This window comes from Flavobacterium xizangense (genome assembly GCF_054075145.1).
The window spans coordinates 1-53,678 of record NZ_JBSIPG010000011.1; the positions used below are offsets into that span (position 1 = coordinate 1).

Consider the following 53,678-nt stretch of genomic DNA (forward strand, 5'->3'; position numbering starts at 1 on the left):
CTTCTTCCGTATCCCGGATAATCCGGAGCTATCAAATGGTATTTATCCGATAAATCCATAATAAGGTTTCTAAACATATGCGATGATGTCGGATAACCGTGCAGCAGCACCAAAGTCGGGTTGTTTTTGTCTCCCGCCTCTCTGTAGAAAATTTCAACTCCGTTGATTTTTCTTGTGTGATAAGTCGTTTTCATAATATTTAATTAGTGTTTATTAAAGGGGGATGCCATTGGAAAATCCAACGTGGTTTCGGCAACGTTGTTGAGATAGTTGGTCAAAACATTTATTGCTATTGCGGCAATAATTTCAACAATTGCTGCATCATCGTAACCTGCGGCTTTTACCTTCTCCACTGCCATAGTACTTACTTGCCCTTTCAGAAGTACAACTTCTTTGACAAACTTCAATCCGGCACTGATTTTAGCATCAACGGAAACCGCCTCCCTAGCCAATTCAATAGACTGTATGTCTAAACCCAGCTTATTTGCCAGCGTGGAATGGGCTGCATTACAATAATCACAGCCATTAACAGAAGCTACGGTAAGAGCAATCAATTCATTGAAATCATTACCAATACTAGATTTCGAAAGAGCCTGATCAAAGGCAATATAACCTTCAAGAACGGTGGGTGAATTACCCATAGTGCGCATTACATTGGGAATAAAGCCCATCTTGGAATTGATAGTTTCAAAAAGTTCGTTTAGTTGTCCATTGGCCTTCTCGGGTTCTATTGCTTTTAAACGTGTCATGATGATTTAATTTTAACTTTATTGGATAAGTATTTTTTACAATACAAAGTTGCATCAATAACAATGGCTCGGGTTAGACAGATTTTCCAAAACTGTTAACCTTTTTTCCAAAACTTTCTTCCATAAGATATTGGTTTTGATATAAAGAAATAAAAAAGAGGTGCTGTAGCAGCGCCTCTTAGAAGTTCGAAAATAGATCCGATATAAAATTATAGCGATTAACAATCAAGCACTGAACTGCTGATTATCGGGCATAACAGTTAATTCCTTAATTTTTTCGCGATAATGCAATGGGGAGATACCCTCTTTATTTTTAAAGAATCTACTAAAGGTCTGAATGTCTTCATAACCCAGGTCATAAGCTATTTCTTTTATAGATTTATCTGTATGACGAATCTGATTTCTTGCATCTGCCATAATGCGGTCATGAATAAAATCTTTAGGGGGACATCCCATTACAAGTGAAAATAAAATAGACAACGTTTTGGGAGACTTATTTAATTTTGAGGCGTAAAATGCCACATCATGGTGCTCAAAAAAATGATCTTCAACCAAAAAATTAAATGAACTCACAAGATCCGGCAGATATTTTTTCTGTTTCTCACACTGCTGCGTTTTACAGCAAAACCTAAGGATTCTCTTCAGAAGTAATGACAACATATCCTTTTGCAGGGTATCAGCCGAATTCATTTCGTTATAAAAAAATGACCACGCACTTTCCAAATGATCTAATTGTTCTTCATCTATTGCTATAATTTTTAATTGTCCACCAGAAAAATCACACAAACTTCTTAGATCTATATTATTATCCTGTCCTGAGCTGCACAAGGCCTTGCTGAATCTGAGCATTCTTGCCGATATTAAATCAATACCTTCTATACGATGAAATGAATTTAGAAAGAATATTGCATTCTTAGATATTTCATAACATGCCTTGTCAATATTAACCTGCATGGTTCCTCCTCTATTCCAAATCATTGTCAGCTCTGCTGGATCAATATCAAAAATAGCAGATTTACTATTTGAATCTATTTCCGCTATTGTCAAAAACTCATTTAAATTAGTATTGTTAATCATAATAGTCGAGATAAAAAGTTAGTAAAAAGAAAGGCCCCGCATCACAAACAGAAACCGCTAAAATTATATTTCAAAATTGCGTTTTTAAATCGACTATCATTTTACATTATCATCCAATATTTTTGACTTTTTCATTCATTATCACTTTCTTTTATATCAAAAGTAAAATATTATGTACAAAATTGAAAAAGCGCATTCTTAAAGCAATTGATTGTCTTCATTGAGATAAAACACATGCTTTCTTTTTAAATACAAGGCAAGCATAAATACAAAAGCCTTTATTTCAAAAAAATATTTATATTTTAAATAAAAATTTAACTGGAATTATAAATAAAAATCACTGTAATTAACAATCAATTGAAAAAAAATTGTAAATTAACATTTAATTAACCCCATAGCTGTTGTTGTTTTTTAAATAATAACCTACAAATATTCAGACTAAAATGGCCTGTAAATAGTATGCAATTGAATACTGTTTTTTCTGGGGACCAATCATCTTCTGACGTCAGGCTTTTAATGTATTCCGTTAGTTTAATATTTTAGGTATATGCGATCAATTACAAGTAAAAACCGAATGTTGGAGGATCTTAGCAGTGATATTTCCAATTCGCGCAGCAAAAAAGAATTGTTATATGTTATCTGCCAGACACTAAAAAAGTTTATCCCTTTTGATGACAGTTTTATTCTGCTTTACAATAAAGAGAAAAAAACCTGTAAGACCTTTATTTTTTATGCCGGAGAAAAAAGATCGGAGCGTTCCGATTTTGAGCAGCAGCTCGAAATCGAATATCCACTTGAAAATACGGAGCAAGAAGATGAGTTCCCTTCTGTACAGGATGTTGAAGTATTGGTTAAACAAGGAAATACTGATGTTCAATTCATACATGACGCCGGAATAAAGGAATTTGTTACTCTAAAGCTTTATGACAAAAATCAATTTATCGGATTATTTGTCCTGCTTTCAGAAAATAAGGGTGCTTTCACTGCCGAGAATCTCAACCTACTTCAAAATATCTCGTATCAAATAGCCTCTGCCACCGTAAATATTATCTCCAATGAAGAAATCACAAGACAGCATCATGAAAAGAATATACTGCTTTCATTAACAGGTGAAATTGCCAGTGTGAGAAATCGAAACGATTTACACGAAGTTTTGAACGGCTCTCTTAAAAAGATCTTCCAAATTAAAGAATACGCACTTTCAAAAATAAGCAGTGATGGGAAAACTTATGATAATTTCATATTGGATGCTAAAAAAATTACCCGCAGTCATACCCATTTTGAAGATATAATTCACAGACAATACAGTGTGGATGACCCGCTATTCAGTCAGGTCATGAAAACCAACCACTCTCTGATCTTTAATATAAATGAAATAGCGGCAATTCCCGGAATGCCGCAGTATGTAGCTCTATGGCATTCCGTTGGGATCAAAACAATTGTCGCAATCGCACTGCGCGCCAGCGGAAAAGATATAGGATGTGCCTATTTCAGCTTTGAACTGGAAGAGTTGGATGATCTTAAGAAATACCTTTTAGAGGGTATAAGTTCTCAGCTTTCGGCAACCATGTCAAATATACTTGCCAACGAAGAAATCGAAAAAAGGGAAGAAGAAAAAACAATCCTGCTCTCCCTTAGCAGTGAACTCTCTGTAATAAAAAACAGGAATGATTTGCTGGAGATTGTAAATGGCCGGATAAAAAAATTATTTTCAATAGAAGAACTGGCAATTGCTAAAATAGATGATAACGGAAGAACCTACAGTGCATTCATGCTTGATTTAAGTGAAAATATCACAAATGACGTTGAATTTGAAGCAACCACATCAATCCCCTATAATATAAGCGATCCACTGTTCAGTAAAACAATCAAATCAAATGATCCGGTCATATTTCAGGTCAATGAAATTGTAAAGGATCCCCAAATGCCCGCATTTGTTCATTTTTGGAAAAAAATGGGATTGGAACTTGTCCTTTGTGCACCGATGAGAGCCGGGGGCAAAAATATCGGTATGCTTGTGATGCATATTGATACAAATAAAACATTAAGTCCTAAAAATAGTTTACTGAAAGGCGTTTTAGCTCAATTATCGATAGCAATCTCCAATATATTGGCCAACGAAGAAATCATTAAAAGGGAAAAAGAAAGAGAACTTCTTCTCTCCCTGAATCTTGCTATCGCGGCTGTGAGAAATAATGATGAACTATTGCAGGTTATATCCCAGCGGTTGAAAAAAATACTGGGGTTCAGTCATACTTTAATAGCGTTGATCAATGACGACAAAAATACTGTAAGCGCATTTCTTGTGGACCCTAAATCTAAAAGCAAAGAACATCCAATTTATGAGCAAGCTACGACCAAAAAATTCCTTCTCAATGACGGTATCTTAGATCTTGCGTTGTCAAATGCATCTGTCTCACTTTTTAATTTAAAAGAGCTTTCCGAAAATCGGGAACTTCCCTTATATCTTAAGGTAAATTTCGAAAGTGGTATAAACCAGGCAGCAGTAATGCGATTTTGCAGAGCTGGGGAACCTTTTGGATTTTGGTTACTTTTCTATGAAAAAAATATTATGCCAAATCACAAGTGGCAGAGTCTCCTAGAGGGATTGACCAATCAAATTTCCATCGCCCTTTCCAATATTATTGCTAGTGATGAAATTATAAAAAAGGATTATGAAAGAAAGCAGCTGCTAATGTTTAATATGGATCTGGCTGCTGTGCAGACCGACAGAGAACTGATGCTTGTCATTAATGAAAAACTAAAAAAAATAGTGGGATTCAGCCATGTGCACCTTACTGTAATCAATGACGACGAAATCTCCGTAACACCTTTTTTATACGATCCTGAATCAAAAAGCAGGAACCATCCACTTTATAAAAATTTAAAAGGAAGCAAATTCCTTATTCAGGACGGGATATTAAATAAATCATTCGAAACCTCACAACCCACAATGATTGATTTTGAGCAATTGAAAAAAGAACAGGAACTTCCATTATACGCTCTTATTAATTATGAAAGCGGCATTCATCAGGTAGTTACAACCAGATTTACAAATGGGGACCGCATCTTTGGTTTTTGGATGCTCTTTTTTGATAAAAAAATTGCATTTGATCACCATCAAGTTAGCCTTATAAAAGGTATTTCGGATCAAATTTCCATTGCTCTTTCGAATATTATTGCAAGTGAGGAAATCAAAAAAAGAGAGTATGAAAGAAATACGCTGCTACTTCTTAATATGGATCTTGCAGCAGTGCGCACCAACGAGGATTTAATGTTTGTGATTACTGAAAAACTAAAAAAAATACTCCATTTCAGCCACGCGCATTTGGTTCGAATAAATGATGACAGAACTACGGTGACCCCCTATCTGTATGATCCACATTCAAAAAGCCAGAACCACCCTCTTTATAAAAAATTAAAAGGGAATAAATTTGCAATAGCTGACGGGATTTTAGATAAATCAATAATAACAGCAGATCCAACACTAGTCGATTTCGAGGAGTTGTCTAAAGAACAGCAGCTTCCCCTTTACGGCATAATTAATTATGAAAGCGGCATAAAACAGTGTGTTACAACCAGATTTATCAGCGGAGATATTGTTTTTGGCTTTTGGATGATGTTTTTTGATAAAAAAATTGTTTTTGATTCACATCAATCCAGTCTTATAAAAAGCATATCAGATCAAATGTCTATCGCAATTGCAAATATCTTTGCGAATCAGGAGATAGAATCTCAGGAAAGGGAAAAATCAATGTTGTTGGAATTCAGCAACGCCATAGCATCAGTTAGAGATAATCTTTCATTATCGCTGATTCTTGCCCAACAGTTTAAAAAAATTTTCAACATTGATCAGTATAGTATCCATCTACTGAGTGAAGATAAGAGTACACACACACCAGCTTATTATGATCCACAAGCGGAATATGCAAAACACCCTGCTTTCCTAAAAATGATAGATAGTCCTACTGATGTCAATGATGGTGTATTTAATATTGTTCTCAGTTCAGACAACCCTGTTGCCTTTAATCCTCAAAAATGGACTAGTTTGGAAACCTCACCCGTTTATGCCAAATTCGCTGTAGATAACAATTTGAAACAAGTTACCGGAATGAGAATAAGACTTGGAGAAGAAAACATAGGACTGCTCTACTTCAGCCATGAGGAATCTTTCCTTCCTGTCTCTAAGTATCCACTTGTAAAAAGTATTTCCTCTCAGGTGGCAGTAGCCATTTCCAATATCACTGCCCGTGAGAAAATACTCAATCAGCTGAAAGAAATCAAACAGTATAAAAAGCAGCTTGAGGAAGAGAACATATATCTGCAGGAGGAGATTGTAAATACACAGAATTTCGCTGAAATGATAGGTGAAAGCAGCGAAATGAAAAAAGTATTCCATATGGTAAACCAGGTAGCCCCCTCGGACAGCACTGTTTTGCTTCTTGGAGAAACCGGTACGGGAAAAGAATTAATAGCAAGGGCCATTCATAATTCATCCCCCCGTTACAATAAACTTATGGTCAAAGTAAATTGCGCGGCACTACCCGCAAATTTAATTGAAAGTGAATTGTTCGGTCATGAAAGAGGCAGTTTCACCGGAGCGACAGAGCGCAGGATTGGAAAATTTGAACTTGCCAACAATGGTACATTATTTCTGGATGAAATCGGAGAAATGCCATTGGAACTGCAGGTAAAGCTACTGCGGGCCTTGCAGGAAAAAGAAATAGAGCGTCTCGGAGGAAAAACTACAATCCAGGTCGATGTTCGTATTATTGCCGCAACTAACAGAAATCTTGAAAAAATGATGGATGAGGGAACCTTTAGAAGTGATTTGTACTATCGATTAAATATTTTTCCCATCAACCTGCCTCCCCTTCGAGATCGCAAGGAAGACATTCCAGCTTTGGCGTCACACTTTATAAAGAGATTTTCAAAAAAAACAGGAAAGGCCATCTCCAGTTTAAGCAACAAAGCCTTGCAGGATATGATACAGTATAATTGGCCGGGAAATGTTAGGGAACTTGAACATTTGATGGAACGAAGTGTCCTTCTCGCCCAGGGAGACACTATCAAAGGAATATTGCTTCCTTCAAAGAATAACCCTGCAATAGTTAAAGAAGATGATACATTAGAGATCAAAACCATGGATGATTACGAACGTAGTTATATAATGAAAATACTAAAATATACCGGTGGAAGAATCGCAGGATATGGTGGTGCTGCAGAGTTATTGGGCATCCCGCCTACAACTTTGCATTCCAGAATGAAGCGTCTGGGGATCAAAAAAGAACACATCAGCAGTCAGTAATAATTTGTAAACACCTTTTTTGATAAAATGAATTATGCCTATTTAAAATCGTTTGCAGCACCGGAATTTAACCTGAATTCCGTAGGGGTCTGTCCAAAATATGACTTGAAAAGCCTTGAAAAATGTGCTATGCTTTCAAAGCCCAGGGTATAACAGATATCTGTTATTGTAAATTTGGTAGTAAGAAGCATCTCACTGGCTTTTTTAAGTCTTTTTTCTCTCATCCATTGTGATGGAGGCATATTATATATCGTGTGAAATTCTCTTCTGAAACTGGACTGGCTTCTGCCTGTCAAGGTGCAAAGTTCATCTATTGAAACCGAATTCATAACATTTTGCTCTATGATAGCCTTGAAATTATTGGCTACATTGGTCTTTACAGCAAAGAATTGGTTGAGAATTTCTCTGCTTGTGCTCGCTACATGAAAAAGTAGTTCAAAAAGTTTTACTTTAAGAAGAACCGTATTGGACTTCTCAAAATAATGATCAAGAGAATCAATATAATTAAGAAAGCGGTTATCAAATCCTTTTATGGTAACCGCAGGATAAGATTCATCACCCAGGATTGATAAAGACATCAATTTTACAAATTCCAAAAAGAATTGGTCCTCAAGTGAAAATAAATAATAACATACTTCATTAGAATTCCCAGGACACCCAGTTTCATATTCTACCAAAATATCTTTTCTGAGAAAAGCCATCTGATTGTCCATTATTTCATAAGTACTGGATCCATGCCTAAAAACCATAGTTCCTTGTGTTACGAAAAGCAATTTATTGGTATTGGTATAGAAGGAACCTTTACAAGCTTCATAGCATCCTCCTGACTCAACCACAATATCATTCTCAAGCATCAAATGTCTGCTGCTTAATTCGAAAATTCTGTTTTTTTGGGGAGTGCTTTTGGCCATTGGTTCCATAATAATTTTTTTTTTAGAATTAACCTGCTTACCATCGCTTTATGTTCCAAAACGCATGCCAATACACAATAAACTGACAATCAATATATTATATAAAATAAATTAAAATTGAACTGACTATATATCGCCAAAATACGATTACCCGTACGATATTAAGTCAGCAATGGCTCTATTTCGTATAATTTTCTTTCCTATGAAAAAATATTTCTTCGAATTTTAGACTAAAAAAGAAAAATTTTAAAAACTAAAGGATACTGCTCATGCCATGACACCGTTCATGAAAAATTATTTGATTCAGGAAAAATTGCCAACCCTAATGGAAAATTTGCCTAACCGCATCAATATGTAACCTTGTAACTTCGTATATTAATTTATCATCAAACATATACGCCAATTTTACCCGTAGAGCTAAATGCTCTCTGTAGCGCCAATCTTAGAATCTGAAATGAAAATTGTACCAATGAAAATCAACAAGAAAATTGCAGATCCTAACTTAGATCCTGTCACTGACGAACTTAACAAACTCCTTGCTGACGAAATAGTGTTGTTTATAAAAAATAAAAATTATTATTGGAATATTGAAGTTGAGAATTTTTTTGAAATTCGTGAGTTTTATGAGAACCAGGCTGTTCAACTGGAAAAAATAATCAATCTGACAGCCCATCATATCCGAATACATAGGGGCCAGACACAAAACAGAATGTCTGATTATTTACGCATAACCAACTTACTTGAACATCCCTACAGCAGATTCAGCAGAGATCAATTAAAATATTTACTGGCTTCACACGAAACCATTATAAACAATCTTAGGCGACTCATAGCGATATTTTCCCACAAGAGCACCAATATAGGTGCAGCATCGTTTGTGAAGAAAATACTTTTAGAACATGAAAAAATGGCCTGGATGATAAGGTCTTATCTCAATAAGCTGCCTTAATTCCAAATAAATTCTGTTCTTAGGCCCTCATTAGAAAAATCTTAAATTAATGCAATTTGGCAATTTTATAAATAGTAATAGTAAGAAAAAAAAAATGGAAAATTTCAATTCACTCATAGACGCAATCCAACAGTATCGCGAACAAGGATATGTTGAGGACTTCAATCTTAAACAAAATTGCCTGGAATGTCGCAGTGGACAATACAAGGTACTGCCTGACCAGTTTAATATTGACAAATATTACCGGTTTGATCAAGATACAAATCCTGATGATGAATCTATTATCTATGCGATCTCCTCGGATCAATATGAACTAAAAGGCATTTTAATTAATTCTTATGGGATATATAGCGAACCAATTGCTGATGAAATGTTGTCCAAGCTAACTAACACATAACATAAATTTCTATTATGTCGGTACATGGAACTGGTCCAAACAGCCTTATACAGAAATAAATCAAATGTCAAAGGAAGTAGCATAGCTGCCGCCCATGCCTTTGCACCCTCTGGAAGCCGAATAATCACAGTATTGGAAAAACTGCTGGATGAAAAAGGATACGCAAGAGTTTTAAATTGATATGCGCAGCCGCAGGTCAGCGAACCACAGTGATTATTGAAAAGTAACATTTTGGTTCCCTATTTGCGAAAAACCAATAATATTAACGATATATCATCACTTAAATTGTTTCTAATTAAAGCAAAAACCTTAAAAATCAGACATTTTCATAAAGGCATATCTTTTGGACATTCCAAAAAAAACAGCTTTTTCATTATTCACCTTTAATACCCTTAATTATGCAAAATGATATTTATCAAATCAAAAGACTGCTGAATACTAAAAATGGGACTTTTTCGTATTACAGCCTTCAGGAAATGGAAGATCAGGGATTTAATATAAAAAAAATGCCCTTTTCCATCCGGATTCTTTTAGAAAATGCATTACGTAATTTTGATGATTTTGCAATTACAAGAGAAAATATTGAAACACTTTTAAACTGGAAGCCTGAAGCATCCGATAAAGATATCCCATTTAAGCCTGCACGTGTTTTGATGCAGGATTTTACGGGTGTCCCTGCAGTTGTCGATATTGCATCACTCAGGGCAGAAGTAGCCCGAAGAGGAAAAAATCCCGATGAAATAAATCCGCTTATACCTGTAGATTTGGTAATCGATCACTCAGTGCAGGTAGATTATTTTGGAACCGAGTACTCCTATTCCCGAAATATGGACGAAGAATACAAACGAAATTCCGAACGATATGAATTTCTAAAATGGGCGCAGGAGTCTTTTAGCAACTTTAGCGTAGTGCCTCCGGGAATGGGAATCTGCCATCAGGTGAATTTGGAATATCTTTCACAAGGTGTAATAGAACGAAACGGCGAAGTATTCCCTGATACCCTTGTTGGAACCGACAGCCATACACCAATGGTAAACGGTATCGGAGTAGTAGCCTGGGGAGTTGGCGGTATTGAGGCGGAAGCCGCAATACTTGGACAGCCCATTTATTTTATTATGCCTGAGGTGATAGGACTTAAATTAACGGGAAAAATTCCTTTAGGCTCAACTTCCACCGATATGGTACTTACCATTGCTGAGCTTCTTCGCAAATACGGAGTAGTTGGTAAATTTGTGGAAGTCTTTGGTCCAGGGCTGGATAGTTTAAGTGTACCGGATCGTGCAACCATTGGAAACATGTCCCCTGAATTTGGCTGTACTGTTACTTATTTTCCCGTAGATGATAAAACTTTGGAATACATGAAACTCAGTAATCGTTCAGAACAGCAGGTCACACTTGTAGAAGATTATTGCAAAGCCAACCTTTTGTGGCGGACAGGAGACGAATCCATCAATTATACTGATATACTGGAGCTTGATCTCTCGACTGTTGAACCTACCATTGCTGGTCCGAAAAGACCACAGGATAAAATTCTTCTAAAAAATCTTCAAACTTCTTTCACCGATCTTATTGATAAACACTTTGGCAGAAAGTACGCACCACAAAAACAAATAACACGCTGGTACGGAGAAGGAGGATCTCAGCCCATTCAAGGCGAGAGCTCAGTGCCAAAAGATACGAAGATCGAACAAAAAATAGAAAATGGCACCAAGAGTGTGGCGGTAACTTTAGGGTCAGAGCAATTTGTACTCGCTGACGGAGCGGTTGCCATCGCGGCAATTACCTCCTGTACCAATACATCAAATCCGTTTGTTATGATCGGCGCGGGTCTGGTTGCAAAAAAAGCCAGGGAAAGAGGGCTCAATGTAAAACCATGGGTAAAAACATCATTGGCACCCGGTTCTAAAGTAGTGACAGATTATCTGACAAAAGCAGATCTGATTGGTGATCTTGAAGCATTGAAATTTCATGTCGTAGGATACGGCTGTACTTCCTGCATCGGAAATTCAGGTCCATTGCCTTCACATATTGCAAAAGCCGTAGAGGAGCACGATCTTGTGCTTGCTTCAGTTCTATCTGGAAACAGAAATTTTGAGGCACGAATTCATCCACAGGTGAAAATGAACTTCTTAATGTCCCCGATGCTCGTCGTGATTTTTGCGCTTGCCGGCCGTATTGATATAGACCTCATTAATGAGCCCGTTGGTTATGATTCCAATCTGCTTCCTGTTTACCTCAAAGATTTATGGCCGACAAATGACGAAATAAATAAAGTGCTCAGCGAGGTATTATCCCCTAAACAGTTCGCAAATAGTTATCAAACCATTTTTGATGGTAATCATACATGGCAGAACCTAGTAATACCCAAGCAAAAAATATATGAATGGGATGACAATTCAACTTACATAAAAGAAGCTCCATTTTTTAAAAATCTTCCTGACAATCCAAAACCCTTAGTGGATATCAGCAAAGCCCGTGCACTTCTGGTGCTGGGGGACAGCATTACCACAGATCATATCTCCCCTGCAGGATCCTTTAATGAAAAATCTGCAGCGGGTAAGTACTTGCTTAGTCGCGGTGTAGAAAAAGCTGACTTCAACTCTTATGGTTCCCGTCGTGGTCACGACCAGGTTATGATACGGGGAACATTTGCCAACGTGCGTATTAAAAATGCATTGGCAGAAAAGGAAGGCGGATTTACACCCTTTCTTCCAACAGGTGAAGAGATGAGTATTTATGACGCTTCTGTTAAATATAAAGAATCTGAAACTTCCTTAATTATTCTGGCCGGAAAAGAATACGGAAGTGGTTCATCCAGAGACTGGGCAGCAAAAGGAACTTTTCTTTTGGGGGTAAAAGCAGTGCTTGCTGAAAGTTATGAAAGAATCCACAGAAGCAATCTGGTAGGAATGGGTGTTTTGCCACTACAATATAAAAATGGGGAAAATGCCAAAAGTATAGGTCTTACCGGTCGGGAAATTTTTACTATCACAGGAATAGCAGAAGACATCAAACCTTTAAAGGAAGTAACCGTTGTTGCAGAAAAAGTGGATGGTGGAAAAATTAATTTTAATGTTATTGCAAGACTTGATTCTCAAATAGAAATCGAATACTACCGAAATGATGGTATACTGCAATATGTACTGAGACAATTTCTTCAAAAAGTATAACCTTTGCTATAAACTACAAGGAAATAATTCAAATTTTCTCTACTAAAAAAAGGGATTTACTAATCGAAGATAGAGGAAATTTGAATTACTTTTTCAATTATAATTTTACTACTTAAACCAAAATTTCATTCAAACGTTATTTCCAGCCTAAATTAGTAAACCCGATAACTTTTTTATTTTACTTTCGATGCCTTTACAATTATGTCTGCAACCTCAGCTGCATGTGACATATAAACCACATGGCTTGATTGAATCTCCACAATAGTGCTTTTTGCTCTTTGGTACATTTTACGTTGCAGGTCGGGATGTATATTTTTATCCTGCAAGGTTACAATCGCAAAACTTGGTTTTGTTTTCCACGCCGCATTTGTAAGGGGCGTTGCAAATGATGCCGCTATGATGGGCACTTGTGAGGCTTCCATAAAATCACTTTCCTTTTTGCTAAGATCAGCACAAAAACCAGCATGGTATTTAGCTTTGTCATACCACAAATATCCTTGCTTATCTGGTCCGATTATCCCATTTTCAGGAGCTGGAGGATAGGTAGAAGCCCAAGTAGCAACGCTCTCACCCACGTCAGGCAAAAAGGAAGCTATATAAACCAGACTTACCACTTTAGGGTCTGTCCCTGCTTCTGAAATCACTGCTCCCGACCATGAATGTCCTACCAAAACAACCGGCCCTTCAAATTTATCCAATACCCTTTTAACTGCAGCAGCATCCTCAGCAAGTCCTGTTAAAGGAAGCTGTGCAATTCGAATGTTATATCCTTTTTTGATTAGTATCTCATATATACTCTTATATCCGGATCCATCGGCGAAAGCACCATGCACCAAAAGGATATTTTTACTAACCACCTCCTGAGCTGCCGCTTTTTGGACAGCTGAGAAACTTAAAATGCAGATTGCCATTACAATCAGACTTCTTACAGATTTAAATTCAATCATTTTCATATGTTTTATTTTTAAATTCTTTTTGCCACTGTTGACAATACAAATTTGCAACTCTTAACGCTTCTAATGTTTGGCATACTTTCCCTAACTGTTAACCATTTTTCCCTATTATACTTTTTTTACAGATTTATATATTATATGTCAAATTCTGCAAACTGTTTTTACCAGTTACTTCCACATTTAAAATTATACCTAATCTAAAAAAAGGAATCATACAAAAAAGTGAAGTGCAGGGAATCGAGAATCATAGATACAAAATTACATACACCAGCTTATTTCAATAGGTCAAAGAAAAAGAGGCTGTTTTCAAATTGAAAACAGCCTCTTTTTTAGTGGGTCACTACTCCTGAGAGTTTCTTACTGAATAAAACAACATCTGTAAAGTTGGAATAACAATAAGTGCAATCGTTAAAACAGCTGCATCACCACTTTACTTTATTCATTCTCATTAGCAAAACTATAGTCCATATAGCCTGCAGCGCCTCCAGTATATAGCAAATCTGCGTTTGGAGCCGATAATGCAAATCCATTACGGTATCTTTCAACTAAATCAGGATTCGCAACAAATGGCAAACCATAGACTATCAAATCTGCATTTTGACTGCGTAACAGGGCATCGCCCGATTTAGAATCAAGACCACCGCCAATCATAAGTGTCCCTTTATATAAAGGACGGAAGTATGCCGCAACATCGGAAAAAGCCTCTGCAGGAGTTCCTTCTGTTCCGGGAATCCCCACTACATGCAGATAAGCAAGATCAAATTGATTTAAGGCTTCAGTTAAATACCTAAATGTAGGCTCTGTATCGGCATTAGGCTTTAATGTTCCTGAACTGCTTGCAGGGCTGATTTTTAAACCCACTCTTCCTTTCCCCCAAACACTAATAACAGCTTCTATAAGTTCAAGTACAAAGCGACTTCTGTTTTCAGGGGATCCTCCGTATTGATCAGTGCGCTGATTTGTGGCCGAACTCAAAAATTCAGGTAAAAGAAATACGTGTCCTCCATGAATTTCCACACCATCAAAACCAGCTTTTTTTGCGTTAAGACTTGCAAGCCTAAAATCTTCTATTATACCTTTAATGTCTTCAATTGTCATTTCGCGTGGCATCGGTGTATTCTGAAATCCGTTCACAGTATAAGTCATCTCTTCAGGATTAATGGCAGAAGGCGCCATAGGAAGATTGCCATTAAGATGATCCGGATGAGACACAGCTCCAGAATGCGCTATCTGAAGAAATATCTTGCCATCATTTTTGTGTACCGCCTGAGTAACATTACTCCATGCTTCCACCTGCTGATCATTGTAAATACCTGGCACATTGATGAATCCAATCGCATCAGGACTGATCCATGTTCCCTCGGTAATAATCAAGCCAGCTGAAGCGCGTTGTGCATAATATGAAGCCATCATGTCAGTGGCAAGAAGTTCTGTATTTGTAGCACGACCCCTTGTCATTGGTGCCATAACTATACGATTTTTTAAAGTTAGATCACCTAATTGGTAATCTGAAAATAATTTGTTGTCCATTGTAACCTTTTTTAAATTATGCATTAAAACTAGTGAAAGCCTGATCCATGCGACCCACTTAAAATACCTTTTTTGAATTGTTGATCATATTTGCAATTAATGCATTTCATCAGTCCAAAATTTTTCCTTTTGAGTGTAATTAATAAGATAATCTTAAAATCCGATGCATTAAATGTTGATTACAAAATTAGAAGAAAGCAAGATGGGACCTCATTGACATATGATAAAAAAGGAATTGATATATATCAATGATAACATCCAAAAATTCATAAACAATTATTTTGCAAAGTTCTGTAACTGAAAATCCCTTCATCTAGTACAGTAGATTAGCATTCATCAGGGGTAGAAGATATTGAATTCTGTTACTATTTTTTTTATGCCAGGGAAGAATAGTTAACAATTTAGGAAAAGATGACAACTTAGAATTTATTACCAATTCGCAACTTTACACTCAATATAAACACACTGCTAAATTCAAAAGCAGTTTTTAAATCTTAAGCTATGAATACTTTATTTTACACGAGAATTAAAAACATCAATTTATACCAATCCACAACTTTATTGTTGCTATTTATTTTTAACATGGCTGCAGCCCAGATCGATGTAAGGTCAGACAAGCCGACTGCTTTGCCAGTTTTGAATAATTCATCCATAAAAATTGATCCGGCAAAAGGCTATCTGGTTTCTGAAATAAAGGATAAGGTATATTATGTTACTGATGGGATTTACCAGATGATGTTTATTGTAACAAGTGACGGAGTAGTCGCGGTAGACGCTCCCCCATCATTTGGCAAACATATTCTTCATGCCATAAAAGAAGTTACGGATCAGCCTGTGAAGTATGTGATTTATTCACACAGCCACCCGGATCATATTGGATCGGCATCAGTATATCCTGCAAATGCTCAGTTTATTACCAGTATTAAATCAGCTGAGGAATTAAAAAAACACAATGAAGGCAAAAATTCACTTCCCTTTGGCGCATTTGTTGGAGGAAAACCTGTCCCAAAGCCAACCAAGACTTTTAATGACAGCTTTACACTAACAGCTGGAGGCCGAATAATTAAAATTCTTCATATCAACCAGACGGCCCACAGCGCCGATGATTTAATAATTTTTCTTCCTAAGGAAAAAATCGTAATGGCTGTAGATATTGTTTTTCCGGGATGGGTTCCTTTCGAACAGGTTGCTTACGCCCAAAGCATTGACGGTTATCTAGATCTTCATAAGTATCTGCTTGATCTTGATTTTGAGACCCTTGTCGCAGGACATTGGTCAAGACTAGGAACGAAAAAGGATGTAACCGATAATATGAATTACATCAATGATATCATTTCAGCTTTGCAGGAAGCTTTCACAAAAGTTGATTTTTCAGGTACCGTCTCTAAAGTGGATACTTCCAATATCAATTTAATGATGGAAACCTATTTTGATGCGGTAGCAAAATATGCTGCTGACAAGGGCGAATTAAAATGGAAAGACAAACTCTCGGGCTCCGATGTCTGGACTTACAGCCATGCAAGAAAACTGCTTTCCTTTGTCCGTGAATCCGGGATCTCCATGAATATGCCAAAATAAAATTTAAAAAAACAATATCATGTTAAAAGAAATTGTTCACATATTGAAAAATGACTGCCCTAACTGCTATAAAGGCAAAGTGTTTAAAGATAAAAGCTTTTATTTCAGTATTGGATTTCCTAAAATGTATGATCACTGCAGCAACTGCGGTTACACGTTCGAAAAAGAGCCAGGCTATTTTTTCGGGGCAATGTTTATAAATTACGGTCTGACAGTCGGTGAGTCTCTGATAACTTACGTCATCGCACATCAGTTTTTTAAAGAAACTTTTGATATAAGAATCCTTCCCATAATTGCTGCAGTGATAATACTTCTTTGTTTTCTAAACATCCGATTATCCAGGATGATTTGGATCTATATCTTCAAAGATTATTCTCTCTGATTTTTTATTTAAATGGAAGACCGGACGTTTCTGCCGGGAAAAAGCTTTTTGCTACCTCAACCATATCCAATGCCTCGCGGAGCAGTTTTATTTTCCCATTCTCAGCAACAAGGCGTCCCATATAAGTCTGATGATATGGAAGCCCTGTAGCCGCAGCAGTACAGTGGACATCATATTCTCCAAATGCCTGATCTGGTGTGTCGATATGTATTTGTACATTTTGAAATTCAAAACCCGGAAACATTTCAGGCAGATTTTTTAAAAAATTCAATAAGACATCTTTTCCATGCCATTGCCAATCCATACCTAAGCTGTTAAGGTAGGGAAGTTCAATAGTCGCGTCATCAGCAAATAACTCTATTGCGATTTCTGGATTATTAATGTTTTCCAAATAACTCAAAAGCAGTTCTCTGGCTGTTTTAACAGTGCTCATTATTTTATTATGATTTTAAAGTTAATACAGCAGTGTCATTATTGTCAATGCACTGCTGTGATGAAAAATTGTATTGTTTATTTTTTTGTCCAATGACCAAAAGCAGTATACGCGGCAGGAGTACGTTCAACTTTCATATCTTTCAATACCTGCTCAAATTCTAAAGCATATGGGCTCTTCATCTGTACATTCAGAAAATGATCCAGATTATCATTCCATGTTTCGTATACAAGAAATTCTTCCGGTTTCCCAAATTCCTGATGAAGAGTTGCTTCTACAAAATTTTTCTCATGACTTATTTTGTCAAAAAGCTTGGACAATACATTTTTAAATTTCTCCGCATTTTCAGGTGTTGTTTTGAATTTGACAGTCAGCACCATCTGATTTTTGAATTTATTCTTACTTGTATCTAATTGTTGGGCATGTACGCTGATTTGAAACAAAAACAGCATCGAGGCTGCTGCAAGAAGGTTTTTAAAACTGAAGTTGTTATTTGTTAAATTTCTCATTTTTTTCATTATTAATTAAAGTACAAAGCTATAACGCCGGTCTTTTATTCTACTTGATATAGAATAAGAAATTAATTGATATATCTCAAGTGCCGGAAAAATCAATTGGCTTTAAATTTTCAAGCATAGTAGGGACAAGCTCACTGACTGTAGGGTGGATATGCACAGCATCCCTCAAAACCGTATAAGGCTGTTTGCCATACATTAAATTTGTAATTCCATTAATGATTTCATCTCCGCCGACTCCTAAAATACACGCTCCTAAAAAAAGATTTGTTTTAGCATCAATTACTGCTTCCATAAAACCCAAAGTTTCTCCTTTCTCTTTTGCCCGACCAACCTTTGTCATAGGACGATACGCCACTAGTACATCATAACCTTTACTGATCGCTTCTTTCTTTGTCATGCCCACTCTGCCTAATGGAGGATCAATAAACAACCCATAAGTGGTAATCCTGTCGCTGATTTTTCGTTTCTTTTGATTCAGCAAATAGCTTTCCACAATTTGGAAATCATTATACGAAGTATGCGTAAAGGCTCCTTGCCCATTACAATCGCCCAATGCAAAAATGCCTTCCACATTTGTCTGGCAATAATCGTTGACTTTTATATAATTTTTTTTATCCACTTCTATAGTAGTATTCTCCAATTGCAAAGTATCGGTATTTGCAGAGCGGCCAATGGCCAGCAAAAGATGGGAACCATTTATTTCTTTACCATCTATCACTACAGAAATATCCCTTTCGCTGTTTTGCTTCACTTTTATATCCTGGGCATTGAAGACAAGATTTATACCGTCTGATTTCATTATTTCAGCAACTGTATCACTCACAGATTCATCTTCCCTGTTTATTAATTGTTTATTACGCTCTACAATAGTCACTTCACTGCCAAACCTTTTAAAGATCTGGCCAAATTCCAAACCAATATAACTCCCCCCTATGATAATCAAATGTTCAGGTATATCGGTAATTTCCATAATGTTTTCATTGGTATGGAAGGGAACCGCCTTATATTGTTCCGGCACTATCGCCCTTGCTCCTACATTTATAAATATATTTTTAGCAGTGAGAATTATATCCCCTGCTTGTATCTCATAATTACTTAAAAAATGAGCCTCACCTCTGTACAATGTAATTTTTTCATTATGGTTAATCGCTTTTTCAATACCCGCTCGTGATTCATGAACCAGCTTGTCTTTACGTTCCTTGATTTTTTTGAGATTGGCTTTAGTACCTTTCGGAATTTCAATACCTAACAAATCTCCGTGAAAAGCATCCCAGCTTCTTCGGGCGCTGGCTACATAAGCTTTGGTAGGAATACAGCCATTATTGACGCACGTTCCGCCTAAAAAACCCTTTTCGATAATGGCAACCGTTCCTTTTCTTGATAGGCTGAAGGCCAAAGGAACCCCCGCTTGTCCACTTCCTATAATTATGTAATCAAAATTTTCCATAGTAACAGCTATTTAAAAGATTAAATTGAATTCTAAAAATCGCTTTGCCTGTCATTATGCTAAACATTAAACAGATTGAAAGCGAAAAATTACAGTTCTTTACTGCGGACTTCTCTTTCTGGAATCAGTCCCTAAACCATAAAATGCCTGCATAAAAGCGTTAAGGCCTGATTGGTGTGACTTTTTCATTATTAAATATAAGAATTTTTAAGTTTGGAATAATTTTGTTCCTAGATGCTGCACATATCAAATTTGCGCCAATAACAATGGCCGATGTTAGACATGATTTCCAAAACTGTTAACCTTTTTTCCAAATTTTCTTCATTAAGCACAACCTTTATGATCATGCGTTTTTGAATTTTTAACGCGAATAAAAAAGTATTTCAGCGGTGATAAAATAATGTTGTGTTTAAAGTTCGGGGTTTTTACAGACAATTAAATTTATCGCCCATCCTGCTTTGTTTTCAATTAAAACACAATTATCTTTAACAGTAAATTCCAATTTGATTTTAAATTTAATCTGACACTTAAAGATTTTGATGAAAACTGCGTAGACTGGTTTTTATTAAAACAGAGCGTTGTTTTGAAAAGTTTTTGTTGTCATAAAACAACCTTATTGAAGTTTAATGACCGCCCTGAGAAGATTGTTTGAACAGTAGCATGTAAATCACCATTAAATGACAAAAGATTTAGAAAAAGAAAAGCAAATTGCTGCAAAAGAAGCTGTAAAGTTTATTACTGATAATCAAATTATCGGTTTAGGCACTGGGTCTACCGCTACCTATGCAATACTGGAAATTGGTAAACTGGTACATGATGGTTTGAAAATTAAAGCTGTGCCGACGTCTGCAAAAACAAGGAGTCTTGCAGCATCTTTAAATATTCCTATTACAGATATCAATTCAGTCAATTCAGTTGACATCACTATCGATGGTGCAGACGAATTCACCGAGGATTTGAATCTAATAAAAGGAGGCGGTGGAGCGTTATATCAGGAAAAAAATGTCGCTTCAATAACTAAGAATCTAATAATCATCGCTGATTCATCTAAAAAGGTAGATGTTCTTGGCAAGTTCAAACTCCCTGTTGAGGTCGCTCCCTTTGCATATGATTCGGTATTAAATCAAATCGAATCTATAAAAGGTTCTGGAAACATTAGGATGACTTTAGACAAACCTTTTATGACCGATCAGGGTAATTACATTATTGATGCTGATTTTGGCCTCATAAGCAATCCCGTTTTATTATCCAATACATTGGATGATTTTAAAGGAATTGTCGGTCATGGTTTATTTATTGGGCTTACACAAAGGGTCATAATGGGAAAAGGCGACGCCACTATAACGTATAAGATTAATAAAATATGACTTTAAAATAATATAACCTGACCCTGTCATTAATTTAGATCCTGCCGCCAAACTTTGTTCTGATACTGGTGTAGAACTTGATATTGTGTTTTACAGGATACTGCCTGTGATGCGGTATATTATTGACCAGATAAGCGGTAATAAAAAGAATAAGGGCTCCACTGAGAACCGGTGAAATTACATACCAATACCCAAGGGCTATAAGTTGAGGTGAACCTGTCACAGCAATTAGCGCAGTAGCACCTCCGGGAGGATGAAGTGTCTTACTCATCTGCATGACAATTATCGACAATGCTACTGCCACCGGCGCCGCAATCCAAAGATAGTCGGGAATTATTTTTTGAACCGTTACCCCGACGATTGCCGAGAGAACATGACCTCCTATAAGATTTCTCGGCTGAGCAAGAGGACTTTGGATAATACCAAAAATAAGTACGCTTGATGCCCCAAAAGATCCTATCATAAAAATATAATCTCCCTTTGGAAAAACTAAGTACTGCAGGTAAGAAATTAATCCCATTCCAACCAAAGCACCAACAAATGCCCAAAAATGCTCTTTATTGTCTATCAGGGTTTCTTTGTAAACGATATACCTTCCTTTACGGTAGCTTTTTTTTATTCTTTTAATTGGCATAATTTCAATATTTTACATTCCATTTAAGAAATAATACAAAATTATGATAGCTGTCGATACCTTGACATGGACGTAAAAGGAAAGTACATGGACGAAAATGCCTTTGACACTCAATATTTATTTGACGAATTTTTGCCAATATATTTTTTTAATTCTGATACTGTGGTTATTTGCAGTTCCTGTGCCTGCTTTTTGCGCATCATAAGCGCATAAGTATTGTTAAATCCAATGGGTTTGAGCCAAGTGATTCCATACTGTTTTTGAAATTCTGCCTGAACATAACGGTACGTTTCATTATTATCTTTCGATACCAATTCAACCACCTCTTTTGTAGGTTTTAACAATACAAGCAGACCGGTGCCGGTATACTCGGGATAAAAATCTATAGCATTGTTCATAAGGGCATCAAAACAAATCTTGGTTCCCCCAAGCCCCGTTTTTGTATCAACTTTATAATCGGTATTCCCCTGAATCAGCATCCGATAAATCTGGGCAAGTATGTATTGCTCGCCAAAAATCTTGGATCCGATACGCAGGATTCCCTTGGTGCCTTTTCTTGGCTGCTTATAAAGACCTTTTGACATTAAAAAATCTTTGGCTACTCTCTCTGGTGTTTGATGAAGTAATTCGGTTTTGTAATTCAGCTTGGTCATCACACTGTCATTAATTTTACCGGCAAGCAAATTCAACGTTTCTTCCAGTCCTGGAAATTCATACAGTGTCCTGCTCTTAATGATTGGAGCCGCATAATACGGCGGAAATATTCTTTTATCATCGTTGAGAACTACAAGATCAAATGCTTTGATTCTCCCATCAGTGGAATAACCGCTGATTATATCAAGCTTGCCTTTATACACAGCGTCATACATAATAGCATCGGAGACCACCAAAGGATTAAGTTCCAGTCCATATACAGACCGAAGGCCCAGATCGCCATCCTGACGCCCCATAAATTCAGGTGTGAATCCAGCGGTGAGTTTGCTTTCACTTTTTGAAGAAAATACAACGTAAAAGCCAAAACTGAACAGTATGCCTAAAAATAAAAACATCATCTTACGCAGTGATCCGAATCCTGACTTTTCAAAATAACCAATAGCCATGTCCAATACTATGGCCAGTAAAGCAGCTGGTAAAGCCCCGGCCAGAATCATATTACTATTATTAAGGGAAATTCCCCCGAATATAAATTCGCCAAGCCCTCCCGCAGCTACAAAAGAAGCAAGAGTTGCTACGCCGACATTAATAACGGCAGCGGTTCGGATGCCGGCAATGATTACCGGGGTGGCCAGCGGAAATTCTACTTTCAATAGAAGCTGTTGCCTGTTCATACCCAGCGCGGTAGCGGCCTCTATAACCATAGGACTTACTCCTGTTATCCCTGTATAGGTATTGCGTATAATAGGAAGAAGGGCGTAAATAAAAAGCGCTACAATTGCTGGGGTGGCACCAATACCGAAAACAGGAATCATGAATCCCAAAAGCGCTATACTGGGAACTGTCTGCAGTACACCTGCCGTACCTAATACTGGTTTGGCAAGCGAATTTCTTCTGGCAATCAAAATTCCAAGTGGAACACCAACAATAATCGCCAGCAGTAACGATATGAAAGTCAAACCCAGATGCTGGGCAATTTGTATAAGCAGCTTCTCGTGATGTGCCATTACAAACTGCCAAAGATTTTGTTGTTCACTCATAGTGTTTGTAATTTTCTATATTCGTTAAAAGCGTTTAAAAGAAGCTCGTAGTCCCCAGTATACTGATTCTCTGAACTCAAAATCTGCAATGCATTCCAAACATCAGACGCTGCGCCTAACTGCAATAAAGCCTTTAAAGACAGACGATGTTTCAAAAAAGGCTCAACTGATTTGACAGCAGCAATTTTATACTCCAGCATTAAGCGGTTGTGGGCAAAAAAATCTTTTACAAAATTATTTGCCGGATGGTAAAGTATCTCGCCCGGAGTACCTATCTGGATAATGTGGCCCTTATCCATCAGACAAATGCGAGCTCCAAGCTCAAAGGCTTCTACAATATCATGTGTTACTAAAATTATGGTTTTGTTTTTTAGTTCATCAAGATTCTTAAACTCATTATGTATTGCTGCTTTTGTTATACCGTCCAGTGCTCCAAAAGGCTCATCCATTAGAAGAACAGGCGTATTGGCAATAAGCGCCCTGGCAATCCCTACACGCTGTTGTTGACCTCCACTGAGCTCGTGGGGATAATGAGATAATAATGATTCGTCAAGATGAAGTTTTTGCAGAAGTTCATGCGTTCTGTCCAGAATTCTCTTTTTCTGCCATCCCAAAAGTTCCGGCACTACAGCTATATTTTGAGCAATCGTGTAATGGGGAAAAAGCCCTGCATGCTGCATTACAAAACCGATAGTTTTGCGGAGTGCCTCCGGCTTATTGTCCCTGATATTCCTGCCATCAATAAATATGCTGCCCATATCAGGTTCTACAAGCCTATTGATCATCTTTAGGGTTGTTGTTTTGCCACAGCCGCTAACACCAAGTAAAACAAGTATCTCTTTATCAAACGCTTCAATAGAAATCGTATCTACAGCTTTGACCGAATCAAAACTCTTAGAAACTCCCTGTAAACTTATCATAAATTTATTTTATAGATTGTGCCAGGCGTATGCCCATAAACTGCCATTTTTGATCGGGATGGAAAAAATTACGATACGTATTACGGCTATGACCTTCCGGTGTTGCAACAGAGGCTCCTCTTAAAACCGTTTGGTTAATCATGAATTTGCCATTGTACTCTCCGATTGCACCTTCGGCTTTTTGGAAGCCCGGATATGCAAGATAAGCGCTGTCAGTCCATTCCCAGCGTTCTCCCCATTGTATCTCAGAGGAAGCCACTTCCCATTCGGCCTCAGTAGGCAGACGCATGCCTTTCCACGCAGCAAATGCCGAGGCCTCATAAAAATTCACATGACAGACCGGTGCATCAGGGTCTATTGCAGATAATCCGCATAAAGTATAATACATCCATTTCCCGTCGATAAAATGCCAGTAAAGCGGCGCTTTAGCGCCATTTTGTTTTACCCATTCCCACCCTTCAGAATGCCAATACCTGAAATTTTCGTAGCCGCCATCCTGCATAAATTCTAAATACTCGTTGTTGGTTACCGTATTTTCTGCTATTTCAAAGGCATCAATATATACCTTATGCCTATTAAGTTCATTATCAAAACAAAAACCGCTGCCCTGATACCCAATTTCATAAATGCCAGCCTCCACTTTGACAAAATGATTGTTTTGCCTTTTGTGTTCTTTTAAAAAAACTTCCGACTTATAAATTGGAAAAAGTGGATTGTGGCCCAGTATGTATTTAATATCACACAAAAGCAGTTCCTGATGCTGCTGCTCGTGATTTAAACCAAGCTCCACTATAGACAAGACCTCCGGCGATAATGAATTGGTTTGAAGAAACAAATCCATATGATTGTCAACATATGCCCTGTATTTATAAATATCGGTAACAGAAGGCCTGCTTAGATTTCCACGGTCAGTACGCACCACACGCGCCCCAACACTCTCATAGTAGCTGTTAAAAACAAAATCATACTGAACATTAAATACAGTATAAGCTTTGAGATAGGGAACAAGGATAAAAGTTTCAAAAAACCATGTAGCATGGCCTAAATGCCATTTGGGAGGACTGATATCCACTATTGGCTGTACCACGTAATCTTCAATTTCTAACGGTTTGCATATATTTTCAGAATGCAGCCGTATTTTATGATATTTCTCTTTTAGTCCATCCGGACTCAATACTCCTTTCTGTTCTTGCATAAAAATATATTTAAAGATCAAACTGCCAGCCAGACCGCATCAGTGAACCATGATTTGGAATCCATAATATACTTTAAGGAGGCAAAACCCGAATCCTTGGCCATACATTCACATTCTGCGAGCGAATATTTTTGCGATAATTCCATAAAGACAGGCTCATCTTTTGTAAAATGAATCAACTCTTTACCAATGTTCACAGTCAAATTTTCAGAACAGATAAGATAACTCCTGCATGCTCCAATTATGGGGTCATACGTCTGATAATGCTCAAATTTATCCTTATCAAAATCTGCATCGAGTTCCCTATTGATCCGTGAAAGAAGATTAAGATTAAATGCCGCGGTAATCCCTGCTTTATCGTTATATGCATCCAATATAGTTTTGGGGTTCTTTTTAAGATCAAAGCCCATAATAACAATGTCACCAGGGGAAAGATGGTTTCTTAGGCTTCGGCAAAATGCAAACGCCTGCTCTTTCTCCATATTGCCAATATTGCTGCCTAAAAACAATACAATTTTTCTTCTGGCAGATGAAGCTACAGCTGTTGAAAGCATTTCCAAATACTCCCCTTCAAAACCAGTAATATTTAATTCAGGAAGATCCTTACTTAATTTATCATATAAAAATGAAAGGATGTTTGCCGATATATCAATTGGCATGTAAGTGAAATCGGTTTTTTGGGACAGCAGATATCTGAGTAGAAAAGATGATTTGGTTGCATCACCTGCACCAAGTTCTATAAGATCAAAAGGAGCTCCCTTTTCCGTTATGATTTCCGAGAGATCATAGGCTCTGTTTTTAAATATATCCATCTCACAGTCCGTCAGATAGTATTCCGGCATAACCATAATCTTCTGAAAAAGTGCATCTCCTGTTTTATCATAAAAATATTTGGAATCAAGCATTTTTGGTACAGCTTGCATCCCTGCCAAGACAGCTGTGCGGAACTGCTCCAAAGCAACATTTCGCATTGAATCATTTCCGTTTAAGGTTTTTAGAGATTGTAATACCATAATTGCAGATAGTTAATAATTAGGCTGAAATTTTACCTCAACAAAATGATTATTTTTATAAAACATTGTACATCAACCATTACATCAAGATTAAAGATACGTTTTATCAATGATTTTTGAGTTTTTTTTGAAGGAAATTTTACAGCCCCACAATCAAAAACTAAAAAAAAATGCTTTCTACATCTATTTTAAATGGATTGACTGTAAAGTATTCAGGTGAAGATTATTATAATCTCCATTTTTTTTCATAATTTCGGTATAATTAAAAAATCCCTACTCCTCTTATAAATCAGCTAATTAGCATTTTAACTACAGATTTATTTTTTTAAGTCCCTTAAAATAAATGCTGTAGAAGGGAGTTTTTTGTGTAAAAACTCTTGAAAAACTAAAATATTAACTGACAGTTCGAGCAATTGTCCTTAAATTTTTAAAGATGGAGAATTTAAAAAAAATTTCATTCCTGGAATTTCTGCCTGTAAGTTTTTTTGGCGGCGTTATGGGTTTATGTGGTCTCTGCTTTTCATGGAGATTAGCCTCAAAAATGTGGGATCTGCCTTCTTGGATCAGTGAAATTATAGGTGCTATGGCAGTTATGGCTTTTATTATCCTCACTATTTTATATCTTCTGAAATTAAACCGTTATCCAGACATTGTAAAACAGGAATTCTTTCATCCGGTATCAGTGAGCCTTTTTGGGACATTCATTATTTCATTATTACTCCTGCCTGGAATCATACTGCCTTATAATGTTCCAATTGCTGTTGCCCTATGGAGTATTGGGACTTTGCTTATGTTATATTTTTCTTTGATGGTACTTAGAAAATTAATCGATAATCAGCAGGATGCTGCTAACGGATTGCCGGTCTGGATAATACCTGTGGTAGGAACGCTCGACGTTCCGATAATAGGACTAAAATTACCTGTTGAAGCTTTTCATGAAGTATGTGGTTTCTTTTTCGGGGTTGGCATAATATTCAGCATTATACTGATCACCATTATTATTTCCAGACTAATCTTTCAGCCCCAGCTCTCCAAAGAAACACAACCTACCCTTTTAATTTTGGTAGGTCCGTTTGCTCTCGCATTTTCAGGCTATCTGGGACTTAATAATGTTTTGGATATTACGGCCAAAGTTTTTTTCTATTTTGATTTATTCATTTTCGCTTTACTTTTTAGTAAAATCCTCCTCTTGCCCAATTGTTGTCCTTTCAGAGTTTCCTGGTGGTCTGTTAGTTTTCCTTTAGTGGCCATAACAATTGCCTCTTTGAATTTCGCAAAAATTATTAACCAATCGGCTTTTGAGATCATCGCAGTCGCACTGTTAACTATCTCCTCTATAATAATATCATACTTATTTATACAAACCATGTCACGAATCATAAAAGGAGATTTCCTGCTACACAATGTCAGTGCAGAAAAAGCAACAAGTATATTACAGGGACGGGGATCACAAGACGCATTCCAGAATAAGAATTAGCCTGTATCTTATGCAAATGTTATTTTATACTGATAAAAGAGAAATAACAGATTCTAATTTAGATAATACTAAAAAATTAAATTAATGAATAGCCAACAGCAATAATAGTCTTTATAAAAAGGTGCCAAATCTCTCAAAGTGACAGGTGTATCCATTTGGATTTTTGATCAGGTAATCTTGATGATATTCTTCAGCTGGCCAAAATTTTGCAATTGGTTCAAGATTAGTGACAACAGGACCTGGCCACCTCCCTGAATCATCCACAATTTGAATCACTTCATCTGCAATCTGTTTTTCCTCTTTATCTTGTATAAATATAGCCGAGCGGTAACTTGAACCTCTGTCATTTCCCTGCCTGTCAACAGTCGTTGGATCATGTACCCTGAAAAAATAATCTAACAGCTCTCTATATGAAGTTTCGGTAGGGTCATATGTAATTTCTATGCCTTCGGCATGTCCGGGATGATTCTCGTAAGTTGGATTATTATTATTCCCTCCAATATATCCCACCTGTGTATCCTTCACACCGGGACGAACACGAAATAAATCTTCCATGCCCCAAAAACATCCCCCGGCTATATATGCTTTTTTTAAATTTTCCATTAGTATTCAATTTTTAAAATCATTTTTAAGAACCCAAAAACTCTACTTAAAGGGCTCTTAAAGCACAAATAACTAATTGATCCAATGCTGAACCTCTTTATTTTATCGTCATTTGAAGCTTAGTACCGCTATCAAATATAATAAATTAATACATAATTATTGACCCAATAAAGCAATGACAACCCTAACATAGAATATCTTAAAAGTAAACATCTATTTACAATTTATTTTCGAGGTAAATTATTCCTTTGTTAGGGAATAATTGATAACTATAAAGGAAAAGATGCCAACCTAAGATTTAGACCGATTACGCAATTTTACACTCATAATAATCAGACTTTAGAAAATTTGAAGAAATAAGTGCTTCCTTTTCAATACTTGCTTTTAATTAACCTGGCCCTTAGGGACAACTAGTTCGGACTTCTGAGTCAACTCATAAGAAAATATTGGCTATAATTTTGCAATGTTAAATTAAATAATATGAAAATAATAGATAAAATTTACGTGGACGGATCATTTATTGAACCTCACGGTACAGAAACTCTCCATCTTTACAATCCTGCAACTGGAGAAAAAATTGGACTTGTTCACTTAGGTGATCAGGATGATACGAATCGGGCAATCGAAGCTGCAAAACGAGCTTTTGTTACTTTTTCGAAATCTACTTTAGAGCAGCGTGGTGAAATCCTGCAGCGCCTTCATGATGCCATTCTTGCCAATGAAGAGGAACTCAATAAAGCCGCTGTGGAAGAATATGGGTCTCCAATCTCAGCCACCAAAGGAAGAACGCGATATGCCGCGCAGCTATTTCTCGACACCAAAGCCGCCATGGAAGAATTCGAATTTGAAAAACAGCTGGAATATGCAACTATTGTAAACGAGCCTTTGGGAATAATAGCGGCAATTACACCTTGGAATGCAGATTATACGCACATCTGTGGAAAACTTGCCCCGGCCATTGCAGCGGGATGTACCATTGTTATCAAGCCTAGTGAAATTAGCGCAATCCAGACCCAGATACTAACAGACTGTTTTCATCAGGCAGGTGTTCCTAACGGAGTAATTAATATTGTAAACGGAACCGGTCCTGTAGTTGGGGCTGCAATGACTGCACACCCGGATGTGGCTGTAGTAACCTTTACAGGATCTACTCAAATAGGAAGAGTCATTGCAAGCAAAGCCTCAGAAACAATGAAAAGGGTTACCCTTGAACTGGGAGGAAAATCACCCAACATTATATTGGAAGATGCCGATTTGCAGAAAGCTATTCCTTTGGCGCTGGCAATTGGTTTCAGTAACAGTGGCCAGGCCTGTCATGCAGGAACAAGAATTATAGTTCCGGAAAGCAAATTGGAAGAAATCAAAATGCTGATTACGGAAAATGTCAAAAATATCAAAATTGGTGATCTGTGGAATGCAGATTCTTACATTGGTCCGATGGTTAGTCAAAAACAGTACGATACTGTTCAACGCTACATACAATCAGGATGGGATCAGGGTGCTGAAATCCTTGTGGGAGGCTTGGGGCACCCAGAGGGACTTGGAGGATTCTACGCAAAGCCAACGGTTTTTGTAAATGTGAATCAGGATATGACCATTGCCAAAGAAGAAATATTTGGCCCTGTACTTTGTGTTATTACATATAAAACCGAAGAGCAAGCCATCGAAATAGCCAACAATACAATTTATGGGCTCTCAGCCTATATTAGCTCAACAGATGTAGAAAAAGCAAAAAAAATGGCCCGCCAAATTATCTCAGGAAGAGTGCTTATCAATACCGCTGTAAACAAAGAACCTAAATCTCCTTTTGGTGGATTTAAACAGTCTGGTATTGGCAGAACTTCGTGGGCATATGGTATTGAAGAATATGTAGAACCAAAAGTGATTGCATCATTATAGCTGATCATAAATAGTTTCTCAAATTATACATTTGCTTTAATAATAGATGAAGCAGAACTCAACAAGCAGAATTGGAACATTAAAAGTGTTTCAATTCAGCTTAAATTTGTATTACAAAATATATAACGTAAAATGATAAGTCCAAACATCCTGTATTCCTGCTATGTTACCCGAAATTTATCAAATGAGCAGTTTATACCAGAACATATCTTTCTTTATCAGTTTTCAGGATCTCTGACTATCAATGATGCCCAGAGAGAATATTCAGTACAGACAGGTGAATTCTGTCTGGCCAGAAGAAATTGTCTGGCTAAGTACATTAAAATTCCTCCACATAACGGAGAATATAAAACCATTTCAGTACGCCTTGACCAGACATTTTTAAAAGCTTTCAGTAAAGAGTTTGGATACACGGCTGATGTGCCGGCACCTAACGATGCGGTTATAAAAATTCCATCGCAGCCGCTTCTGCTAAACTATGTCCAATCACTCTCGCCCTACTTTGATCTGACTGATGGCAAAAATGAACATATGCTCCTTGTAAAAACAAAAGAAGCAGTTTTGCTGCTGCTTGAAACAAATCCAGAACTGAAAAATGTATTATTTGATTTCAGCGAACCCGGTAAAATAGATTTAGAAGCTTTTATGAACCGTAATTTTCAGTTTAATGTGTCAATGGAACGTTTTGCCTATATGAGTGGAAGAAGTTTAACGACTTTCAAACGGGATTTTAAGAAGTTATTTAAAACCTCCCCAGGGAGATGGCTTTTGCAAAAACGGCTGCAGCAAGCATACTATCTTATAACCAAAAAAGGCCAAAAGCCTTCCGAGGTCTACCTGGAGGTGGGCTTTGAAGACATCTCCCATTTTTCACGTTCCTTCAGCAAGGAATTTGGTTCTGCTCCTTCAAAAATTGCGGGAACAGCATAATGATTTTAAAAAGCCATTTAATGATGCTTATTTAATCGGCCTCAAGAAACTCTTATTTTTATACAGTATGCCAAACTTAAGCTTCAGATTTTTCTGAAGCTTTTTTATTTATCCTTATTAACAAGAAGAAGAAAAGAAAAAGGGCACGTACAAAAGTTTTGTTAAAGCGACAATAGTCCTATAAATGAAGTGTTCTATGCTATAAGTGCACTGCTGATTGTACCTTATTTTTGCAAAAAAAAGAACTACAAGTAAATAAGCGATTGGCTTTCTCTTAAACTCTTCCATTTCATAAAAAATAAAACATAACAAATTAAACAAGGACGGAAAGTAAATAATGCCAAAAATAAAAACACCTCTTTTCCCTCCTATAACCATATTTAGAAATTAGCAATACAGCACGATTTTCAATTTCTTTGGATGAACCATCACCCCGCGGTATTGGTGGATTGGGAATCACAATGGTGCACCGTTATATCTTGATGGTTTGTTAGCGTCTTATAGCGAAAAAATAGCAAGGACACATAAATAAACGTCAATTTACAACACTTATTCACTTATTTGCTCATTTATTACTTCTCGATAAATCCGATAACCAAATTGCAAAAGTTGTACTAAATGTTTCTGTAATTTATCTTTCGAAATATGACAACACCCATATCTGTATACAACTAACTATCAATATATTACTACCAGAGTTTCACAATTAAAATTTTAAATTGATAAATAAAAAAAACTATGCCCCCTATTGATGCCATAATAATATCTGAAGAACAAGAAACTTTTCAAATCCTAAAAAAATTTGAGGAAGAAAATGCTGCGATTATGGAGATAATTGGAAACGCTGATAGTATAAAAGACGGAATGACTTTAATAAAAGAAAAAAAACCAGACCTTATCCTCTTGGATATTCAACATAAAAACAATCTATTTTTTGAAATGCTCCAACAATTGGAATTTAGCATTCCAAAACTTGTATTTATATCAGCAAATAAGGATTATGCCGTTAATGCTTTTAAACAAGATGCGGTTGATTTTCTACTAAAACCAATTGATTTTAACTCCATAATAATGGCTATTTATAAAGTGATTAAAAGAAGGGAAATGGAGCGCTGCCATCAGCATAATAAAATTAAAAATATTAATATTCCAAACACATTTCATCAAAAAAACGACTATGTTGCCGTTGCATCTTTAGAAAAGATAGAAATTATACCAATGTCAGAAATTACTTTCTGCAAAGCCGATGGAAGATATACCGTTTTTATTCTATCCAATGGAACCAAGGTAATGTCAAGCAGAAACCTGGGTGAATACACCGATATTCTTGATCCCAACTATTTTTTTAGAATACACAATTCCTATATTATCAATCTTCGTCATATTGTTAAAATTTCAAAAAAAGATGGCTACTTCTGCGAACTTTCAAATGGATTAATTCTACCAGTTGCCAAAAGACGACAAGATGATTTTAATAAATTTATAAAACTTAAAGATTAAAAATTGATATAAGTCAATTTCAATAATCAGCAAAATGATTTCCCATAGTATTTCAGAAATTAAATTGGTAAAAAATGCAGTGTCTTTTATGTTTTATCAGGATACTGGTATTACAATAAATGATAACATTACTTTTAGAAACGAGACACACTTAACTATATTTGAAAAAAGTCCGCGCACAAAAACACGAAGATCATGTATTTGCAATGACGTCATGCGGATGATGTCAAAAAATCCTGCAATTGCATAAGTAAACATATTATTGGGAAAAATATATAGAAATAAAATAGATAATATCTGAAATGTTTTTTCGTATTACGGGCATAGCTCAGCTACTGGGTTATATATCGCAAAAGATGCCTTGGAAATATTGCAGCACTCCATCGAAGTACAGTCAGAAAAGGGGAACGGAACCAAGTTTAATATTACGCTAAAAAATTTAAAACCATGTTAAAAGAACCAAACCCAAAATTTGAAACAGTTATGATCATTGATGATAACCTGGTAGATTTATATATTACCTCGCGCATTATCACAAAGAATAATTTTGGAAAAAAAGTGCTGCATTATACCGAGGCACAGCAAGCCATGCAATATCTGCGGGAGAATCAGGATGATATTTCGAAATTACCTCAAATAATTTTTATAGACATCTACATGCCCTTTATGTCCGGATTTGAATTTCTGGAAGCGTACAATACATTATCAACTAATTTGAAAAATTATTGCAAAGCCTATATCGTATCCTCGACAATCGACAATGAAGATATCGCGCGGTCAAGCCATAATAAGAATGTGGTTTCGCTCCACATCAAACCGATTACCAAAGAATTTCTCGACCGAATTATTAAGCAAAAGCCACTATAAGTATTGATGCTGATAGTTAAATTAAATTAAACTAGGATTTTATACTTCACCGCCAATCTGGCAATATGGTAGTGATTCCAAGAATCACTTCAATTGCTGTTGCTCAACTATTATCATCTTCCCGTAAAGCCTTAGTCCACAACTTTCACAAACTTCATTGAGAAATTTGGCAGTATTTTAAAACTCCTGTTATTCTGGTTTGTCTTCCTGTATTGTCACTATATCCTAAAGAATCAGCTCTTTTAAGAATTCAATATAATTCATCTCAGTATTGGTTTGGCTCGGTTATTTTCCATCTTCATCGGTTTCTTGGAGCAGACGATTATACAATATAGCCGCCGGTTATTACTTCTCTCTTTTAATTAAAAATGCATTCCTTTTAATTTGCCCAAGCTGTTAAAAAACATTGCTTTGCAAAATCTGTTAAATCCATTTATGCATACTAAAAATGTTATCCCAATAATGAAAAAAGTAGCTTTCTGTTTAATTTTTCTTGTTCCAATAATAGCCGGATCAACAAATCTGCCTCCCCCCGGCTTAACCAATGAATCAGTTGGGGCTCCTGTTGACTAAATGCTTTTTTTTACTATTCACGGCAGCTGTCATTGGTGGCTATATCATTTCAAAAAGCAACAGACTTTAAATTTAAAATGCGCTATAAGATTATAATTAAACCAAAAGAAAATATGAAAAAATCTTTACTATTACTATCTATTTTGCTTTCTTTTTCAAGTTTTTCCCAAATACATCTTGATTCCAATACATCAGTCTATCATAGGAATCAGATACAATATGTAGGCCAGAATATAAATCTGGATTCGATCTCTAATCTTTATTTATACGACAATTTATCTCAATTCGAAAAACCAGCTGCCAAAACAAATTTAGATGGCAATGGTGACAATTATGATGGACCACCTCCACCGCCTCCCCTGATTCCTTATCTTAAACTCACTACCATAATGAACAATGAGTTTACAAGAGAGCTTAAACTAGTTTTTGCTTATGAAGCTACAGACGGCATTGATAGAGATTTTGATGTAAAAAACATGGATGGGGACTTTCCTCAGGACATTTCTTTCTGGATTGAAGGTGGCGATTACGTAATTCAGGGGCTTAATTTCAATTTATCCAAAAAAATTCCACTTTCGGCAAGAGCTGCTGTAACTACAAAATTCAAATTTTATATCTCTGAAAATGATGGTTTTGATGATGCACAGCCAATTTATATCTACGATGCACTTGATATGTCCTACCATAATATTAGAAACACCCCATATGAAGTTCTGGTTGCACCTGGAAAAAATACAGAACGATTTAAAATAAGTTTTACAAATAATGCAGTCAGAAGTATTTTTTTTATTAGTCAGGACAATAAAAACCAGGTTTTAAATTTTACAAATCCAAATAATGAAATTGTGAAATCATTTGCCCTTTATGATACTCTTGGGAGATCTGTTATTTCAAAAGACAATTTAGGAGCCGTGCAAAACTTTAGTTTTTCAACTTCTGCATTAAGTCCAGGGGTATACATAGCAATATTCTTAACGGTCGATGGTGCCAAAATCGCCCAGAAATTCATTATTTCTAATTCCGGTCAATAAAAATTCAATTACAAAAAATTAAGACGTTTTTATAAGATATTTTACAGGTTTGAGTTTTGTGGCACAGCAGCGCCTTGACCTTTTATGTGCCACAAAACGTTAAAGTGCTTTTTGGATATTTTACCATTCCGGGTTTTGTAAAATCCTGACAAAGGATGTTTTTTTTGAAAATTATAATCAAGTAAATTGAAGTGCTAAGTTTAGTGTCGAATCTATCGATGATCAAAAAACTCCATTCAACTTATATGCCTTTATGTTTTCATACTTTCAAAAAAATAAAAAAAAATCTATAGAACAGGTAAATACACCTACTTGAAAAACCAAATATTTGTAATATTTTTATTGTAAATTTTATTCCACATTCAATTCTTTCAAACCAATATTGTTACTTTTTATTTAAAAGAAATTATAATTAAAACTTAAAATTATGGAAATTGGAATCATAGGAGTCAGTTCACTTACTCTAGCATTGGCAGCCAGATCAGCGGAGGCAGGCTATAAAGTTAAAATATACAATCCAAGGGGAAACTACCTAATTAGAGATGTGACACAAAAAATGGGACCTAATGTGCAGCTCAGCGCACTGGAGGAATCCGCCGATACCGGGCTCGTGCTGTTATTTATTCCTAAAGATGATTTAGAGAGAATTCTTCAAACCCTACCTGATATGTCTGGAAAAATAATCATACACACCAGCTCTCTGATATTTGACCCTCGCAAGCTATTATCAAGCATTACTAATGCCCTGACCTATCAAATTACTGCTGCTCTGGTGCCCGAAGCCCATGTTGTAAAGTTATTCAATCCTGTTAATCTAAAAACAAAAAACAGCTACATTGATTGCAGCCATAAGGATGAAATATTTTTCATGGCAGATCATCGTGGTTCGAGAAACCATGTAAGGGATTTTTTAAAGAAAATCAATTTTTCACCAATTGATCTCTCCAGCAACCTTCGTCTTAGAAATGCAGCTTTTAACTTAAAATCAATTATGAATCCAATCAAAAGCAATAGGAACAACTCAATACTATAGCTTTATAAGTTGTTTTCTTTTGGAATCAATATAGGATTTATTACTTTAAGCTTTCATAAACTAGGCATTAACTCTCATGCAAAACCTTATAAGATTACTTAACTTAAAAAAACATTTACCCCCTACGATACATACAAACCGGTTCTGAGCTAAAAACAAGAATAAATATCTTATAAATAGGTTAAAAATAAACCAATTAATTGTGTCGTAGAGATCCCTTAAGAGACACAAAAACAGTAAATACTGACAAGATTAAGAAGTATTAAATAGCGTATAAAAAAAACATTTTTTAAAGGGCTAAAAGTTCAAAAAAGTCAACAATGCTAATTTCGCTTCTATAAATTGATTTTGTATCATTAAATAAAACGGAATATATTTGAGTTACATTATACAGTTCCAAATTCATATATAATCATTAAAGCCAACAATACAGTTCCAATTTCTTCAAAAAAGGCCAAAACCAATTTTATCGATGTTCATTAGTATCAGTCTTTAGTTATTACTGATTGCTTTAATAAAAATGACTACTCGCTGACTCTCTTCCTCTTTCTGTTCAAAAGAAAGTCTACCGTGCCTAATTTATTAGTTGCTCGATTTAAAATTCTAAAGATGGAAGTTATTCCCAGATACGACAGAACCAATTTGCATCTTAAACTTATAGTCAAATACTATTTATTTCTGTATTGCTCCTCCCACAAACGTATAGTACTAATGCGTTCTAGCGAAGCAGTAATTAAAGTCCTGTACTGATAAGGTTCCTGCACCTCTTTTACGCTCACTTCACCACTTAACAGCATTGGAATATAAACTCTTGCCTCTGACCATAAGAAATTTTCTTTCATTGCAATGGACTGCAGAATTACCATCTTATCTTTGAGAAGCTGTAATTCTTTGGAGAGATTTTCTTTTCCATATGTGGAATCGAACTTAACAATAAGCGCATTCATATAAGTCTCAGCCGCTTGAACAGCTTCAAAATTTTTATTAAGATAGCTATTGATTTGGCTTAGTTTAGGATAATCCTTTTCAATACTATTGTTTATTGAAATTGCAATGAATTCATTTCTTCTCTGAGCTGCGGTAAATACAGAATCAAGTTCGCTGTTCCAGGAGCGTATCTCATTATGCCCTACTTTCCTGTCATAAAGAATTGTTCTGTCGGTACGTTCTTTAAGGTAATCACCTGGCTTCATGTAAAGCTCACGGGTAATCCAGTTATTAAACTTATCGTAAGTATACTTTATAGTATATTGACTTGGCGTTTGATTTTTAAAAAATATACCCACTACATCTCCTTGGCGATTTCTGACTAGTTTCTGGGCGTTATGGAATCCATGTAGTGGCAGACGCATTGCAAAATTGGTACTGAATATCTCTGGGCTTACTACTGATGATTTACTATGTATCTGCAAGACTTTCCCCTTCATATATTCAAGGCGATATTGCATATCATAAGCTCCTCCTAGGAAATAAGAGTTTGCAAGTACTAGTTTGTTGTCCTCAAACTCAAAGTCCCAGGTATGATCCCCAGTTTTTTCAGTAATATGCTTAATATTCCCTTTCAAATTCATGGTTTGTGTGTCAAACCTATATTCCTTTTCCTGTTGAGAATTGCAAGACATACAAAGCGTCAATAAGACAAATAAAAATATTTTTTTTACAATAAGTGTATCAAAACTCATAAATGTAGTTATTGAAAGTTGCTAAATTATTGGATAGTTATTTGACTAAAATAATGTTTTTTAATAAATAGCTGTTTTTTTATCTTAAAAATTTTGCTTTAATAAATAAAAGTAGTTCCACTTATAAGAGATCATAGTTTGCTTTAATTCACTGACAAACAATAGTTCACTAATCGTTTCTTAACCAGAACTACATACTAACTTGGGCATTGATAGTTTTCCTAATGCTACCGTTGACAAAAACAATAAATTTACAAATCATTTTGAGACATTAGACGATGCTAAAAAATTTGTTAAAGCAATGAATGATTTCTATGCAGAAATTAATTTTGATTCATTTTTTGAAAAGTATAGTCAGTACTACAAGAGAATGACTCTAGAGGTTGCAGAAAATCTTCCTAAAGAGAATTTCATTACGGAAATGGAACATTTTTATGGAAAACGAATAGGAAGCTATAATTTGTATCCCAGTCTTACAATGCCATTCAGCCAGGGTTTTGCGGTGGGCAGTGATGACATGGTGGGCAATGTTTTTGGCAGTTTTAATATGCCTAAGGAAATTGGCAAAGACTCTAAGCTTGATCTGGGCTTTAACAACACTATCGCCCTAAGGACATCGTGCGTGCACGAGTTCGGGCATTCTTTTATAAATCCCACAATTGACGCAATTGATGAAAAATACCTTGAGGCTACAGAAAAACTTTTTGAACCTATTGGCAACAAGATGACTGCCCAGGGCTATAACCAATGGAAAATATGTCTTTACGAACACTTTGCAAGAGCCGGTGAAATTGTTATTGCAAAACTAGTAGGTGATTCTAATAAAGCCCAAGAAATTATGAATGATAACGTTACGAACAGATCATTTATATATTTACCCCAAATTGTTGAAAAATTAGAGTATTGGTATTATCACGAATTTTTCACAAAGACATATCAGCAAAAAGTCGAGGAAATTATATCGCAATTAAATTAAACCTTACATGTTGGGGCAACCTCTATTTTTACAGTACAAACTTATGGCATTTTTAAAGCTATTCCAACAGCTGAGTTTTGTGGCGGAATCGTGGCGCATGGTTTTTATGAAAAAAGTAATTCAATAAAAACCAAATGTTTAGAAAATTGTTTTTGAATATATTGGCAACCAAAAGTCTCTCACGGCTTAAATGTATATGATATTCTTAAATGTTTGCAAAAATTAAAACAATATAAATAGAACAGGTAAATACACCTACTTTAAATTAATTGCTTTTTAAAAATTTGTATTGACTTAAAATTGGGTGGTGTTTTGATTATAATCCAATAACTAAATTTTCCTGATTCGCTTCAATCGTCCCTTACATCGCAATAAAATACAAGATATAATTTTATTTTCTAAAATTATATTCAGAGGTCTAAAATGACTTGTAATTCTAATCATAAACCGTCAACAAAAATAAAAAATGATTAATTTTGTTTAACTTTATTTTAAAAAAATTAAACAAAATATCTTATGACATCAATACTTACAAAAATAGATAGTGTATTTAATGAAATTCGGATCGACAGAATTATAGAAATGGCATGGTAAGACCGAACACCTTTTGATGCTATAAAATTTCAATTTAATTTATCTGAAGCCGACGTGAAAAGCTTTGATGAAGAAAGAATTAAAGTTCAGCAGATACAATTGATTCATGAGCCATGGAAATTAAATCGTATTGAGCAGCAATTTTACAAATGCGAAATAGGTAAGAATTATCCAGAGCCTATAGTTGACATAGAAGAAACTCGAAAATACGCGAGTGATAGTGTTTGGGGTTTTAGAAATAATCAAAAAAAATGCGAGGAGTTAAAAAGCAAAACCTGCCCAGTAAAACCTGCGTCGTCTGCCAAAGACCATTTGCATGGAGAAAAAAATGGAAAAAGGTATGGGACGAAGTGAAATATTGCAGTAACAAATGCAGAAGCAGTAAATAATATGGAAACCAAAACTTTAAGGCTCATTCTTGGAGATCAGTTAAATGGCAATCATTCCTGGTTTGAAACGATAGACAATTCAATAACCTATGTGATGATGGAAATCCGCACTGAAACCGACTATGCCTTGCACCACATACAAAAAATAACAGGATTTTTTGCGGCAATGCGCCAGTTTTCCAACTTCCTGAAATCCAAAAAACACCATTGTATTTATCTGGAAATAAACGATAAAGACAATTTACAGTCTCTTGAGGCCAATCTATCCCTTATAATAGAGAGGCATCATTTCACAAAATTCGAATACCTTCTGCCCGATGAATATCGTTTGGATGCAGTATTACAAAAATTCACATCCCAGCTTGCTATTACTTCTAAAGTGTATGATACCGAGCATTTTTTCAGTACCCGTAATGAACTGGGAAAATTCTTTGAAGGCAAAAAGACTTTTTTGATGGAAAGCTTTTATCGTGCCATGCGAAAGAAACATCGTATACTAATGTCAGCAGACAACCCACTGACAGGCCAATGGAATTATGATCAGGAGAACAGAAAGAAACTGCCTAAAAATCATAAACCCGCTGCTCCTTTAGTTTTTAATAACGATGTTTCCCATATTGTGGATGCCATTTTACAGAACGATATTAAAACTATCGGATCGATTGATAAAACAAATTTTATCTGGCCTATAAACAGAGAACAATCCCTTGAACTCCTTGATCATTTTACGGCTGAATGCCTGCCTTTATTCGGTTCTTATCAGGATGCTATGGCCCCAAATGAGTGGTCCTTATACCACTCCAGATTATCCTTTTCGTTAAACACAAAAATGATTTCTCCGGCTGAAGTCATACAAACCGCAATTGCGAAATGGGAGAAAAATCATGAAATTATTGCTTATAATCAATTGGAAGGTTTTGTACGCCAGATTATCGGATGGCGGGAATACATGCGGGGTATTTACTGGCTCAAGATGCCAGAATATGCAACATTGAATTTTTTCGGCCATAAGGAAAAATTACCTGAATGGTTCTGGACAGGAAAAACCAAAATGAACTGTCTTAAATATACCATATCGCAGTCCCTGACATTTGCTTATGCGCACCATATCCAGCGTTTGATGATCACAGGAAATTTTGCCCTTTTGGCCGGAAGCGATCCTGATGAAGTCGACAACTGGTATCTTGGCATATATATCGACGCTCTGGATTGGGTTGAAATAACCAACACACGTGGGATGAGCCAGTTTGCAGATGGAGGAATTGTCGGCACAAAACCTTACGTAAGTTCGGCTTCTTATATTGAAAAAATGAGCCATTACTGCAGTAGCTGTTTCTATAATAAATCCGAAAAAACGGGGGAAAAAGCGTGTCCTTTTAATAGCCTATATTGGAATTTTTATGATAAGCATGAAGAGAAGCTGGCACAAAATCCAAGAATTGGAATGATGTATAAAGTATGGCATAAAATGAAATCCGAAGATAAAACTGCAATATTGAAACAGGCTGATCATTATTTAAAAAATATAAACAGATTATGAAAACAGCAATAATTTGGTTTAAAACAGATTTACGGATAACGGATAATGAGGCATTATTAAAAGCAGCTTTACAAAATGACGCTGTTATTCCTGTTTATTGTTTTGACGATTCACATTTTGCAGTAACCACTTATGGATTCAGAAAAACAGGAGATATCAGAGCCCAATTTCTTATGGAATCCTTAATTGATCTGGATACTAATTTAAGAGCATTAGGATCAGGATTGCTTGTTTTGAAAGGAAAGCCTGAAATTGAAATCCCAAAAGCAGTGAAACACTACAAAGCTCTTAAAGTATATGCCAAAAGGGAAGTTGCTTTTGAAGAAAAGCGTACTGAAAATTTAGTTCAGTCGGAGCTTTGGAAGCTTCGATGTGAATTTTTAACCTTTAGTACCAGCACTTTGTATCATGCAGAGGACCTGCCTTTTTCAATAAAAAATATACCGGATATATTTACTGATTTCAGAAAAAAAACGGAAAAAGATGCTACAGTAAGAATGGCATTTAATAAACCCGAAAATATAAAGTCGCCTGAAATTCCTAAACTTGATCTGCCAAATCTACAGCAAATTGGTTTGAATGAAATAAGCTTGGATTCAAGGGCTGCTATTAAGTTTATTGGAGGAGAATCTCAGGCCTTAAAAAGAGTGGATTATTATTTTTTTGGATCCCATTTAATCTCAACCTACAAAGAGACCCGAAACGGAATGACAGGTCCTGATTATTCTTCCAAATTTTCTCCCTGGCTTGCCTTGGGATGTATTTCTCCAAGGTTCATTTACCAGGAACTTAAAAGATACGAATCCGTGAATACTGCAAATGAATCAACTTATTGGCTGGTATTTGAATTGCTTTGGCGCGATTACTTTAGATTTATGATGAAGAAATATCCTAACCGTTTTTTTTACAAGAACGGACTTAAAAATAGCGATTCTTCAGCTACGAAAATAGATTTTCAGAAGCTCCACAACTGGATTGAAGGAAAAACAGGTGTCGATTTTATCGATGCCAACATGATTGAACTCAAATTGACGGGCTTTATGAGTAATCGTGGCCGGCAAAATGCAGCAAGCTATCTGTGTAACGATTTGGCAATAAACTGGCGCTATGGTGCAGCTTACTTCGAACAACAACTGATAGATTATGATGTCTGCAGCAACTGGGGGAATTGGGCTTATTTGGCCGGTGTTGGAAATGACCCAAGAGGTAGTCGTTACTTCAATATCGAAAAACAGGCAATAGATTACGATAAAGATAAAAGCTTTAGAAATTTATGGCTAAAGGATCAGTAATTATCTTTTTTTTCAAAAGGCTTTTTTATTACTTGCAGCTTTTCAGATCTGTTTCACTAAAACATAATTTGATGGCTGTTATGCAGTATTGTAATATTAAAGAAAAAAATCATTTAAAAATAAGCCCTGCCCTACTTATCCTTTTTTTGTCAGGATCTGTCGCATCTGTCAGAATAAAATATAAGTTTTTAAATGATTTAAAAGTTAAACTGCCAATTTACAGAATGATTTAAACATAGTTGTACCATGTCCAATCATCTGATTCTTTCTCAGCATATGGACAACTTCAATTCCGCTCAATGTTCGTCTGGCCGATTCAAAGCTTTTAAAGCCTAACCCATTTTGTATCCTCCATTTTATAAATCGATGATCCTGCTCTACAATATTGTTGAGATATTTACATTGCCGGATTTTAATCTTTGAGAATGAACGTTTGTTATAGACTTTGATCGCTGCGGTATTAGAACCGCTTTTATCAATGTTCATTACTTTTGGCCGGCAATTATTACTAATTGCTTTAATTAGAAAAGACTGAGCACTCCTTCTCTGTCTTTTTCTGGTCAAAAGAAAGTCAACCGTATTACCTAATTTATCTACTGCTCGAATGCTATCAAAGTTTTATTTAAAGTCCAAGATTAAAAAATAAAATTAAAGTAAAATACTGTTATTTTAAGGACATTACGGATTTCCGTACTCTTTTTATAATTACTTTTTTTACTTTAGGTCTTTTATTTATAGTAAAAAACTTATTTTATTAGGTTATTCTTTTTGCTGCTGAAATAAATATTAAAACTTTACTAATAAACTTAAACTTTAAATATGAAGAAGAAAATTACAAATTTATCAGTACTTCTATTAATGTTATTCGTCGCCATTTTATCTGTGAAATGTGCCAGTGAAGAGCAAGTAGGAAACAATGGTACAGCTCAAAATGCTAAAGTCGATAATGCAAATAAATGGTTCACAAATTATGAATCAAGCAGTGAAAATTATTCTTTATTTCAAAACTTGGATTATGATTGGAACGAGGCAAAAATTACAGCTTCAGAAGACGGAACAGAAACAATTATTGTTCCCATCAATGAAGCGAAAAGTGACTCACGCGATTTTTGGGAACAAAGATTGTATATTTACAAAACAGGGAAAGAAGATTACAAGGCTCTAGTTTACGAAATTTATACAAATAAATATGTTGAAGAAAAAAGCAAGTCATTCGAAGGAGGCAGTTTTACGGGATTTGTAAGTGTTTGGGATTTAAAAAATGGTTTTGTCAGAGCAGCGAGTTTTGAAAACAATAAAGTCGTAGAAACTGGAACTGTTGAAGTCGTAGACTACTCGAAAAGAAAGGCAACAAACAAAGCCCCAATTGAAGCTCCTTGTGTATACAGCGATTGGGGTGATGGCGGATGTGGTGGCAAAAGTAATGGAGGGACCGACACAACAGTAAATGGTGGCGCATTAAGAGATGTTGTTGTAACTGCTCCAAGTAATGGGAGTACTGTTGTATATTTTGGACCACGTTCACCTGTAATTGGTGGCGGTGATGCAGGTGGCTATACTTCTCCAAATGGTGGTGGAGCAAATACAGGAGGTGGTATAACAGCACCAACCACTACACAAATTATTGATGCACTTACTGGGAAAGCAAAATGTATAAATGCTTTACTGAATAGTAATGGAGATACTTTTATGCAAAAATTATTATCTAAATTCGCAGGGAAATCTGAATTTGATATTCAAATTAGTTCCCAAGATAAAGTTTATAATCCAATAACAAATGCCGAACTTAATGGATTGACGACTTATCCAGGAACTGGCAAACTGATAGATATCAAAATTAGTACAAATAGAATAGACAAATATGCAGGTTTGGAAGGGGCACGCATAATAATGCACGAATATATACACGCAGATATGATAAGAAAATTAAGATCTGTTACAGATATTAACAGTATAGATGTTAAAGATTTTAAGCAGGTATATGAAAAATATGGAGAAAACTTTCATAGTGCTATGGGAATTTTATATGTTGAAAGTATGCGTGACGTTTTAAAAGAATTTCATAAAAACATCTTTCCAGACGATTATCAAAATTATATTAATTATTATGGAGTTCCTCCAAGCGATGATTTTTATGAAGCTTTGGCGTGGGGTGGTTTACAAGAAGAGAATGTAAAAGCATGGCAAGAATTAACCCCTGAAAAAAAAGCTTCTATAACATCTCTTGCACAGCGTGTAACTCAGTTTACAAAAGCTGTTCCTTGCACGCAATAAATCTTAAAACTAAAAATTATGAAGATACATTTATATCTATTGATAACTTTTTTATTTGGAAGTAATCTACAAGCACAAGAAAAGACAAAGGATACGCTCTTTTTTAAGTTTGACAAATCTTACATCAAAGAATCTGAATCTGATTTAATCTTTTTTTTGAAAGACACTGATAGCAGAGAAATGTTTTATTTTAAAGGGGCTGAAGTTCTAAATGACTTGAAGCCCAAAAAAATTCTTTGTCTCAAAGAAACAATAAGACAGCCTAAATTCTATGATAAATCGAACGTGCAAAAATTAAAAAACAATCAACTTTTGAATTATTTTAGTGACAAAATTACCTATTTGGTTAAGGAGAAAAATGGGAAAAAAGAATTTATTAGAATAGAGCCAATACTTGCTATTGCAGATTAATACAATAAACTTAATACGCAATACAAAACAAAGAAGTTGTCTTTTTAGAGATTACCTCTTTGTTTTATTTATCAATCATAATGTTTTGAATAATTTAAGTTTGCTAACTTCATCAAACAACTTAATCCACTCATCAATCCACAGTTAATTTTGCGGTCACTCGTTGAATCGATTTATTATTATCGGTGCTAATCAATAACAATTCGCTCTTACGTATAACAATCCTTCCAAATCCTTCATAATATTTGTAGAATTGTATATTAGTTTATTGTCATGTACAATTTTAGTTTTTATAATTTTTACATCAAACCCCAACAGGACATCTAAACCAAATTTACAAAACCAATGGAAGACAGAACCTACATATAGTAAGCCAATTTCTTCAAATCATCTAAAAATGATGTTGTAATTTGTCCCGACGAGGGCACTCTTAAAGAAACGTTAAAACATTAGTTTTAGCGTTTTTTTTATGCCTTGTTCACATAATTTAACCCACTTTAACTTATAAAAACAAACGGTTTGTAAATCCAGTTAAGTTAACTTTACAGTGTACAAACCATCTTTAAAACTCTGTAAACATTGACATTATAAAAAATCATTACTTTCATCTTAACATTAATTTAAGTTTATGGAAATTGAAGAAGAAAAATATAGAGGAAAAATTACAGCTAATAAAGCTCAAAAAATGCTTAGCGATGAAGGAAAGAATATTACTCTGAAAGAAGCAGAAGAGATTTTAGAATTTCTACAAAAAATCGCATATGTTCAAGTAAGAAAATTACTAAACGAAAAAGATGAAGATACCTAATCCCTAAATTGGACTTGATTCTTTTTTTTGCAATAAAAAGTTAACGAAAGAAACAATATAAACAGAGTATTAATTTGAATTGTGTGCAGAATCGGTGCATTAGTTCAAAACACTGGATAAAAGAAATTTACAAGCTTTAGTTTGAATCATTACTAAAAAAGATCCTATATATCTTCGTTCTAAATCACTACGTTCTTTCTTTACATACTCGAATAGTACAAATTAAAAAACAGCCAATTCGACCAAAAGTTAATTTCACTCCCAGATAGTAACATTCAAGCCTTACATCAAATACGGATCATACAGGGAACATAAGAGATACAAAAATAGTAAAGCAGTAGACAAGGAAGCATTATTTCATTGCAATCATTTACCCAAGTAAATCAATTAATTGCTTGTTATTCTAACGAAGTTAAAAATTGATGTATTTCTTAAAGGACATGAAAGAGAAACACCTTGGTCAAAATTGCAACTTGCCTATTTTGCAGGATATGCAATGTGGACCTATTTCAATACACCTTTCATTTTTACAAACTCAAATTATAAAGTTAAAGAATTGGAGCCATGGGAAGAAAATGGAAAAACATTCAGAAGGTTACAAGTCGAATTTCCATCTGAGATAGCCACGCACAATCCAATCCAAACATTTTATATTAACAAAGAAGGACTTATAGCAAGACATGACTACAATGCTGAGATTTTAGGAAATTCTTCAGCTGCTCATTACCTATCTGATAGAAGTTCAAGGTATTAAAATTGCTACCAAAAGAAAGCTATACATAAGATTGGAAGATAATACACCACTCTTACCTGAGCCTGTTCTAGTTTCAATTAACTTAAGTGAAATAAATTTAAAATAAAAAATTATAATTCAGGTGCAATGATTATTTCGTGGATTAAAAATCAAACCAGCATTAGTAAATTAGGAAACAGAAGGTAAAATTAAAGCTTACTGATTCTGTAGCAATAGAAAGAGATATGTCATTGAACTATTAAAAATCCAAATTAAAAGATAGCGTAGTGCTATCTTTTTTTTTGGAGTTGCCTTCTCATTTACCATAAATACTAAGGTACTCGGTCTTTAAAAAACAACAAACTGGACTTCAAAAAGTTATTCACAAAAATTAACAGTTTTATTTTTATGGCAAAATCTTGGCACAAACTTTTTTTAACAATTAAAATTCCAGTAAAATCAAGGTCTGCGAATTTAGGTTCGAAACTTTTTCTAGACTATTTTTCCTTCCAATTAGAGCTATGATAAGATTATAATTTTGCAGATTTTAGATTAATTCCCTACACACCTCTTCAATCAAATGCTAAATTGCTGACTATAATAATTCAAATCATCCTAAATCAATCAATAAAAAAGAAGGCATTGCAAAAATTATTATTCTGAAGTGAAACAATATTAGATGTTGGGAAATTAATAGATGCTGGCTGGAGCATAAAATCAACTTTTCTTTTAAAATGCAATTTCAAAACCTTGACAATTTCATCTTTAGTTTTATAGCATTCTACTATTAAAAGACTTTTAAATTCTTGTAAAAAAGAAACACTATTAGATAATCGTTTATTAAAAAAACAAACTACAACATTAGTGCCTTTTTTATCCAATTTCAAACAATTGATCAGTTCATACTTATCGTAAACAACAAAAATAGAACAATCAAATTCCTCATTTTGAGCTTCCTTTTCAGTTTTGCAAAAAAAAGATTCTTCAAAAAAATCAAATTCACCTATAAAATTTCTCTTAAACGCTTTAAGAAAAAAACCTTTACTATCCTTCAATAAAATCCTTTGCTTTTCCATATTAATTTTCTTTAGATACATTTAAAAATACCTGATGAGAAACTAGTGATAGAAATTATTCCAAAACATAATTTATGAGCAAAAACCAGATACTTTGAATTTCAATGCAAATATAATTATGAGCTTTACTATCAAACCGACAAAATAATACATAAAATAACAAGAATAAGCTTTGCAACCCATATTGCAATAATGCCAACAAACCTAATTGCAATTTTATATTGATTTTTTACAAAAAAGACCTAATTATCCTCAAAAATTGGTTTACGCAAAATAATGGAATGTTAATTGCCATTTGCATATAAATAAAGCATCAAGGAACTATTAGTTATTACTAATATATAGATAACCTGTTTTATTTTTAAAATTCCCATTAGATAATTTTAAATTGAGAACATAGAAGTAAGTTCCTGTTGGCAGCCCTTCGTTTTTATTTAGCGTAGCCCTTGCTTCCGATTTACCCCTAAACCAGTTTTCATTAGAACCATAATTAACAGTTTCAAATACTTTTATTCCATATCGATTGTATATTTCCAAAGAATTATCTGAGTATTTCTCTAATCCAGTAATATTTAAATAATCGTTTAATCCATCTCCGTTTGGAGACAATGCATTATAAACAACAACGTCATCAGCCGCTGGTGTTTTAACTTTTGCCAAAGTAAAAATACCAGACTTATCAATTGCTGCTGTAACAGTTTGATTTTGCAGATCAACGGCTGAAGGATAAAAATTCCATTTTGATTCAGTAACATTCCAACCTGCAATTGCAAGAGAGTATTCGGAATCTTCCTTGATAAGTTCTACAGGAGTCGTCATTGTGCTCCAAGTTAATGATAGAGCTACATCTACTTCGGATTGACTGCTTTCAAACTCCCAATATTCATTAGTATCTATTATAAAGATTAATTCGTTTTTATTTGCATGAGGATATAACTCATTTGAATTTTTAAATAAATATCTGCTATTAAATAAATTTTCAGTTAAATCAGTTTGATTTATCGCTGAGGGCCTAAAAAAACCTCCATCACCTACCGGAAATTCAAATTCATTGTTTCCTTTACGTCGCACAAGACCATCAACATAGCTGTCATCGTTTGCATTGGCAGGAATTGCATCTGGTTCAAATGCAATAGTTCCTCCTAATTTATTATTAGAAACTATCCCAAAACTGAAATCAGAAATACCATAAACGGTAATTGCTCCAGACAGTAAAAATGCAGGCTGAACCATTCTGTTTTCAAACTTAACGTTATTGAACTCGCTTATTTCTATGCCAGAAATTGTTTGAGCTGCAGAAGAACCTTTGAAATGTGTAAACCCAGAATTAAATGCTGGACTAAAAGTTACTAAACCGTCATTATTATAGTTGGCATAAACGATAAAATTCCCGTCATTAATGAAATCTCCTGTCATCTTATTATCAAAATTTGATACCGTAGAAAATTCTGTCCCAGGCAGAATCGCTAATTCTCCTATATTAACTGTTTGTGCGCTAAGTTTACCAATAAAAAATATTGATAGTATTAATTTTATATAAATTTTGGACATCTCTTATTATTTATAATGTTTCCTCAAAAACATAACAAATATGCATTTAAGTTATACTTTAGTTATAAAGACACCTCTTTTAGTAAGGATAAAAGAGGTATCTTTTGTTTACTTTCATCCCTTAATTTAAGGAATCAAATAGCCAGAATTAATATTTTCCTGTGCATATTGAATTGCCCATGCCATCGCATTAGCATAAAACATACTATTATATACTGTTCTACCGGAATCATATTTCTTAGGCAATGGGAGTCCTGTTGAGCTAACAAATGCTGGATAATATATTGTATAGTTATTATATGTTGTTGGTGAACCTGCGATAAATCCTGAATCCCCTACATACATATACCCCAAAGTATTATGTTTAAAAGTAAATACTCTGCTTGTATTTCCATCCTGGGTAGCTAAGGCTTTCACATTAGCTGATAGATTGGTTGCATAGTAAGAGTTGTTCACATCACTACCAAGGTTAAGTCCTTTGATATCTCCAAATGGTCCTTCTAAAAGGGGATCTGAAAAGTTTAAGACAGGATTTATATAAGATGTTCCTGTTCCAGAAACCGATATAGATGAGCCACAAATTGTATTAATTAAATTTGCTGTTGCGGAAGCATCGTTCTCTTGAGAATGAATAAGTACTCCTTTTTTATTTTTAACAAAATTATTTAAAATTGCAATTGAAGCAGCACTAGGTATATAGTTATACCCTATTACTATAATATCAATATTATTGTTATTAATTAAATTTTTTAATGTAGCCCCGTCACCATATCCTCCATCAATGATTGTTAAACCTTGTATTTGTACAGTACCTGTAGGGCCAAAGTTTGGTTTTGAAGCTAATATAGATCTGGAAGCATCTGATGCACCTGCCGAACCTGGCTGATAAACTCCACCGCCAAGTCCTAAAACTTTCATAGTACGGAAAACAAATGATATGCTTTTGTTACAAGCACTACCGGCATTGGTACTATTGGAAGTAATGGCATAGGTAAAAGAACCTCCAGAGGTTGGTGTGCCATTAGCTGTCATTACAACATTCTGTGCCCCAGTTGTTGAAAATGTTCCTGTTGCAGAGAAACTGATCCCGTTTACAGTATTTGTATTTATAGAGTATGATCCCACATAGCTCACATTCACAGGGACGGTCATTGTATTTGCTCCAGTCATTGCAACTCCAGGCGCGTACGTCCCGCTTGTTGCAATTCCTGCACAATTTGTCGTATAGGATACCGGTTGTCCGGCAATAGCAACTTTAAGCGTACATGTTCCTGCCATCCCTGGAGTTCCTGAAACTATTAAATCTGTTGTTCCTCCTGAAACTGGTTTTCCTGATCCTAACAGTGTTATTGTTTGTTGTCCTAAAACAGATAAATTTATTAATCCTGAGGTAAATGAAATCCCGTTGGCGCTGGTAGTCGTAATTGTGGTTTGGCCTGTTGCTTTAACATTAACTGGCAATGTTATTGTATTGGCAGCAATTAAAGCCACATCTTGCATATAGTTACCATTTTGTTTAGCACCAGCACAATCGATTGTATACTCTACTGATGCTACATTTACTGGAATACCGCTACAAGAACCTGCTGCAACTGTTGAAGCATTAGATGAAAGATTAAAGGTATTTGGACCTGATGCTGTTGGTGTTCCAGTTGCTAATAATTCTACAGTTTGATTCCCCGTAGTTGTAAACGTACCAGTACCACTAAATGAATACCCATTTACAGTATTGGTTTTCATACTCCAAAAACCGATATTGGTAACATTTACACTTACTGTCAATTTATTTGAAGCAGTAAGCGGAATACCCATAAAATATGAACCCTCTGAGGCTATACTTGCACAAGATATGACAAAATCAACATCAGCATTTTCAACAAAAACATGTGGCACACATGAATGGTCTTTACCATTTAATGAAATAGTAACCTTATCGCCAATACTACCAGCTGCATGACCATTATTTGGTGTACCAACTCCCGGTAGATTTAAAACATAAGAACCTGCACTAGGAAAAGTGCCACTAGTATTAAAATAATATCCGTTAGTTGTTGTTGCCGACACTGTATAGGTACCCGGCTGTGTTACTGTAACGGGAATTGTCATATAGTTTGATAATGTTAAGGTTTCTCCCTGCTTAAAAGTTCCATTTACCTTTATAAGATTACACTGTGCATCAGAAATATTGAAAACTGCTGGTGGTGGAGTGCCACATATACTCAGCCATACACCCTGTACTTTACTCCAATAATCAAAACATCCCGTAGTTGTATTAAATACTAGTAAACCATCAGTTAAATTCACTGCCGATATTGCATCTCTTTGTGCTGTTGTCAGTCGAGAAGTTAACATTCCTTTATTAGTACTTTCCAATTCAAATAAAGCACCTGGCAATGCTTTATCTGCACCAGTACTCACAGTTCCATCTTTTATTTTTGTACTTTCTATTTGGGCAAAAAGAGAACCGAAACTCAGCACGCTGAATATCATTGCAAAAGCAATTTTTCGCATTTTATATATTTCTTTTTTCATTATTTTAAATTTAATATTAGAATAACGGTTATTGAAGTGAACAAATCATGAACCTCTTGATCCATATCTTACTCACTTCGTACTACCTTTCGTTTCTTAATTAAGTTTTTCTCCTATAATTTTTTCTAATTTCTGTAAACGATCATTCATTGCATCTGATGCATTTTTTAATTCGTTGATCATTTTGTCTTTTGCTTCAATTTCTTTACTTTGTTTTTCGTTAATATTATTTTGCTCAATAATGTGCAAATAAATTTCTTCCGTTTTTTCTAGTAACTGTATTGATAACGCCGACATATTAAATGAATACCCTTCTTTTGTTTTTTCTAATTCATTAATTGGGGTAATACCTGGAAGGTGTTTGTTCTTTTTGATATAATCCTCTATTTCCGATAACTGTTTAAATTTATAATCAGCCTTAATTTTGGAAAAACCTTCAAAATAATCTTCAAATACATAATCAGCGTAGTAAGTATTAACAGTGGTAATAGAACCATTTACTCTTAGCTTCTCATTAGGAGCATTTGATGGAGTTGTATAACCAATTCCAACCCATCCTTTTGTATAAATATTGTCTGTATTTAATGTAGCGCCTACATTGGTAACGGTACTAAACCAAGGCTCTTTTACAGCAGATGACAAATCAAGTGATTTTAACTGTTTATCTTCATCGGTGTAATCTAAAGTTCCATTTGCGGAGTTTACTTCTAATTTTGTTAATGTTTCTGAATCTCCAACTAAATCAACCAGTTTAAATTCTGAAGAATTTCCTTTTTCATCTTTATAAATCAAAGATTGATACGCTCCATCATAAACTAGAGAAGTTAATGTCTCTGTACCTTTAACTAATAATGATAAATCAATTGGATTAGGTGTGTTTGTTTCATCTGTATAGGTTAATGTATGTTTATCAAACACCTGTCCATTGCTATCTGTTTCTTGAGTTACAATATCAACCAAAGAAGTCAAAGTTTCTTTATTTTTAATAACATTGGTCAGCTCTGTTACAAAATTAGAACTGTTTACAATCGTTGAGGCATTGTTTACAACATCACCAACTACGTCTATAGTAGTAGGGGTTTTGTCCTCGCTTGTATATAAATAGGTTCCGTTATTATTATTGGCTAAAGTGGTAACTGTTTCTGAAGCTCCAACCAAATCAACAAGCTGAATCACTGTAGATGTACCATTCTCGCCATTATAAGTCAGTGTCTTAGCGCTCGGGTCATAAACCAAAGTAGTCTGCGTCTCTGCGTCACCCACAAGATCCAATAAATTGATTGTATTCTCAACAGCATTCTCATCAGTATACTTTAAAGTATTGCCTGCTTGATCGTAAACTAGCTTGGTTAGCGTTTCCTCATTTTTAATAACATTGGTCAGCTCTGTTACAAAATTAGAACTGTTTACAATCGTTGAGGCATTGTTTACAACATCACCAACTACGTCTATAGTAGTAGGGGTTTTGTCCTCGCTTGTATATAAATAGGTTCCGTTATTATTATTGGCTAAAGTGGTAACTGTTTCTGAAGCTCCAACCAAATCAACAAGCTGAATTACAGTAGGCGTACCATTCTCGCCATTATAAGTCAGTGTCTTAGCGCCCGGGTCGTAAACCAAGGTAGTCTGCGTCTCTGCGTCACCTACAAGATCCAATAAATTGATTGTATTCTCAACAGCAT

The 53,678-nt window shown here is 35.2% G+C and carries 43 protein-coding genes and 2 pseudogenes; 24 read left to right on the forward strand and 21 right to left on the reverse strand.

Annotated features, from left to right (window positions below):
- From ACWA1B_RS18710 to ACWA1B_RS18720, 3 genes are all read right to left on the reverse strand, one after another.
- Positions 1 to 194 (reverse strand): alpha/beta fold hydrolase (locus ACWA1B_RS18710; RefSeq protein ID WP_456909546.1); only part of this gene is annotated, 194 nt, incomplete at its 3' end.
- Positions 195 to 203: 9 nt separating this feature from the next.
- Complete coding sequence (locus ACWA1B_RS18715) at positions 204 to 749, reverse strand: carboxymuconolactone decarboxylase family protein (RefSeq protein WP_456909548.1); 546 nt, start codon at positions 747 to 749, stop codon at positions 204 to 206.
- 225 nt (positions 750 to 974) lie between these two features.
- Entirely contained in the window at positions 975 to 1,826 is an 852-nt protein-coding gene (locus ACWA1B_RS18720) for a helix-turn-helix domain-containing protein (RefSeq protein WP_456909550.1), read from the reverse strand.
- A 547-nt stretch (positions 1,827 to 2,373) separates the two neighbouring features.
- Here ACWA1B_RS18720 and ACWA1B_RS18725 point away from each other — a divergent pair.
- Positions 2,374 to 7,134 carry a sigma-54-dependent Fis family transcriptional regulator gene (locus ACWA1B_RS18725; protein ID WP_456909552.1) on the forward strand — a complete coding sequence of 1,587 codons (4,761 nt, stop codon included), beginning with the start codon at positions 2,374 to 2,376 and terminating at the stop codon, positions 7,132 to 7,134.
- A gap of 38 nt (positions 7,135 to 7,172) precedes the next feature.
- On the opposite strand, the gene ACWA1B_RS18730 is transcribed toward ACWA1B_RS18725, so the two are convergent.
- Entirely contained in the window at positions 7,173 to 8,054 is an 882-nt protein-coding gene (locus ACWA1B_RS18730; protein ID WP_456909554.1) for a helix-turn-helix domain-containing protein, read from the reverse strand.
- 460 nt (positions 8,055 to 8,514) lie between these two features.
- Here ACWA1B_RS18730 and ACWA1B_RS18735 point away from each other — a divergent pair, with 460 nt between their 5' ends.
- From ACWA1B_RS18735 to acnA, 4 genes are all read left to right on the forward strand, one after another.
- A complete protein-coding gene (locus ACWA1B_RS18735; protein WP_456909556.1) occupies positions 8,515 to 8,994 on the forward strand; it encodes a Dps family protein in 480 nt (159 codons plus the stop codon).
- A gap of 94 nt (positions 8,995 to 9,088) precedes the next feature.
- Entirely contained in the window at positions 9,089 to 9,391 is a 303-nt protein-coding gene (locus tag ACWA1B_RS18740) for a phosphoribosylpyrophosphate synthetase (RefSeq protein WP_456909558.1), read from the forward strand.
- 24 nt (positions 9,392 to 9,415) lie between these two features.
- Complete coding sequence (locus ACWA1B_RS18745) at positions 9,416 to 9,571, forward strand: hypothetical protein (RefSeq protein ID WP_456909560.1); 156 nt, start codon at positions 9,416 to 9,418, stop codon at positions 9,569 to 9,571.
- 218 nt (positions 9,572 to 9,789) lie between these two features.
- Positions 9,790 to 12,561 carry an aconitate hydratase AcnA gene (gene acnA / locus ACWA1B_RS18750; RefSeq protein WP_456909562.1) on the forward strand — a complete coding sequence of 924 codons (2,772 nt, stop codon included), beginning with the start codon at positions 9,790 to 9,792 and terminating at the stop codon, positions 12,559 to 12,561.
- 173 nt (positions 12,562 to 12,734) lie between these two features.
- Here the strand turns inward: acnA and ACWA1B_RS18755 are convergent, their stop codons facing one another.
- Both ACWA1B_RS18755 and ACWA1B_RS18760 read right to left on the reverse strand, forming a co-directional pair.
- Entirely contained in the window at positions 12,735 to 13,394 is a 660-nt protein-coding gene (locus ACWA1B_RS18755; protein ID WP_456909564.1) for an alpha/beta hydrolase, read from the reverse strand.
- 555 nt (positions 13,395 to 13,949) lie between these two features.
- Entirely contained in the window at positions 13,950 to 15,068 is a 1,119-nt protein-coding gene (locus ACWA1B_RS18760; RefSeq protein WP_456909566.1) for an alkene reductase, read from the reverse strand.
- Between the two features lie 477 nt (positions 15,069 to 15,545).
- Here ACWA1B_RS18760 and ACWA1B_RS18765 point away from each other — a divergent pair, with 477 nt between their 5' ends.
- Complete coding sequence (locus tag ACWA1B_RS18765; protein WP_456909568.1) at positions 15,546 to 16,622, forward strand: MBL fold metallo-hydrolase; 1,077 nt, start codon at positions 15,546 to 15,548, stop codon at positions 16,620 to 16,622.
- A 124-nt stretch (positions 16,623 to 16,746) separates the two neighbouring features.
- Complete coding sequence (locus tag ACWA1B_RS18770) at positions 16,747 to 17,004, forward strand: DUF983 domain-containing protein (protein WP_456909761.1); 258 nt, start codon at positions 16,747 to 16,749, stop codon at positions 17,002 to 17,004.
- Between the two features lie 4 nt (positions 17,005 to 17,008).
- Here the strand turns inward: ACWA1B_RS18770 and ACWA1B_RS18775 are convergent, their stop codons facing one another.
- From ACWA1B_RS18775 to ACWA1B_RS18785, 3 genes are all read right to left on the reverse strand, one after another.
- Positions 17,009 to 17,437, reverse strand: coding sequence for a nuclear transport factor 2 family protein (locus ACWA1B_RS18775; RefSeq protein ID WP_456909570.1), 429 nt, complete (start codon positions 17,435 to 17,437; stop codon positions 17,009 to 17,011).
- A 77-nt stretch (positions 17,438 to 17,514) separates the two neighbouring features.
- Entirely contained in the window at positions 17,515 to 17,946 is a 432-nt protein-coding gene (locus tag ACWA1B_RS18780; protein WP_456909572.1) for a putative quinol monooxygenase, read from the reverse strand.
- Between the two features lie 85 nt (positions 17,947 to 18,031).
- Positions 18,032 to 19,402, reverse strand: coding sequence for a mercuric reductase (locus ACWA1B_RS18785; protein WP_456909574.1), 1,371 nt, complete (start codon positions 19,400 to 19,402; stop codon positions 18,032 to 18,034).
- A 677-nt stretch (positions 19,403 to 20,079) separates the two neighbouring features.
- Here ACWA1B_RS18785 and rpiA point away from each other — a divergent pair.
- Positions 20,080 to 20,769 (forward strand): ribose-5-phosphate isomerase RpiA, encoded by a 690-nt coding sequence (rpiA, locus tag ACWA1B_RS18790; RefSeq protein WP_456909576.1) that lies wholly within the window; start codon positions 20,080 to 20,082, stop codon positions 20,767 to 20,769.
- A 34-nt stretch (positions 20,770 to 20,803) separates the two neighbouring features.
- On the opposite strand, the gene ACWA1B_RS18795 is transcribed toward rpiA, so the two are convergent.
- From ACWA1B_RS18795 to ACWA1B_RS18815, 5 genes are all read right to left on the reverse strand, one after another.
- Entirely contained in the window at positions 20,804 to 21,403 is a 600-nt protein-coding gene (locus ACWA1B_RS18795; protein WP_456909578.1) for an HPP family protein, read from the reverse strand.
- 110 nt (positions 21,404 to 21,513) lie between these two features.
- The gene (locus tag ACWA1B_RS18800; RefSeq protein WP_456909580.1) at positions 21,514 to 23,097 is read right to left on the reverse strand and encodes an ABC transporter permease/substrate-binding protein; all 1,584 of its coding nucleotides are present in this window, start codon (positions 23,095 to 23,097) and stop codon (positions 21,514 to 21,516) included.
- Positions 23,094 to 24,017, reverse strand: coding sequence for an ABC transporter ATP-binding protein (locus ACWA1B_RS18805; RefSeq protein WP_456909582.1), 924 nt, complete (start codon positions 24,015 to 24,017; stop codon positions 23,094 to 23,096). The genes ACWA1B_RS18800 and ACWA1B_RS18805 overlap by 4 nt, the downstream gene beginning before the upstream one ends.
- A gap of 4 nt (positions 24,018 to 24,021) precedes the next feature.
- Positions 24,022 to 25,212, reverse strand: coding sequence for an ergothioneine biosynthesis protein EgtB (gene egtB / locus ACWA1B_RS18810; protein ID WP_456909584.1), 1,191 nt, complete (start codon positions 25,210 to 25,212; stop codon positions 24,022 to 24,024).
- A gap of 17 nt (positions 25,213 to 25,229) precedes the next feature.
- Positions 25,230 to 26,225: an L-histidine N(alpha)-methyltransferase gene (locus tag ACWA1B_RS18815; RefSeq protein ID WP_456909586.1), complete on the reverse strand. Its 996-nt coding sequence runs from the start codon at positions 26,223 to 26,225 to the stop codon at positions 25,230 to 25,232.
- Positions 26,226 to 26,658: 433 nt separating this feature from the next.
- Here ACWA1B_RS18815 and ACWA1B_RS18820 point away from each other — a divergent pair, with 433 nt between their 5' ends.
- Positions 26,659 to 27,702 (forward strand): SLAC1 anion channel family protein, encoded by a 1,044-nt coding sequence (locus ACWA1B_RS18820; protein ID WP_456909587.1) that lies wholly within the window; start codon positions 26,659 to 26,661, stop codon positions 27,700 to 27,702.
- A 111-nt stretch (positions 27,703 to 27,813) separates the two neighbouring features.
- Here the strand turns inward: ACWA1B_RS18820 and msrA are convergent, their stop codons facing one another.
- Complete coding sequence (gene msrA / locus ACWA1B_RS18825) at positions 27,814 to 28,305, reverse strand: peptide-methionine (S)-S-oxide reductase MsrA (protein ID WP_456909589.1); 492 nt, start codon at positions 28,303 to 28,305, stop codon at positions 27,814 to 27,816.
- A gap of 504 nt (positions 28,306 to 28,809) precedes the next feature.
- Between msrA and ACWA1B_RS18830 the strand changes: the two genes are divergently transcribed.
- The 6 genes from ACWA1B_RS18830 (at position 28,810) to ACWA1B_RS18855 (ending at position 36,138) form a co-directional block, all read left to right on the forward strand.
- Entirely contained in the window at positions 28,810 to 30,204 is a 1,395-nt protein-coding gene (locus tag ACWA1B_RS18830; protein WP_456909591.1) for an aldehyde dehydrogenase family protein, read from the forward strand.
- A gap of 132 nt (positions 30,205 to 30,336) precedes the next feature.
- Entirely contained in the window at positions 30,337 to 31,134 is a 798-nt protein-coding gene (locus tag ACWA1B_RS18835) for a helix-turn-helix domain-containing protein (RefSeq protein WP_456909593.1), read from the forward strand.
- A gap of 738 nt (positions 31,135 to 31,872) precedes the next feature.
- Positions 31,873 to 32,634, forward strand: coding sequence for a LytR/AlgR family response regulator transcription factor (locus ACWA1B_RS18840; protein WP_456909595.1), 762 nt, complete (start codon positions 31,873 to 31,875; stop codon positions 32,632 to 32,634).
- Between the two features lie 447 nt (positions 32,635 to 33,081).
- Positions 33,082 to 33,501, forward strand: coding sequence for a response regulator (locus ACWA1B_RS18845; RefSeq protein WP_456909597.1), 420 nt, complete (start codon positions 33,082 to 33,084; stop codon positions 33,499 to 33,501).
- Between the two features lie 686 nt (positions 33,502 to 34,187).
- Positions 34,188 to 35,105, forward strand: coding sequence for a T9SS type A sorting domain-containing protein (locus ACWA1B_RS18850; RefSeq protein WP_456909599.1), 918 nt, complete (start codon positions 34,188 to 34,190; stop codon positions 35,103 to 35,105).
- A 427-nt stretch (positions 35,106 to 35,532) separates the two neighbouring features.
- Positions 35,533 to 36,138, forward strand: a complete 606-nt coding sequence (locus ACWA1B_RS18855) for an NAD(P)-binding domain-containing protein (RefSeq protein ID WP_456909601.1) — start codon at positions 35,533 to 35,535, stop codon at positions 36,136 to 36,138.
- Between the two features lie 668 nt (positions 36,139 to 36,806).
- Here the strand turns inward: ACWA1B_RS18855 and ACWA1B_RS18860 are convergent.
- Complete coding sequence (locus tag ACWA1B_RS18860) at positions 36,807 to 37,820, reverse strand: hypothetical protein (protein ID WP_456909603.1); 1,014 nt, start codon at positions 37,818 to 37,820, stop codon at positions 36,807 to 36,809.
- A gap of 202 nt (positions 37,821 to 38,022) precedes the next feature.
- Between ACWA1B_RS18860 and ACWA1B_RS18865 the strand changes: the two genes are divergently transcribed.
- The 5 genes and pseudogenes from ACWA1B_RS18865 to ACWA1B_RS18885 all read left to right on the forward strand — a co-directional run bounded on the left by ACWA1B_RS18865 (position 38,023) and on the right by ACWA1B_RS18885 (position 42,611).
- A complete protein-coding gene (locus ACWA1B_RS18865) occupies positions 38,023 to 38,796 on the forward strand; it encodes a DUF4932 domain-containing protein (RefSeq protein WP_456909605.1) in 774 nt (257 codons plus the stop codon).
- A 615-nt stretch (positions 38,797 to 39,411) separates the two neighbouring features.
- Positions 39,412 to 39,555, forward strand: a pseudogene (locus tag ACWA1B_RS18870) (hypothetical protein); the annotation flags it as partial.
- A gap of 86 nt (positions 39,556 to 39,641) precedes the next feature.
- The gene (locus ACWA1B_RS18875; protein WP_456909607.1) at positions 39,642 to 39,779 is read left to right on the forward strand and encodes a DUF2256 domain-containing protein; all 138 of its coding nucleotides are present in this window, start codon (positions 39,642 to 39,644) and stop codon (positions 39,777 to 39,779) included.
- A 1-nt stretch (position 39,780) separates the two neighbouring features.
- Entirely contained in the window at positions 39,781 to 41,319 is a 1,539-nt protein-coding gene (locus tag ACWA1B_RS18880) for a cryptochrome/photolyase family protein (protein ID WP_456909609.1), read from the forward strand.
- Positions 41,316 to 42,611, forward strand: coding sequence for a DASH family cryptochrome (locus tag ACWA1B_RS18885; protein ID WP_456909611.1), 1,296 nt, complete (start codon positions 41,316 to 41,318; stop codon positions 42,609 to 42,611). The genes ACWA1B_RS18880 and ACWA1B_RS18885 overlap by 4 nt, the downstream gene beginning before the upstream one ends.
- Positions 42,612 to 42,815: 204 nt before the next feature.
- Here ACWA1B_RS18885 and ACWA1B_RS18890 read toward each other — a convergent pair whose 3' ends face one another.
- The gene (locus ACWA1B_RS18890) at positions 42,816 to 43,217 is read right to left on the reverse strand and encodes an IS6 family transposase (RefSeq protein ID WP_456909763.1); all 402 of its coding nucleotides are present in this window, start codon (positions 43,215 to 43,217) and stop codon (positions 42,816 to 42,818) included.
- Between the two features lie 213 nt (positions 43,218 to 43,430).
- Here ACWA1B_RS18890 and ACWA1B_RS18895 point away from each other — a divergent pair, with 213 nt between their 5' ends.
- The 4 genes from ACWA1B_RS18895 (at position 43,431) to ACWA1B_RS18910 (ending at position 46,858) form a co-directional block, all read left to right on the forward strand.
- A complete protein-coding gene (locus ACWA1B_RS18895; protein ID WP_456909613.1) occupies positions 43,431 to 44,885 on the forward strand; it encodes a hypothetical protein in 1,455 nt (484 codons plus the stop codon).
- An 18-nt stretch (positions 44,886 to 44,903) separates the two neighbouring features.
- Positions 44,904 to 45,296 (forward strand): hypothetical protein, encoded by a 393-nt coding sequence (locus ACWA1B_RS18900; RefSeq protein ID WP_456909615.1) that lies wholly within the window; start codon positions 44,904 to 44,906, stop codon positions 45,294 to 45,296.
- Between the two features lie 628 nt (positions 45,297 to 45,924).
- Positions 45,925 to 46,104 (forward strand): hypothetical protein, encoded by a 180-nt coding sequence (locus tag ACWA1B_RS18905; protein WP_456909617.1) that lies wholly within the window; start codon positions 45,925 to 45,927, stop codon positions 46,102 to 46,104.
- A gap of 391 nt (positions 46,105 to 46,495) precedes the next feature.
- Complete coding sequence (locus ACWA1B_RS18910; RefSeq protein ID WP_456909619.1) at positions 46,496 to 46,858, forward strand: hypothetical protein; 363 nt, start codon at positions 46,496 to 46,498, stop codon at positions 46,856 to 46,858.
- Between the two features lie 599 nt (positions 46,859 to 47,457).
- On the opposite strand, the gene ACWA1B_RS18915 is transcribed toward ACWA1B_RS18910, so the two are convergent.
- The 4 genes and pseudogenes from ACWA1B_RS18915 to ACWA1B_RS18930 form a co-directional block, all read right to left on the reverse strand.
- The gene (locus tag ACWA1B_RS18915) at positions 47,458 to 47,913 is read right to left on the reverse strand and encodes a hypothetical protein (RefSeq protein WP_456909621.1); all 456 of its coding nucleotides are present in this window, start codon (positions 47,911 to 47,913) and stop codon (positions 47,458 to 47,460) included.
- A gap of 324 nt (positions 47,914 to 48,237) precedes the next feature.
- Positions 48,238 to 49,464: a gliding motility-associated C-terminal domain-containing protein gene (locus tag ACWA1B_RS18920; protein WP_456909623.1), complete on the reverse strand. Its 1,227-nt coding sequence runs from the start codon at positions 49,462 to 49,464 to the stop codon at positions 48,238 to 48,240.
- A 126-nt stretch (positions 49,465 to 49,590) separates the two neighbouring features.
- Positions 49,591 to 51,996, reverse strand: coding sequence for a hypothetical protein (locus ACWA1B_RS18925; protein WP_456909625.1), 2,406 nt, complete (start codon positions 51,994 to 51,996; stop codon positions 49,591 to 49,593).
- Between the two features lie 96 nt (positions 51,997 to 52,092).
- Positions 52,093 to 53,678: pseudogene (locus ACWA1B_RS18930) on the reverse strand (hypothetical protein); the annotation flags it as partial.

What these genes read in the sequence shown, in the direction of transcription:
- ACWA1B_RS18715 (WP_456909548.1), bottom strand. Translation starts at nt 749, where the DNA reads ATGACACGTTTAAAAGCAATAGAACCCGAGAAGGCCAATGGACAACTA.
- ACWA1B_RS18720 (WP_456909550.1), bottom strand. Translation starts at nt 1,826, where the DNA reads ATGATTAACAATACTAATTTAAATGAGTTTTTGACAATAGCGGAAATA.
- ACWA1B_RS18725 (WP_456909552.1), top strand. Translation starts at nt 2,374, where the DNA reads ATGCGATCAATTACAAGTAAAAACCGAATGTTGGAGGATCTTAGCAGT.
- ACWA1B_RS18730 (WP_456909554.1), bottom strand. Translation starts at nt 8,054, where the DNA reads ATGGAACCAATGGCCAAAAGCACTCCCCAAAAAAACAGAATTTTCGAA.
- ACWA1B_RS18735 (WP_456909556.1), top strand. Translation starts at nt 8,515, where the DNA reads ATGAAAATCAACAAGAAAATTGCAGATCCTAACTTAGATCCTGTCACT.
- ACWA1B_RS18740 (WP_456909558.1), top strand. Translation starts at nt 9,089, where the DNA reads ATGGAAAATTTCAATTCACTCATAGACGCAATCCAACAGTATCGCGAA.
- ACWA1B_RS18745 (WP_456909560.1), top strand. Translation starts at nt 9,416, where the DNA reads ATGGAACTGGTCCAAACAGCCTTATACAGAAATAAATCAAATGTCAAA.
- acnA (WP_456909562.1), top strand. Translation starts at nt 9,790, where the DNA reads ATGCAAAATGATATTTATCAAATCAAAAGACTGCTGAATACTAAAAAT.
- ACWA1B_RS18760 (WP_456909566.1), bottom strand. Translation starts at nt 15,068, where the DNA reads ATGCATAATTTAAAAAAGGTTACAATGGACAACAAATTATTTTCAGAT.
- ACWA1B_RS18765 (WP_456909568.1), top strand. Translation starts at nt 15,546, where the DNA reads ATGAATACTTTATTTTACACGAGAATTAAAAACATCAATTTATACCAA.
- ACWA1B_RS18770 (WP_456909761.1), top strand. Translation starts at nt 16,747, where the DNA reads ATGTATGATCACTGCAGCAACTGCGGTTACACGTTCGAAAAAGAGCCA.
- ACWA1B_RS18775 (WP_456909570.1), bottom strand. Translation starts at nt 17,437, where the DNA reads ATGAGCACTGTTAAAACAGCCAGAGAACTGCTTTTGAGTTATTTGGAA.
- ACWA1B_RS18780 (WP_456909572.1), bottom strand. Translation starts at nt 17,946, where the DNA reads ATGAGAAATTTAACAAATAACAACTTCAGTTTTAAAAACCTTCTTGCA.
- ACWA1B_RS18785 (WP_456909574.1), bottom strand. Translation starts at nt 19,402, where the DNA reads ATGGAAAATTTTGATTACATAATTATAGGAAGTGGACAAGCGGGGGTT.
- rpiA (WP_456909576.1), top strand. Translation starts at nt 20,080, where the DNA reads ATGACAAAAGATTTAGAAAAAGAAAAGCAAATTGCTGCAAAAGAAGCT.
- ACWA1B_RS18795 (WP_456909578.1), bottom strand. Translation starts at nt 21,403, where the DNA reads ATGCCAATTAAAAGAATAAAAAAAAGCTACCGTAAAGGAAGGTATATC.
- ACWA1B_RS18800 (WP_456909580.1), bottom strand. Translation starts at nt 23,097, where the DNA reads ATGAGTGAACAACAAAATCTTTGGCAGTTTGTAATGGCACATCACGAG.
- ACWA1B_RS18805 (WP_456909582.1), bottom strand. Translation starts at nt 24,017, where the DNA reads ATGATAAGTTTACAGGGAGTTTCTAAGAGTTTTGATTCGGTCAAAGCT.
- egtB (WP_456909584.1), bottom strand. Translation starts at nt 25,212, where the DNA reads ATGCAAGAACAGAAAGGAGTATTGAGTCCGGATGGACTAAAAGAGAAA.
- ACWA1B_RS18815 (WP_456909586.1), bottom strand. Translation starts at nt 26,225, where the DNA reads ATGGTATTACAATCTCTAAAAACCTTAAACGGAAATGATTCAATGCGA.
- ACWA1B_RS18820 (WP_456909587.1), top strand. Translation starts at nt 26,659, where the DNA reads ATGGAGAATTTAAAAAAAATTTCATTCCTGGAATTTCTGCCTGTAAGT.
- msrA (WP_456909589.1), bottom strand. Translation starts at nt 28,305, where the DNA reads ATGGAAAATTTAAAAAAAGCATATATAGCCGGGGGATGTTTTTGGGGC.
- ACWA1B_RS18835 (WP_456909593.1), top strand. Translation starts at nt 30,337, where the DNA reads ATGATAAGTCCAAACATCCTGTATTCCTGCTATGTTACCCGAAATTTA.
- ACWA1B_RS18840 (WP_456909595.1), top strand. Translation starts at nt 31,873, where the DNA reads ATGCCCCCTATTGATGCCATAATAATATCTGAAGAACAAGAAACTTTT.
- ACWA1B_RS18845 (WP_456909597.1), top strand. Translation starts at nt 33,082, where the DNA reads ATGTTAAAAGAACCAAACCCAAAATTTGAAACAGTTATGATCATTGAT.
- ACWA1B_RS18850 (WP_456909599.1), top strand. Translation starts at nt 34,188, where the DNA reads ATGAAAAAATCTTTACTATTACTATCTATTTTGCTTTCTTTTTCAAGT.
- ACWA1B_RS18855 (WP_456909601.1), top strand. Translation starts at nt 35,533, where the DNA reads ATGGAAATTGGAATCATAGGAGTCAGTTCACTTACTCTAGCATTGGCA.
- ACWA1B_RS18860 (WP_456909603.1), bottom strand. Translation starts at nt 37,820, where the DNA reads ATGAGTTTTGATACACTTATTGTAAAAAAAATATTTTTATTTGTCTTA.
- ACWA1B_RS18875 (WP_456909607.1), top strand. Translation starts at nt 39,642, where the DNA reads ATGCGAGGAGTTAAAAAGCAAAACCTGCCCAGTAAAACCTGCGTCGTC.
- ACWA1B_RS18880 (WP_456909609.1), top strand. Translation starts at nt 39,781, where the DNA reads ATGGAAACCAAAACTTTAAGGCTCATTCTTGGAGATCAGTTAAATGGC.
- ACWA1B_RS18885 (WP_456909611.1), top strand. Translation starts at nt 41,316, where the DNA reads ATGAAAACAGCAATAATTTGGTTTAAAACAGATTTACGGATAACGGAT.
- ACWA1B_RS18895 (WP_456909613.1), top strand. Translation starts at nt 43,431, where the DNA reads ATGAAGAAGAAAATTACAAATTTATCAGTACTTCTATTAATGTTATTC.
- ACWA1B_RS18900 (WP_456909615.1), top strand. Translation starts at nt 44,904, where the DNA reads ATGAAGATACATTTATATCTATTGATAACTTTTTTATTTGGAAGTAAT.
- ACWA1B_RS18905 (WP_456909617.1), top strand. Translation starts at nt 45,925, where the DNA reads ATGGAAATTGAAGAAGAAAAATATAGAGGAAAAATTACAGCTAATAAA.
- ACWA1B_RS18915 (WP_456909621.1), bottom strand. Translation starts at nt 47,913, where the DNA reads ATGGAAAAGCAAAGGATTTTATTGAAGGATAGTAAAGGTTTTTTTCTT.
- ACWA1B_RS18920 (WP_456909623.1), bottom strand. Translation starts at nt 49,464, where the DNA reads ATGTCCAAAATTTATATAAAATTAATACTATCAATATTTTTTATTGGT.
- ACWA1B_RS18925 (WP_456909625.1), bottom strand. Translation starts at nt 51,996, where the DNA reads ATGAAAAAAGAAATATATAAAATGCGAAAAATTGCTTTTGCAATGATA.